Below are 57,671 nucleotides of genomic sequence, written 5' to 3'. Positions count from 1 at the left end.
CGGTGTCCTTGCGGACCCACGTCCGTAGCGTCTCGCCACTGACGCCCACATCCGCGGCCACATCCGCGTACGTGCGTTTACCGTCGGCCGCGCGGTACAACGCGACCGCGTCTTTCCGGAATTCCTCCGTGTACAGAGACTGGCGTCCCACCTCGACATCCCTCCTGGCTCTCCTAGAACCATTGTCAGGGGTGTCCACTCCAAGGGGGCAACCTCACCGCGCAGACCCGACAGCGGTTGGCCGGGCAGACCCCGGACGGAGCGACCCGGCGGGTCAGCCTGCACGACCCCGACGCCCGGCCCATCGCCAAGGGACGGCTCGGTAAGCCCGTCGAGTTCGGCCACAAGGCCCAGCTCGTCGAAGGCGACGACGGCGTGATCGTGGACCACAACGTCGAACGCGGCAACCCGGCCGACGCACCCCAATTGGCACCAGCTGTGGATCGGGTCCGCACACGTGCCGGGCGCCCGCCACGCACGGTCACCGCCGACCGCGGCTACGGCGAGAAAGCCGTCGAGGACGACCTCCGTGACCTCGGCGTGCGCCACGTGGTCATCCCCCGCAAGGGCAAACCCTCAGCTGACCGGCGAGCCGAGGAACACCGCCCGGCGTTCCGACGAACAATCAAGTGGCGCACCGGAGTCGAAGGCAGAATCAGCGCCCTCAAACGTGGATATGGCTGGGACCGCACCCGCATCGACAGCACCGAAGGCGCCAAGATCTGGGTCGGCCACGGGGTCCTGGCGCACAACCTGGTCAAGATCAGCACCCTGGCAGCGTGAAAGGCGCCGATCGGGGGGACTTGCGGCCAACCCAATCCCGACCGGCCGAGAACGGCCGAATCATGCTCACCGGGGCGCCTCGTTTTTCAGGTCGAAGTAGCTAGGGATTTCATAAGTCCGACGACGCCGTGCTTGGCGGCGACGTAGTGGGAGATGTTCGGGACACCGCGGTGATGGGCAGTGGAGCTGATCAGGATTACGGAGCCGCCGTTGCCCGCCTGGAGCATCGCCGGTACCGCCGCTTTGGTGGTTCTCCACACGCCACCGAGATTGATGTCGATCAGATCGGCCCATTGAGTCTCGGTGATCTGCCAGGAGGGGGCCATGGACAGCACTCCCGCGTTGGCGCAGATGATGTCCAATCGACCGAACCTGTCGATGCCCGCGGTGACAGCGGCGTCCATTGTGTCTTGGTCGCGGACGTCGGCGATGTGGGTTACTACACCAGCTCCGGTCGCTGCGATAAGCCGTTCGGTCTCGTCGAGGTCAGCTTTCGAGGCCAGGGGGTACGGAATGGAGGTGATCGGCTGGCATGCATCGGTCGCGATCACGTTAGCTCCTTCCTGGGCCATGCGGATGGCGTGAGATCGCCCCTGACCGCGTGCTGCCCCAGTGACCAGAGCGGTCATTCCGGCGAGTCTTCGTCCCCCACAGGTCTGTGCACCATTGCTTTTCACTGGCTAGCCAGTGTCTTTCCGAGCAACGCGGAGACGTCGGTCGGTTCTGGCTTCAACAGTTCGTAGTGGTCGCCGGTCCATTGATAGCTGTAGGCCGAGGTGTTGAAGGTTCGAGGCAACCCCGGCAGGCTGCTGTCCGCGAAGGACGGGATGACCGGTGCCAGACCCACATCGATGTTCGTCATCTCATTGAGCGCAGCCAACACCGATTTTCCTGAGTAGTCGGTCAGCCCCTCCATGGCCTGCGCCACGATCTTTACGCCGCTGTAAGCACTTTCTGCGGCAACGTCTTGAACCGCATCCGGGTTGACCTCTGCCATCTGCCGAGAAAACGTGTCTGCCGCCGGGTCGACTCCAGGAAGCTTGAATGTGGTCGTGGAGTACACGCCTACCGCTGGCTCGCCGAGATCCCGCATTGCCGACTCGGGAAGCGCCGGGGTTGCGCCTGAGACTTCGACGTTCGCTCCTACGTTGTCGATGGCTTTGATTACCGCGGTATTGAGAGTTGGTGGCAGCGCTAAGAACACGCAGTCGGTGCCCCCTTCGAGTACCGTCGCGACGCGGGCGGTCACATCTGTTGCATCTACCTGCAGCGGTACCAGTCGCGCGGGAGCAGCTATGGGCACGTTCTCGGCGTAGAACTTCTTCATTATCCGGGCGGCTTCGACTCCCGCCGGGACATCAGTGTGGAGTACACCCGGCTTGGCGCACTTGTCGTAGTGCGGCATTCCGACCACGACAGAGAACAGATGCACCGGCGTGCTCAGCATGGGAAAGGACACCGGACTTGTGCGATCCAGGGCGCCGAGGTCGTTGCTTCCGACTGACGGGATGCCCGCTCCTTCGAGCGCCCGCACTACCGAGTTGTTCTGCAGGCTGTGGAGGCCGACCACGGCAGACACATTTTCCTGCACCGCTTTTCGAGCGCACGCTGCCGCGGCATTGGGGTCGTTCTGCGCATCGCATGACAGAAGTTCGATCGAGTCGCCGTTGATACCACCACTGAGGTTGGTCTCGTTCACTGCGGCCTGCGCCCCGTCCACAATCTGTGGAAATGAGAACCCAGGCGCGGTGAAGTCACCGATCACCATCATCTTCACGGTGCTGGATTCCGAGGCCGAGTCGGTACTGCACGCCGCGACGGCCACGCTGACCGCCGTCACGGTAAGGAGAAGCGTTCGAGTCTTCGATGACATCAGACCCCTATTTCATTTGATGAAATACACTTGTTTTTGGTGAATTGAGTGTGCGGCGTCACAGCGAGGCTGTCAAGTAGCTCGCAGAGCGATTGCTAGAAACGCAGGCTGATCACATCTGCTGTTGGACAGTAGCTTCCGCGCCTGAGGCAGTGCTCAACCGGCGGCGGTGTACCCGCCGTCGACGTAGAGGGTCTGGCCGGTGATAAAAGTCGACTCCGCAGAAAGGAAAAAGGCGATGGCGGCGCTCACGTCCGCGGGCTGTCCAAGCCGACCCATTGGGATCTTTCGGCTCAGAGTCTCGATGTCGACCCCGCCCAGTTGATTGAGGTTCTGCAGAGCGGGTGTCTCAGTCCACGCCGTGCGACGGCGTTGACCCGGATTCCTCGACCAGCCCATTCCACCGCGAGGACCTTGGTCAGCGCGGTGATGGCCGCTTTCGTCGCGGTGTATGCGGCGCGGCCAAATGTGCCGCGGGCGCTGAGGATTGAACCTAGGTTGACGATGCTGGACTGCTCCTGAAGGTGCGGATAGACCGCTTGGGACATGAAGAAGGTGCCGTTGAGATTGACCTCGATGACGGAGTTCCAGGCGTGCGCTGGCATGGTGGCGCCGGGTGCAGGTCTATTGATACCGGCGTTGTTGACCAATCCGTACAATGAGCCATGAGATCGAGCTACGGCGTCGACTACCGCCGGTATTTGTTCGATGTCTGTTATGTCGAGATGGTGATATTCGCAGGATAACTCGTGGGCGAATGATTTCAGCGTCTCGAGATCGCGGTCGAGTAGGACTGGGGTGTAGCCATCACGCAGGCAGCGACGCGTCACCGCGGCGCCCAGGCCTTTGGCAGCGCCGGTGATCAGAACAGTTCGACCTGCCTGGTCGCCACCGGCGCCACTTAGGGTCATCGCTTCGCCGGCATCGGGAACTGCTCGAGATAGGAGGCCCATTCGGGCTCGACATCGACGTCGAGGGTGGCCAGGATGCGTGCCACGTTGTTGAAGAACGAGACGATGAGTAGCAGTTCGATGGCCTGTTCTCGTCCGAGCTTGTCTTCTACGTCGGCCCAAGTCTGCGCCTGTGCCTTGCCGTCGACGGTGACCTCGGTGGCGAAACGCAGGACCAGCTGCTCGGTGGCACCCAACCCGTGCGGTCGTCCTTCGATGGCGGCGATCAGGTCGGTGATGTCAGCCTTGGTGGCTCCGAACTCTTGAGCGAGCTGGAGGTGATGACTGAACTCGTAGTCGCTTTGCAGGAGGTAGCCAATATGCAGGATCGCAAGTTCACGAAGGCGGGAGTCCAACTCGGTCTGATATCTGACCCAGTGCGGCATGACCGAGAAGGCCCGCAGGGCTTTCGGATTGTTCGCGATGGCGCGAGAGAGGTTGATCGGTCGGGCAAGCAGGTCGCGATCGTCCTCGTTGAGTTGATCTGGGTCGACATACGGCACGAGTGCCATCGTGGCTCCTCCGGGGTTAGTGGTGATTGTCAGCTCTGTGGGCTCTTGATACTGCCGCCACCGTCGACAGGGATCATCACACCGGTGATGTAGCGCGCTTGCGGCGACACCAGATACAGCGCGGCGTGGGCCACGTCCCAGCCCGTTCCCTCGATGGCCAGCGGTGTGGAGGTGCGTCGGCGTTCACGCAGCGCCGGGTTCATTCCAGCACCGGCCACCATCGGGGTGTAGATCGGTCCCGGTGCGATGCAGTTCACTCGGATACCTTGCGGGGCATGGTCGATGGCCATCGCCCGGGTCAATGAGATTACCGCGCCTTTGGCCATCGAGTAGGGGGTGAGACCGCGGGGCCGTGTGGCGGAGACGGAGGCGAGGTTGACGATGGCGCCCGATCCTTCGGCGGCCATGAAGGGAATGACGGCCTTGCTGGCGTTGACGATGGTGCCGATGTTGAGATCGATGACCCGCTGCCAGACGTCATCGGCGGCCTCTACCACGGACCCTGCGCCGTTGGCGCCGATGTTGTTGTCCAAGATGTCGATTCGGCCCCACAGTTCGTGTGCACGCGCGGCCATGGCCGCCGCTGACGCCGAATCGGTGAGATCGGCCTCGTATGCCGCCGCTACACCGCCTTCGGAGACGATCTCTTTTACGGTGATGTCGGCGGCGTGCAGATCACGATCGACGACAAGTACTTTGGCGCCGCTACGCGCGAACACGAGGGCGGCCGCTCGGCCTGTGGCGACGCCCTCACCCGGCTGTGATCCGCCGCCGGTCACGATGGCGACGAGGCCGTGGAGGCGGGAATCCGTCGATCCGGCGGTGCCGGTGTTGGTGGACATGTGGGTCTGCTCTCTGTAATAGGCGGTTCAGGCCTGGGTGGCGGGACGCGTTGCGGCCTTGACTTTTTCGGGAGGCACCGGGTGGGTGATCTCCCGATACACGGTGCGCACCACCTTCTGGATGTGCGGAGTCAGCTCGGTCTGCCACTGACTCGGCGGGGACACGTCGCTGTATGCCGGGCTCGTCAACACCTCTCCGTTCTCGACCTCGTACATGGTGAGGTATTTGGGCTCGCCCGACTCGGCGACGAAGCGGCGCGCCGACAGGAACCCGGGCAGCGCGGCCCGTTCGGGGAGATGTTCGTAGTCGTACCACTGGTTGAACTCGTCCTCGAAACCCTGCTCCACGTCGGCGGCGATGAGCACGATGCGGCGGGCTTCCTTGTCGGCGGGCATGGTGGTTCCTCTCTGGCGGTGCGGTAGTGGCCAGGTCAGGGGTTAGTCGGCCAGCCAGTCGGCGATGGTCTGTGTGATGGTTTCCGGGCTGGGCAACAGCCCGCTGACCAGACTGGGCGCCGACGGCAAACGGGTGTCGGGGGCACCGAGGCGCAGCGGTGGGCGCTTCAGCGCCACACCGGCTCCCGTGACGCGCGCCACCACTTCGGCGCCGAATCCTCCGGTGACGTTGGCCTCGTGTAAGACCGCCAGCGATCCGGTCTTCTGGACGCTTGCGATCACGTCGGCATCGGGGAACGGGTTGAGCCATGGTGTCTCGATTACTTCGGCGTCGATGCCCTGTTGATGTAGACGTTCGGCGGCGTCGAGGGCCTTGGCTGTGATGGCGCCCCATGTCACGACAGTGACGTCGGTGCCCGCCCGTCGCAGTCGGGCTCCACCCAGAGGCTCGACGGGTCCACCGAGTGTGACCTCTGATTTCTCCCCGCCGTACAGGGTGCGGTTCTCGATGACCAGCACAGGGTCGTCGCTGCGGGATGCGGCCACCAGCAGGTCGTAGGCGTCCTGCGCAGTGGTGGGCATGCAGACGCGGATACCTGGAACGTGCAGAAAGAAGGCCTCGAGGTTCTGGCTGTGCTGCGCGCACGCCCCGGGCGCCGACCCCTGCTGGGTGCGGATCACGACCGGCGCTGAGGCCTCGCCGCGGCTGACGTACCGGACGTTGGCGAGCTGGTTGACGATCTGGTCGAGTGCCACGAGAGAAAAATCGATCCACATGATCTCGACGATGGGACGTCGGCCCAGCATGGCAGCGCCCACCGCCGACCCCAGGATGGCCGACTCGCTGATCGGCGTGTCGAACACCCGTTCGCCGAACTCTTTGTGCAGGCGGCGAGTGATGCCAAAAACGCCTCCTGGTTTGGCGACGTCCTCCCCGTAGAGCAGGACCTCGGGTTGCTCGTCGAGGCAGCGCCTCAGCGCGGCGTTGATTGCTTCACCGTAGGTGAGGTTCTTGACGGCAGTGGCCGTCACGGTCTCAGACATAGAGGTGTTCCTTTGCCGTTGTCGGATCAGCCAGCGGTGCGCTCAGCGCGGCCTGTGCCGCCCCGTCGATTTCTGCACGTGCGGTGGACTCGGGGCCCGCGATGTCCTCGTCGGCGGCGCCGGCAGCGCGCAGTCGCGCACCGAGCACGGCGATGGGTTCCTCTTCCCGTGCTTGGTCGAGTTCGCCTGGGCGGCGGTACTGTTCGACGTCGCCGACGTAGTGGCCGACCAGCCGTGCTGTCATGGCCTCGATGAGGGTGGGTCCACCGCCGGAGCGCGCGATCTCGAAGGCTTGCCCTACGCGGGCACGGACCTCTGCCGGGTCATTGCCGTTGATGCGTTCCCCCGCAATGCCGTAACCGGCAGCGCGCCGGAACAATTCGGGCTCACCGACCACGTCCTTGATCGCTGTCAGCTCCGACCAGTAGTTGTTCTCGCAGATGAAGATTACCGGTAGGCGACGAGCTGCGGCGAAGTTCATCGCTTCGTGAACGGCACCCTGGTTCATGGCACCGTCACCGAACACCGTCACGGCGACGCGATTGGTGCCGTCGAACGATCCCGCCAACGCCGCGCCCACGGCGATCGGGGCGCCGGCTCCGACGATGCTGTTCTCACCGTAGAACCGGTAGGAGGGCGCAGTGAAGTAGGCCGATCCTCCTCGGCCGCCGTTGATTCCTGTTGCGCGGCCCAGGATTTCGGCGATGATCCGCTCCGGCGGAACGCCGCACCCCAACGCCCAGGCGTGACCGCGGTAGGTCGCGAAGACGGCGTCGTCCTCGCCGAGCAATGAGGCCACGCCGGTCGGGATGGCTTCCTGTCCGATATCGAGATGGATGGACCCCACGGCGGGGCCCTCCATGCGCAACTCCCGGATCTTCTCTTCGAGTGCGCGCATGCGCCACATCTGGTGGAGGTCGGCGAGACCTCGTGCGACATCGATCGACGCCGCAGTGTCGGTTGCCGTCATAATTGCTCCTGATTCATATAGTGAAATCAATTATTGCTTTATGAAGAGGCTAGGTGAGGTGGCGATCACAGTCAACAGGGGAGGCGGGTCGGGCGTGCGGAACCGATCACTCAGAAGTGGAGCGTGGAACGCCGCCGTCGACCATCGCCACAGCCTGTTGCAGCACCTCCAGGAAGTGGCCGGAGTCGGAGCGGAAGCGCTCCACAGGAGCGGAGATGGTGTAGCAGCCTAGCAAGAGACTGCCTTTCAGGATAGGCACTGCAAGGCAGGCCACTCCCTCGGAGAACTCCTCGATCTCCTCGGCGTAGCCGCGAGCAAGCACCGAGGTGATCTCCCGGTCGAAATCACCGCGCTCGACGATCGAGTGCGGCGTGGCCGCTTCCAGACGATGGGTGGCCAGATAGCGTTCGCGATCCTCGCCGGGGGCGAAGGCCAGCAGGACCTTGCCGGACGCACGGGCATTGGCCGCCCCCCGGAAGCCTCGGTCCAGATTGATGACCTGCACCGCGTGCGCACCGCGCATTCGCTCCAGCACGGTGATCGCGCCGTCACGCCAAGCACTCAGGTAGGCACTTTCGCCGGTGCTGTCGACGATGTGCCGCAAGGGCGCCACCAGCTCGGGTGGAATGACCGTTTGTCGCGCGTGTGCGGCGACAAGGAGTTCCATTGCCAATCCGAACTGGTACTGACGACGGTCGTCCTTCATCAGCATCGTCGAGTCCACCAGCGTGTTGAGCATGTGATAGGCGGTCGGCACCGAGCTACCAAGCTCCTTGGCGATCCGGTTGACGGTACGTTCACCCTCGGGAAGGGTGGCGATGAGCTTAAGTAGTTCGACAGCGCGACTGACCGACTGGATCCGTGTCCCGCGTGTGGCGTCCTTGGCCATCCGGCCCCCGTTTCTCCTCGGCGCCGGCCGCTGCGCCGACAGTCAATCCGTGTTCATGATACTCGCATCTTGTTCACATCGTGAACCACTCCCGCCGTCTTGCCACCTCTATTGCGCTCCTGGAATACGATGCAGCGCCGCACCCCCGTCCACATCCACGATCTGTCCGGTCATGTACGAGGCGTGATCGGACACCAGGAACATCACCACATCGGCGACATCGGCGGGAGTGCAGGCCCGCTGCAGCGGGAAGGTCTGCGCGACGGACGCGAGCACCTCGTCATCGGAGCGCCCGGTGCGGGCTGTCTTCCAGTTCAGGATGTCTCGGCCCATCCCGGTTCCAGGTGTGCTGACCGGAGCCACCGCGTTGACTCGGACGCCGGGTGCCAACTCCGCCGCCGCCGACTGGACAACGCTGTGCAGACCGGCCTTGGACGCCGCATACGCGTGGACCAACGGAGAACCCGTGCGCCCCGCTTCCGAACCGATCGCGACGATGACACCGCGCGAGCTGGCCTGCAGCGTAGGCGCAGCCGCTTGGATACAGAAGAACGCCCCTCGCAGATTGACGGCCATCAGCCGGTCCCAGTCCGCTTCGGCGACCTCGGCTATTGGCTTGATGTGGATGATGCCGGCACTGAGCACCAGGGTGTCCAGGCCGCCGAGCGCTTCCACTGCCTGTCCGACCGCCGCGTGCACGCCGGCGACATCGGTGACATCGCATTCGACGCCGATCAGGCCGTCGTCGTCAGCCGACGCCAATTGGGGACCCGGCAGATCCCCGATCGCGACCTGCGCTCCCTCGGCGCGGAGTTTCCGCGCGATCTCCCGACCCATCCCCGACGCTCCGCCGGTGACGAACACACGTCTACCGTCCAAACCCAGCATTCAAAATCTCCTTTCGTCTCGTCCTACAGATATTCTTCTCGTCTACAGATAGATGGCCTGTACCTCATGAATGCGATCCAGGAGCTCAACGCTGCTATCGGCGATCTCGATCGAGCCGCGACGCATGACGTAGGCCCGCTGCGACCAGTCCAACGCCACCTTGACGTGCTGTTCCACCACGAGAACCGCCACCCCCTGCTGCGCCGCGGCTGTCAGCGCCTCCCAGAGCCGGCGCACTACCAGGGGGGCCAGCCCCAGCGACAGCTCATCGGCCAGGATCAACTGCGGGCGCCCGGCGATAATCCGGGCCAACGACAGCATCTGCTGCTCGCCGCCGGAGAGGAGCCCCGCCCGTACCCCAATCCGGGTTTCGAGCTCCGGGAACAGCGCCAGCGCCTCGTCCGGGTCGCCGCGGCCGAGCAAGAGGTTGTCACGTACGGTGAGTTCCCGGAACACCGCGTGCTCGTCAGGCATCAGGGCCACTCCGGCGCGGATCCGGTTGTGCACCGAGCGTTGTGGCGCACCCCCAAACAACTCGACGCCACCACCGGACGGACTAATCACGCCGGAAATGGCGTGCAACAGGGTTGTCTTGCCCGCGCCGTTGGCCCCGAGCAACGCCACCACTTCACCGGCGCGCACGTCGAGAGTGATGTCGTGGATGGCGTCCACTCCGCCATAGCCTGCGCTGAGCCCACGAACACTGAGCACTGGTGGCCCCGACTGGGAACCGGCCTCGGAGTGCTCGGCACCGCGCCGGGGCTGTTCCTCGGTTGCGCCCAGGTACGCGGAGATCACCTCGGGATGCGCCCGGACCTCGGCCGCGACCCCCTGCGTGATCACCTTGCCCTGCGACAGCGCGAGCACCCGGTCAGAGACATCCATGACAAGCTCCACGTCATGCTCGATGATGATCACGGCCATGCGCCATTCCTGCGCGAGCCGGCGTACGAGCCGGCGCATCTCCGCGCGGTCGACCTCACCCAGGCCCGCGGCCGGCTCATCGAGGAACAACACCCGCGGCCCACTGGCCAATGCGCGCGCGATCGCCAGCAGTTTACGCTTACCGTACGGGATCTCGCTGGGCGCTTTGTCGAGCAGATCATGGAGCCCGAACTCCTGCACCGCCGCGACGACGGCGGGCGGCACGGGCTTGCGCCCCGGCCAGACAAGGCAACTGAGCCATTGCCACCACCCGCCCTGCCGCGCCGCGGTCAACAGGTTGTCAGCCACGCTCAGGTCATCGAACAGTTCCAGCGACTGGAATGACCGCGAAACTCCGATCGTGCTGCGCCGGTGCGCAGGCAGCACCGACAGGGACCTGTCGTTGAGAGTCACCACCCCGCGCGAGGGCACGTAACCGGTGATGGCGTCCACCAGCGTCGTCTTGCCCGAACCGTTGGAACCAATGATGCCAAGCACCTCACCCCCGCGCACTTCGAAATCGACGCCATCGAGCGCGCGGGTAGCTCCGAAAGTCACTGCGAGTTCATGCACACTGAGCACCGTGTCTCCGCTGGAGCGAGGGGCGCCAGCGCCCCCTTCGCCGAAGCGACGGTGGAGTTGGGCCTGCCGCCGTTCGGCCCGCTTGCTCCGGCGCGTCTGCCCGATCCGCCCCAGCGGCCCGATCCGCTTGAGCGCCGAACCGACCGCGGCCAGGGTGGTGGGAACGACACCGTCGGGGTTGAGCAAGATATTGACCAGCAACAGCACGCCGGCGATCAGACCCAGCCACTGCCCGAGTCCGATCTCGTCGACGACAGTCCCGCCGATGCTGCCCGGAGGTACCGCAACGCCGCCGAACACCGCGCCGGAGATGTAACCGACACCCCCGAGCGTCGACTGGATCACCGCGGTCACCGAACGGAACGGGTCGTAATTCCCACTCATCACCACGGTGGGAAGCCGCCAGGCGCTCAGTATGCCCGCCACCGCGGCGATGGCACCGGAGACGACGAACGCGTACAGCTTGACCTTGGTGACGCTGATTCCCAGTGCGGCGGAGGCCCTTTCGTTGCTGCGAACTGCGATCAGTAGCCGGCCCACAGCGGAGCGCCGCAGGTTCGACACTGCCATCGCCACCAGGGCCAACAACGCCACCGCAAAGACGGCGTAACCCCGCGGATCGAGTGTCTCGTCGAGAGTCCATCCGGCCAGATTCGCGGTGCCGACTTCGATGCCCGCGCCGCTGTTGTTGACGTCGCTGCGGTTGAACAGCATGACATTGAGGGTGGTGGCCAACCCGAGAGTGACCACCGCCAATGTAACGCCTCGGGTCCGCAGCGAGGGTAGGCCCACCAGCAGTGCCACCGGCAGGGTGGCCAGCACGCCGGCCAGCGCCGCCAACGGCATGGGCCAGCCCAAGTGCCCGACCAGCAGAGACGCGGCCAGCACACCGACACCACCGATCGAGACCTGCGCCAAGGACAGCTGGCCGGCGTAGCCGGTCAACACCACCAGTGACAACAGCAGCATTGCTGCGATCGCACCCGTGGTCAGCGCAGCCACCCACACCACGTCGGCGGTCACGATAAGCAACAGCGCCACCGCCACCCAACCCGCGAGCCACCATCGGGACATCACGCCGGAACCGACCCTCGGCAATATCGCCGCGGCGAAGTCGCGTCCGGGAAGGCTGTCACCGCGCACGATCAGCACCACCATGATGACCAGGAACGGCAGTGCGTCGGACAGCCCAGGTAACGGTGCCAGCAGAGCGGAATCGGCGAACCGGGTCAACTGCCCCTGAGCTAGACCGATGAACACGCCGCCCGCCAACAGCAGGGGGAACGACCGAAACTGTCCGCACAGCGCAACGGCAAGGGTCGGGATCAGCAGCGCTGTCGACAACGACGGAGTGATCGAGTAGACGGGACCGACGAGCACACCGGCAGCGGCGGCCAGCAGCCCGCCCACCGACCAGTTGATCGCCGCGTTCACGTTGACGGAGTGCCCCAACAGCGTTGCCGCAAGGGAATTCTCAGCCACCGCCGAAGTGATCCGGCCGAAGTCGGTGCGCTTGTAGGCCAGCGACAGACCGGCAACCAACGCGAAGCACGCGATCACGATGGTCAGGTTGGCGATGCTGGTGGTGAACGGTCCGAGCTCCACTCGGCCCTGCGGCAGGAACGGTGGCGGGATCTGCGGGTTGGAACCGTATCTGATGTCGAGCACCGATTGCAGGATCACCAAAACCGCAAGGGTCGCAATGGCTCTGGTCAGGGTGCTGGCGCGGCGCAGGGGGTGGATCGCGACGAGGTAGATCAGCAGTCCCAGAACCGTGCCGATCACCAAGGTCATCGGCACGGCCACGGCCGCACCCAACCCGTGGGAGCGCATGTCCAGATAGGCGAAGGCACTGACCAACGCCACGCCGCAGTGAGCGAAATTCACGACTCCGGAGGACCGGAACACAACGACCTGCCCGAGCGCCAGCACGGCGTAGATCGATCCCAGGACAAGCCCCAGAACAATAAACTGCATGATTACGGAACTCCCGGGGTCGGGGGGCCGAGTACGTCACCCGGCCAGGCTGTGGGGGATGAGGGCCTAGCGGTTGTCCAGCGATTCTGCGAGTTGCGGCTTGACATCGATGGGTTCGGGTCGAGTCATCACATACTGCTGGCCGTCCCACTGATAGCTGTAGGCAAAGGTGTTGAACGTCCTCGGAATCCCGGCCAGCCCACTGTCGGCGGGGAACCCCGGAATGGGTGCCACCACACCCACATCAATATTCTTCATCGAATTGAGCGCGTTCAGCACGGCTTTGGGTGATTGGTCCTCTAGACCGGTCATCGCCTGCGCGACGATCTTCACTCCGGCGTAGGCGCCCTCGGAGTTGGTGTCCTGGATGGCCTCGGGGTTGACCTCGTTCATTCCCTCGGAGTAAACGTCGGCCGCGGCTGCTGTACCCGGCAACTTGAAACCAGATGTCGAATAAACCCCGATGGCGGCCTCGCCGAGGTCTGCCATCGATTGCGGCGGCAGAGCCGGTGTGGCCCCGGAGACCTTGACCTTAGCGCCTGAGTTGTAAATCGCTTTGACTGCAGCCAAATTCAGTGCGGGCGGGTTGAGCATGAACACACAGTCCGTGCCACCTTCGAGGAGAGTGGCGACCTGTGCGGTGACATCGGTGGCCGTCACGGTCGAAGACACGGTCCGCACGGGGCTCGCCGTCGGCACGTTCTCAGCGAAGAAGTCGGTGATGATCTCGGCGTACTCGGCGGTGATCGGAACATCCGAGCTGAACACCCCGGGCTTGGTGCACTGCTCATAGCCGGGCATGGCAGCCGCCACGGCGAACAACACGCTCGGCGTGCTGGTCAGGGGGAAGGAGATCGGGCTCTTTCGGTCGAGAGCGCCGATGTCGTTTCCGCCCACCGCGGGGATATTGGCCGCTTCCAGACCCCGCACGATGGCGTCACTCTGCAGGCTCTGCATCCCCACAACGGCAGACACTTCCTCCGCGACAGCTTTGCGTGCGCACGCGGCAGCAGCATTGGGGTCGTTCTGCGAGTCGCAGGTCAGCAGCGCGATGGTTCGTCCGTCGATCCCGCCGGCTCGGTTGACCTCATTGACCGCCGCCTGCGCACCATCGACGATCTGCGGGAAGGAGAATCCTGGTGCGGTCAGATCTGCGATCACCATCAAGGCGATATCGCCGTCGTTTCTCGCACCGCCACTGCTACACGCCGTTGCCGAGGCGACCAGTGCGGCACCGAGCGCTACCGTGGCGAACTTGGTGGCCAACCGCCGCCTGCGTGAGGCGGACCGATCGGCCCGGGATCGAGGCGACACCATGAGTAGTCCCTTTCGATTTCATTTTGTGACGTCATTCAGTTCTGATGAATGTGTTTGTGTACGTCCACCGACGCTGTACCGGCTGTCAGAAGCGCAGTATGCCCTTGACGATCTCGCCGTTCAGCAGATCGTCGAATGCCCGGTTGACATCCTCGAGTGGGTAGTAGCGAGTGATCATCTCGTCGAGTTTCACTTTGCCGCGCTGATAGAGATCGAGGTTGCGCGGCAAGACCAAAGCCGGGTTTCCTCCGCCGTAGACGCAGCCAACGATCTCTTTCTCGTACATCGCCAATTGCAGCGGAGGGATCTTCACGTGGTCGAAATCCTGATGACTTGCCCCGACCACCACTACTCGGCCGCCCTTGCGGGTCGCCTCGAACGCGGCACCCACGAGTTCCGGGGTCACGTAGTCCACGCAGAGGATGACAACGTCGGCACCCACCCACTGCGTGTACTCCATGACCTTCTCGGCGACCTCATCGCGGTTGGGGTTGGGCGACCGGTCGCGCACCGCGTTGATGGCGGTGGTGGCGCCGAGTTCGACGGCCTTGTCGAGTTTGAGATCCTTGGTGTCGATGGCGAAGATCTGCGCGGCACCGGCCACTGCGGCGCCCTGCACCGCCGACAGCCCCACACCGCCGCAGCCCCACACCGCGACCACGTCTCCGGTGTGGACTTGAGCCTTTTCCGTCGCGGCCCCGAATCCGGTGGTGAAGGCACAGCCCACCATCGACGCTTTGTCATAGCCGATGGATGGGTCCATCGGTATGGCCGCTCGAGAGTTCACCACGACGTACTCCGCAAAGGTACCCAGCAGCGCCCACTGCCCGGCCTCGGCGCCGCTGCTGGTGCGGTAGCGGGTGCCGCCATCGGGGTGTCGGCCGTCCAGGACAATCGTGGAGTAGTCACAGATACTGGATCGTCCGGATACGCAATACCGGCAGGTCCCGCAGGCCGGGACAATCGAAAGTACCACGGAGTCGCCGGGTTTGACATTTGTCACGTTGGATCCGACGTCTTCGACGACACCTGCTCCCTCATGACCGCCTATCATGGGTAGCATGGCCGGTGTGAGGTGTCCGGTAACCATGTGCAGGTCGGTGTGGCAGATCCCGCTGAACGGGAGGTGGACCAGGACGTCATCGGGCTGCAGCGCGGTGATCTCGAGTTCTTCCACCACCCACAGCCGGTCCTCGACGTTCCACTCCCGGTCGGTGCTGTAGGCCAGTGCGGCTTTGGTTTTCACGATTCAGTTCTCCTGTGACGGTTGCGCGTCGCCGGGACGGACATAGATGCTTTTGAGGACCTGGACAGCCGCCAGCCCTTCCGGTCCGAGTTCCCTGCCGAGCCCGCTGTCGCGGACCCCACCGAAAGGCGCATTGGGGTCGTTGGCGTAGAAGTTGACACCGATGGTGCCGGTACTGATCCGCTTGGCGAGTGCCTCCCCCCGCTCGGGGTCGGCGGTCCACACCGTTCCGCCAAGACCATAGGCACTGTCGTTGGCGATGGCGACGGCCTCGTCATCGTCGCGGTACGGGATCACCGTCAGCACCGGGCCGAAGATCTCCTCGCGTGCGATTACCGCGTCGACCTCGACGTCGGTGAACACCGTCGGGGATAGGAACCAGCCGGTGTCACGGCCAGCCGGGCGGCCACCACCGACGGTGATCGTCGCACCGGCGGCCCGTCCGAGCTCGATGTAGTCCTCGACGCGTTGGCGCTGCCGCGCGGACACTAGTGGTCCCACACGAGTTTTCGGGTCCAGCGACTCTCCGATGACAGCAGAGGACGCCAAGTCACTGACCGCGTCGACCATCTCTCGGTGCCGTGAGCGCGGTACCAGGACGCGAGTCCCCAGATGGCAGATCTGACCGCTCATGGCCATCGTCGCGTCGAAGAATCCGTCCAGATGGGCACCGAGGTCAGCATCGTCGAGCACGATGGCCGCAGACTTGCCGCCGAGTTCCAGCGTAACCGGACGGATCAGGCGGCCGCATTCGGCCGCGATCAGGCGGCCAGCCGCGGTGGAACCGGTGAACGACACCTTATCAACCCCGGGGTGACTTACAAGGTAGGCGCCGAGTTCACCATCTCCGGGGATGATGCTCAAAACTCCTGGGGGAAGCCCAGATTCATGCGCGGCTTGGGCAAGCAGGAACGAGTCCAGCATGGCTTCGGGCGCGGGCTTGAGCACGACGGAGCATCCGGCGGCCAGCGCGGGTGCGATCTTGATCATACTCTGTACTTGCGGACCGTTCCACGGCACGATCGCGGCGATCACCCCGACCGGGTCCCGGGCCACCACCGTGACCGAGCCGTCGGGGCCCAGCCTGCGTTCGTCGGCGGCTGTCGCTTCGGCCAGATCGGCATAGTACCGCAGCACTTGCACGGGAAAGCGTTCGATGCCGCGCGACATCGAGATCGGCATGCCGTTCTGTGCACTGACACGCCAGCTCACATCGGCGGCCACCGTCTCCAACCGATCAGCAAAGCGGTGCAGGGCGCTCGCGCGTTCCTGGACCGACCAGCTGGCCCAACCTCCCGCGGCAAGCTGGCTGCGCGCAGCGGCGACCGCCGCGTCCACATCGGCGGCGGTCCCCGCCGGAGCCGAGCCAACACGTTCCTCGTCGTTGGGCGAGATAACCGTGACACGGTCTGTCCCCGAGGACTTCCGCCATTCGCCGGCGATGTACAGGGTGTCGTAGTCGAGCACGTCCATTGGTGTTTGCACCTTCGGTGTCAGAGGTGGGCGGCGGATCAGGCGCGGAATGCAGTCGGGTCGAGGATCCGCCGGCGCACCGTGCTGACCAGCGGTCCGTCCTTCTCACTTTCGGCGCGGACGGTCTGCCACGCGGGGTCACCGTGGAATGCGTGCCACTTGTGTTCCATGTCGCCGTAGGAATCGAACCGCAGGGCGAAGACCAGTTCGTTGTTGCTCACGTCGCCGAATTCCGTCTTGCTGATGAACATCAGGTCCATGCCGTGCTTCTTGAAGAGTGCTATCGCGTGGTCGTTGAAGCGCTTGACGACGTCCCCCATGCGGCCCGGGACGGTGGTGTACTCGCGAAGTTCATAGATCATGTTCACATTCCTTAGTTAAATTTCAATTGGTGAAAAGGCTATGGCGAGAGGCATGTCACTGTCAAGCACTTTGCCGGCGCCGATTCACACCACTGCGCCCTCGGCGCGTTCCGAACCAGCTATCCGCGGCGCGGGTAATTGCGTTGTCTCGCACGACAAATGACAGATCCACGAACGCGGCGGCCGAGGGGTCTGCCAAGCCGGCCACTGTCGGCGCGCCCCGTCTTGCGCGTCTACCTGTCGAGTTCTGCGGTGGACCAGAAGGTCTCGAAGGCCTGCGCGGCCCGCGATGGGTCTTCTAGCATCCACCAGTGCCCCAGGTCCGGAAAGGTCACAACCTCGGCGCCGCACCGCTGGGCAACCTGCCTGCGCATGAGGTCGGTACCGGTGTTCGGATCACGCAGTGGGTTGATCACCAGACCGGCCGCCGGCAGCGGGGCGAGCTTCGCTCCGGCGTCGCTGAGCACCGGCTGACGCGCAGAGCGATACAGGGACAACACCGCTGCGGGAAGAGCGGGGTCCTGCCGCTCGGCCATCAGTGCGGCCCAGTGCGCGGGCATCCCCTTGGCCGCCAAGAAGTCTGACAGCCTGTCCGGGTCGCCGCCGAAGATCGACGACGTGTGCTGCTCACCGACACCGGGTTGCTGCCACTGCGCGGCACTCTTGTGCCAGCGATAGCCCGGCGCGAACATCCCGGCGGTGTCGCTGGCCCAGCTCAGCACGAGGTCCGGTCGAGCCGATACGGCGTTGATCACGTGCAGCCCACCCCAGTCGTGCCCCACCAGATGCACCTGAGCTCCGATGCGCTCGAGCTGGGCGATGAGCCAATCGCGGTACCCGTCCATGGTGCACGCGAAGCCCGCGGGGAGCGGACAGCCGAAGCCGGGCGGTGACAGGCAGCTCACGTCCCGGTCGGGCAGTGATCCGATTAGAGCAGCCCACACATCCGCGGTCTCTGGATTGCCGTGCACCAGCACGACCTGGCAGCTCGACCGACATTTCATAGCAACAGATTCGGCTCTTCCGGATTCTCGGCGATGGAGCCGATCTTGTACAGCACGACCAGGCTGGCCACGACCCAGGCCAGGATGTAGAGCACCAGAAAGCGCGCCGAACCGTCGGCGGCGAGTACCAGCGCCGTCGCGACGAACGGCGTGGGGCCGGCGATGAGGGCGCCGCTGGTTTCCTTAGTGAACGCCACACCGCTGTAACGCACCTCCGTGGGGAACAGGTTGGCGAACACCCCCGAGTAGGCGCCGGCGGTACCCGCGTAGGTGATGAGGAACGCCAGCGACATGCACAGGCTGCACACCAATAGATTTCCGGTCTGCAGTCCGGCGAAGAACGGAACGATACCCAGTATCGTTGCGACCAGTGCGATGCTCCATACACGGCGGTACCCGAAGCGGTCACAGAGATGACCGGCAATGGGATTGGCGATGATACCGACGGCTGTGCCGATCGATGTTGCCGTCAGCGCCGCCATCGCCGACATGCCCACCGTATTCTTCAAATAGCTTGTCACGTAAGTGATCAGCGTGTAGGTAAGCACGTTGTTGGCACCCATCAGCACAAAAGCGAGTGCGATCTCCCGCCGCCGGGATTTGAGCACCCTGGAGATCGGGGCTTTGGTGGCCCGCGCCTCCGACGCCTCGTCGATCGCTTGGTCGAACTCGGGGGATTCTTCGAGCTTGGCCCGGACATACAGAGCCACCACGAAGAGCAGGCCGGCCGTCAGAAACGGCACTCGCCATCCCCACGACAGCAGCTGGTCTTCGGGCATGCCCGAGACGAACAGGAAGGCCACACTGGCGAGCAGAACGCCTACCAGTGAAGAGGTTTGGGACAGCGAGGTGTAGAAGCCGCGGCGCGCGACCGGGGTGTGTTCGGCGACCACGGTAAGCGCTCCGGCCAGCTCGGCCCCCGCGCCGAAGCCCTGAGCGAGGCGCAGAAGGACCAGGAACACCGTCGCCCAGATGCCGATGGTCTCGTACGTCGGCAGGAAGGCGATGGCGAAGGTGGCCGTGCCCATCAGCACCAAACTGGACATCAGCGCGGGTTTGCGGCCGTACTTGTCTCCGATGTGACCGATGACGATCCCGCCGAATGGGCGGGCTAAGTAGGCGACACCGAATGTCGCGAAGGCAGCGAGCAGACCCACCCCGGGTGACGCCCCGGGGAAGAACAGCTGGCCCGCTACGAGAGCAGCAACGGTGCCGTACAGGGAATAGTCATACCACTCGATGGCCGTCCCGACGGTTGCGGCAAGAACTGCACGACGCGCCCTGGGCGGAAGCTTGGGGCGTCTTCCTGCCGTGGATGAATCAGTAGGCCCCACGGAGTGTCTCAGCGGGTGTCCCAGCATCTCGGCCATCCAGATCTCATTTCATAGTATGAACTGCAATGTAGTTACGTGAATTTTTCCATATGACCTGGATCACGTCAAGGCCCGGAGTGTGGTGCGCGCCGGAGAAATTGCAACCCGAACCGGCTTAGTAAGGCGCATCCCGATCGATGTCCCCCTTCTCGCAGTTATCGCGGAGCCGCTCGGTATCCATGACGATCTGCTGGTGGATCTCACTGCCGATCGCAACTCAATGGTGTTCGCGGAGATCTAACACCACGAAACGTCGCTGTTGGGGAAGGAATACCGGTCAGGGTGTTGGTCGCCGTCATCCGAGCTCAGCGGCGGGGCCACACAGATTCAGCAGACGGTACATCGAGCGGCTCGCGACATCCACGGCAGACTTGCAGAGAAGGATGAAACTGGATCCGACACCGGCGAACACACGTACTTGGTTCGTCCTCGTGCGTTCCTGATTGTGGGCAACCTGGCACAGCTACGTGGGCAAAACGGTGTGAACCAATCAAAGTTCGAGTCGTTTGAGCTGTACCGTCGAAATTTGTACGAGCCGGAGATCATCACGTTCGACGAGTTGTTGTCACGGGCCGAATGGCACTGCACCTTGGTAGACGGAGAGGTATAGAGCACCATACTGCCGTACTCGTACTCGTACTCGTGGTCGTGGTCGTGGTCGAACAGATGTATCGAACGCAATTCTGCTCAGTTTCGGAGTCACAACCCAATGTCCGTGACGGCGTTGCCGGCGAGGGGTGCGTGCTCGCGTCTGTACACCTCGACGGAATCGAGACTGACGTGTCCGGTTTGGCGGGCGATGGCTGAGCCGTCGGTGCCGTTGCGGGTGCCCTGCGTAACGACGCCTGCGCGGAGGGAATGCCCGCCTAGCTTGGCGAGCGCTGTGGGGTCGTAGCCGGCGTGTTCGGCGCGGCGGCGGATGGTCTGGTGGACCGCTGCCCCCGAGAGCGATGTGGCACTGAGGTTGCCGTTCTTCGCAATCGCTCGGAGCAACGGTGCCCGCGCGGCGGTCCGGGGTACTCCCCCACGGCACGTAGGCGCGGTTGATCTTCGGGTCGTACAGGTCAGGCCGGTCGACCCCGGTTTTGAGGTTGTCGCACACGATCCGGGCCGGCGTGCCGCCGAAGAACTCGAACGCCGCCACGTGCGAGGCGCACCACGAACTCTGGTCCATCCGCAGCACCGGCTGCACGAACAGCATCCGTGAGCAGGACAGGATCATCGCGAACGCCCACACCGCCACCCGCCGGTCGGTGGCCGGGTTGCGCCACATGCCGAGCTTGCCGTAGTCGACCTGAGCCTCGTCGCCAGGCGGGACCGCGCCACGGGCCACCGTCACCTTCGACTCCGCCACCTGATCGGCGAATTGCGCTGCCACATACCGTCGTACCGTCGACTCGGACACCGTAACACCGTGGTCGTCACGCAGGCGTTGCGCAATCGTCGCTACCGTCACCGACGCGGTCAGCTGCCCGTCGATCCAGTCGTGATGCGCGGCGATCGCCGGCCACGTCACCGCCCGCGCCACCGGGTCGCCGACCTCCGGGAACCACCCCGTGATCAGCTCCCACCAGAGCGGCTCGTCGAACTTCCCACCCTCGCCCGGCGTCAACCCGGCCGCCACGGCGGGAGCCAGGTATTTCCGGATGGTTTTTCGGTCGATATCCAGGGCCTCCGCGATCTGCACCTGCGACCGGCCGGCATGCCAATGCCGGAACAACTCCATCAGATCGATCATCATCCACGTTCTCCTCGCCACCGTCAGGCCCCTTCCCGGGCCCCGTAGTCGGTGACCCAGTCAGGAGCGAACCTGCAGCAGCACCCGAACCCCCGGCCGACACGCCCCAGGGGTGGGGTGCCTCTCTGTTTGTCAAGCGGCCCTCGCGGATTGATTTTCTTCTGGTCGAAGACGCCGCTTTTCGTCGGCGAGCATGATGCGCCAGACATGATCGGACAGGTGACGTTTGAGGGCGCGCCTCGCCGCAGCGGGCTTCCTGCCCTCGGCGATCTTCTTGTCGTAATAGGCGCGCCCGGCACTGGCGGGCATCCGGATCTGAACCACAGCGACGGTATAGAGCGCGCTGTTGAGTTGTCGGTCGCCGTAGCGGGAGAGGCGGTGGCGATCGGTGTCCGCGCTGGCGATCTGCACCGGCGCCGAGCCGTTGTAGTTCGCAAAGGCCGCCGCGGTCGGGAACCGATCGGGACGGCCGGTGCGGCCGATCAGCCGGGCCGTGGTCACCGCACCGATGCCGTCGACCTCGCGCAGGCGGGTGCCGTGCTCGTCGAGCGCATGGGTCATCTGCTTCTCGTTCGCCGCGAGCTGGTCGTCGAGGCGCCGGACGTCGGCAATCAGATCCCGACACAGCCCGACCCGCACCCGGTCCACCTCGCTGCGCGCGCGGAAGCCCCGCAACAGGGCGGTCGCTGCAGCAGCGGTCAGCGAGGTCGGCGCACCCCCGGCGAGCAGCTGACGCAGCAGCGCGTGGAGTTGATTCACGATGCGAGTTCTGCTGCCCAACAAGTTTGTTCGTCGCTCGTCGAGTAGGGACAGGATGTCGGTGGGACCCCCCGGATCAACCGGGCGGGCGTCGCCCTGTGCGGCGGCGACGCACGCCGCTGCCGCGGCATCAATGCGGTCGTTCTTGCGGCGGCCGCCGCGGGAGAGTTCCCGGACCCGGGCGGTGGCCGTGGTCGGAACGTCGAGGGTGACCTCCCCGAGGACGAGCAGCCACTGCGCAAGGTGATGTTCGAGACCGTAGGCATTCTCGACCGCCCACTGGCGTTGCGGCCAGGACTTGGCCCAGGCGATCAGCGTCTTGTAGCCGGTGAGGGTGGCGCCGATGCGGATCGAGCCGAGGTCGGTGTTGGTGGCCGGGTCGACCGCGGTTGCGGTGTGGGTGGACTTGTGGGGATCGATGCCGATGACGATCATGGAAGGCGGTTCCCTTCTCTGCTCGGATTGGGGAATCCGCGGAGGACAATCCGACTTCAAGTACCTCTCACAGCAGCTTGGGGTCACGCCTCTCTTCAGTCACTCCGCGAACGCAGACCGGAAGGGGTGGACACACCCCTACCAGGGTCAACCCAACGGGCGGGTGACAGGAATTACGCGAGTCAGCCCTTCCGGTCTGCTACGGAACGCTACGGGTAGCTGACCCGACCACGGACCGCTGACACTCATACAAGTCGGAATTACGTGACCGCTGACAGTGCTGAGACATCTAACGCACCGCACAATGAGGTGATGAACGCACCGATACCGTGGATTCGCGTCGACCCGTCGGGTTAGGGTCATTCCCGGAGGACAGGGATCTGTCGTCTCCAGGATCGTTACGACTAACCCGCGCTCGACCCAGCCCTCCGAGTCTCGTCCGTGTATTGACGCGATGCAGGACTTTTCCACATCGCGTGTGTGAATGGAGTTGGGTTCGGTCACCCAAAAGACACCGAAGGTGGCCTGCTCGGTCAACCTGGAATGCCGGGATCCTGCCAGGACATCAGGATCCTCATGCGACGTCTCCGCGGAATAACGCAGTCGATCGCCTCGACCTGCCAACGCAGCAACATGGAAAGAGTCCTCGACCGATTGCTAGTGCTTCGTGGGGCAAGTAGTTTGACGGTCAAATTGTCGCGAGACACTAGAAGCTCCGGTCACACCCAATGACGTGTGGGCCGCCGACTCGACGGGCCGCGGGTACATTCTCGCTAGAATGCGTATCTCGTCTTGGAGACCGTTCGATTCAGGGATGACCTGCCACAATCGCTCGATAAACCGGCGCATTGTCATTCCGAAATGCACAAGGACTTCCTCCTCCGGGGCGCCCCCGAATGGTGCCCACCTGCTGGCAAACTCAATGAGGCGCTCCGCCTCGGAGTCAGGATGGTTGCGTTTGCGGTTGGCTTCGATCCAAGCGGCGCGACGCCGTTGGCGCCACTGGCGATACTCACGAGAGTTCATGGGAATTCACACATCCAATAGTAGGGATAGCCGAAGCCTGGAAACTTTGGGGACCTCGATGCAGCAAGGGAAATACGCAGAGCGCCAGTCGCTCTCGAATGTCAAAGTACTTATGTCACGCCGCACAGGGTCAGCCCGGCGTTCCAATGGCGACGGGTACGCCGGTAGCGTCGTTCCAGGTGGCGAATCGGCCGGTCATTTCGGAGCGATAATAGCTCGCGGTGAGCTTGCGTCGTCCTGGCCGCAAGTGCGGCGAAATCGCACTGAACGCCGCCAGAAACCGTTGTGCCGCACCCGGTGAACGGAAGAATTGCATGGCGCGTTCGCGCTGCCCGGTCGGTTGGTGCGAGTTTTCGGCCCGGTTGTTGAGGTAACTCGAGCGCCGATGTTCGACCGATGGCATCAGGTATTTGTGCGCTACAACGCAACTGGCAATCGTGTCGGTCACCAGCACCCTCGGCACGCGGCCCTGTTTGCGCATCAGCTTGCCGAAGAAGCGCTTCGCTGGCCTTCGCGTTGCGGCGGGACTGGACCAGGATGTCAAGGACCTTGCCGTCCTGATCGACCGCCCGCCACAGGTAATTTTGGATGCAACCGATTTTCTTGACTAACAGCTCGTCCAGAAGCCATGTTTCGCCGAGTTCGGGAGCACGGCGGCGCAGGCCACGGGCGTATTCGGGCCCGAACTCCGCGACGTCGCGCAAGCTCAAAAGGTGAACCTGTAGTAGCCACACGCCGTGCGCGACGATCTCCGCGGAATAGCGGTGCCGTTTATACAGCGACCGCGTCACATCCGCCCGCGTTCCGTCTCCACGACTCATCCGACCATCACCCCTGCTTCACGGCCCAGTTAAGTTGACAGAGTGGCCATTGGCTAGTGGAGTGCACAAACGCTAGTCGCCCAAGCTCTCCCCGACCCGTTCACCGGTGTGTAGAACTGCCAACAACGCCAACAGACAGAGGCCGATGATGACTGCAGATATCAGCTCGATGCCAACGTCCAAGGTGATTAAGGCACTGGCAATCAATGGGGTGAATCCAGCGATCACCGCACCACCCTGGTACGCCACCGAAATGCCGGTGTTACGCACCTTCGTTGGGAACAACTCGGGTAGCAGTGCACCCAGGCCTGCAGTCATCGACGTCGAGATTCCCACGAAGAGGACCGCAAAGGTGAGGAAAAGCAGAACGCCGTTGCCCGAATTGAGCGCCAGGAAGGCTGGATAGGCGAGGATGATGAACGCAGTCAGCGAGACAAAGAAGATGGGACGTCTGCCGACGCGGTCGCCGATGATTCCGTAAATCACCATCGCCGGAATACCGGAAGCCCAGGCAACCATCAGTGCGGCGAGCACCGTCGTCCGGCTGTGACCGGCGTCGACCGCGTAGGTGATTGCCCAGCTGCCGTACAAAGTGGTGACAACGATCGTCGGAGCTACGATGAAGATGCCTCGTGCGATCGCGAATCCGTGGTCGCGGAAGCTGCCGGAGATCGGGTTCTTCACCTTCCTCTCCTCCGCTTCGAGTGCCTCAAAAATCGGGCTCTCGTTCACCTTCAGCCGGACATATATCCCGATCGCGAAGATGACGAAACTGACAAGAAATGGGATACGCCATGCCCAATCCAGCATGACGTCGCGAGGCAGTGAGGAGACGATCATCATCGCTCCGGTCGCCCCGAGTCCACCGGCCGCCAACCCGACCTGCGAGAGCGACGTGATAAGGCCGCGCCGTGACGGCGGAGCATGTTCAGCCGCCATCAAGGTGGCACCACCCCATTCGCCGCCGATGGCAAAACCTTGCAGCATGCGCAGCAGGACCAACAGAATGGGCGCGAGCAGCCCAACCTGGTCGTAGGTGGGCAGCAGACCTATCGCCCCGCTGGCCAAGCCCATTATGAACATCGTGATCAGCAGGACCTTCTTGCGCCCCACACGGTCGCCGAGTCGACCGAAAAAGAAGCCGCCCAATGGGCGAACCACGAATCCGGTGGCGAAGGCGGCAAAGGATGCGATCAAAGCGATCGAGTCCGACAGTCCGCTAAAGAACAGTGGACCGAAGACCAACGCCGCTGCCGAGCCATACAACAGGAAGTCGTAGGACTCGATGGTGTTGCCGAGGAAGCTCGAGAGCGCGACACGTCGCACCTCGCGAGGCACTTTGTCTACTTCGGCACGACCAGTGCCCGATGGACGGGACTTCGGGATCGCGATATCGCTCATGATTGGCTTCTCTCTTACTGATACACCGAAAGGTGCGGGTGATTACTATGGACGGGACTAGCTGGTCAAACCTGCTGGGCGGTAGGGCCCTTGGATGAAGTGTTCAAGAATTCCGATACCCTGCCGGTCACCATCGGTGACCCGGACGAGGTGCTGGACGTGGTAGTTTTCGCGACGCGTGGGGTCTAGGTCGTCGGGTCTGTATCGTTCAAAGTCGATGACAGAATCTCCCTGCCATACGCCATGCGGCCATCGTGGGTGTGTGTAGCCGACGCCTCGCTGATGAAATCGCCGCAGCGGTGTGTGCTCGATAGTCACGAGAGTTCCACTCTCATCGGCCGCGGTAATTCTGGCTGCCTGAATCCACCGTGTGCCTTCCTGATGGTTGATCTCGTGGCTGACGATCTGAAGTTGACGTACCGCGCCGTCCTCGATTCCGGGGATGTCGGCCGGTGATTGATAGATCGGAACTTCGGCGCCGTCACGTACTAGTGCCTTACCTTCGGAATCATCGAAGAGAAGTGCGTGGGTGACACGGTCATCGTCCCAAAAGAGCTGCGACCACAAAAACATTGGGCGGTTGGGCTCAATCGGTCCGGGGAGTTCGGGCTCACCGAGTCGGCGGACACCCCAGGAGCGGTCTTTGACTCCGTAGCAGGTGTTCGCGTCGACCTCGATGAGTTCCTCGCCTGTCTGCACCCACCCCGACCAGCGGCCGTACTGATTGTATCGAGTCGTATCTGTTGTCCGACGGACACCTGACCACACCACCTGGCGCGGCTCTTTGACTGCAGCCGAGTGTGCGGTGAATGTCAGCTCCCCCGAGATGCCAGAGTCGTTTTCTGCGACGGTCACAACGATGCGACGCATCGGTTCGGCAACCGTCATGATGACCGGGCCGACCGACAGCGAACGACGGTCGCCGGGGGCCCGACCTGAGGCGAGGAGGCAATGCTGAACACCGTGAGAATCGAGGATGCTGAACCCGCAATCGATTACACCGCGATTCGGGTAGACTCCGATGGTGAAGCCGAAGTAGTACTGGCCGCCGACGTCAAATCCGCCAAACCAGTTGCGGTCATATACATTACGATCGCTAGAGACGGGCAGGAGGACTGGCTCCGGAGTTTGGTGAATGGCATACTCATCAAATGGACTAAGAGACAACACGGGCACCTTTCGTTATAGCGGGGCCAGGATCCCACAAACATGGAAGTCAGGAAGATGGGGCTAGCAAGCGGTAGTTGGCCGACTCCGCGACCCGGCCGGTTGATGTTTAGGGCGCGGATCGGTAGCGACGACGTTGCGCGTAGCTACCGAGGTACTCCCATACCTGATCAAGTAGCTGCCGGTGTGAATTATGTTGCCCGTCAGTGCTAGTGAGTGCCACATGCAGTTCAGCGATGACCGCATTGTCGAGGTCGCCGCGTTCTGTCAGGTCAGCGACGCGCAGGCTGCGTTGCTGATCCGAGAGCCGCTGCTGTAGCAGCATCTGCAGCGCATGCCCTCCCGGCAGAAGATTTGTTGCAGCCGAGAGAATGTCAACGACCTGGGCACGGTCGGCGATGAGGACGTCGACTGCACGGTCGTAGTCTTCCCCGACAAGTCGGGTGAGCATCGCCGCGACGTAGATGTCCTTGCGCAGCGCAGGAGCATCGGGATGGGTGCCGAGTTGATCTTCGAGGTAGTCGGCGATGTAGCCGATACTCGTGCTTCCGTGGGTGATCATCAGTGCTCTCCGTGCCAGTAGTAGTGGTGCTCACTATGCGGTGACAACAGGTCCACCAGGATCCGCTGCTGCCGTTCGACGAGCACCCAGCCCATCCGGCCATCGATCAGTCGCTTCTGCGGCTGGGTGGCAAAGTTATGGCCAGACATCGTCCAGATGGTGAGCGCTTTGAACGCCACGAATACCTGCCACCATCGTAGTGAGTCGGTATCAACCTCCAAACCACTGGATGCCTGCCACAGTTCGACAGCCTGCGCCGGGTCGGCAACACCCCACGCAAGGACGGGGTGGTCGGCATCTTGGCGCACGTCAATCGTCCACGCCAGGTCTTCGAGTGGGTCTCCTAGGTGAGCCATCTCCCAGTCCAGGACTGCCCGGAGGTGACCATCGTTGTCATACAGCAGGTTTCCGAGTCGGTAGTCACCGTGAACCAGAGCCAATTTGCTCGCCGCAGCCGGCGGGTTGGCTCGCAGCCACTGCAAAGCGACTCGACCGATCGGGTTGGGGTGAATCTCGTTTGCCTCGTAGAGATCTGCCCATGCATCGAGTTGTTCACGCGCACAGCTCTCCGGTGAACTCTGCTCAATCCCCGACGGCAACTCAACAGCAGCAAGATCGACGGCGGCCAGTCGGCCCAACACTTCCATGCCTTCGGCAAACAGCGTGTGTCCCACCCCCGGCGAGAGGTCGCGTGCATGGTTGGAGCTCAAGCAGTTAGGCACTTCTGCAATCAATACGAACGAAGCACCAAGCCACCGTTCTTCCTCGATGTGCCACAACGGTTCTGGGACTGGTAGTCCGGCATCGAATGCGACTGTCAACGCATCGAATTCACGGCGAAACTCGGCAAGTTCTAACGCCGGTCCGGCAGCGACCCGCAGTACCATCCTATGTCTTCGCGTAGGCGTCGTCGCATGGAAACGCCAGGTGGTCCGAGCGTTTCCACCGGTCATGCGACCAAAGCCGTTGATCGTCACTTCCTGCCCCCACACCTCGGACAGGAATCCGGCGATACCGTTCGCGTAGTCGTCGTCGGGCTGTGTGAGTGTCTGCGTACTGTCCACGGTCATCGTCACGATCAGTGACTTCCGACTTCGACGTCGACAATCGCAACGTCATCGAGAGACGGCGCGATCTGTGCGACAACAGTGCGGTGCTCGGGCGAGCCCATGAACGTGTCAAGATCCTGCTTCGTGGCGAAGTCAGCAGTGAATGCACCCGACCACTCCTTGCCGGTCGGGCTGACGCCCTCATGCTCACCCGCCGTCGCACTCACCCCAGTGGCGGCGACCAGATCGGTAAGTTGTTGCAACACTGCACTACTGAACTCCGTGTCGGAGGTCTTCCACAGAAAGTAATGGCGAATCACAGTAGTTCCTCTTTGGCTGGTGACGTTAACGCGAAGGGATCTGCGTCACGTATTCGATTAATTGTTACAGGCGTCACAGGAACGACCTAATGAAACTTTGGCATGGCTTTAATTCGAAATACTGATGATGTACGCGGCACATCTACCTGCGGAGACGGTGCGTCAGTGAAAGCGAACGACCTCGTCAAGAGGTGCCCGCTCGGTGCGCACACGCGCACTGGGGTGACTTGGATCCGGATAACCGAATGCAATTGCACATAACACTGCCCGGGAGGACGGAATCGAGAGTTGTTCATGCAGCGTCGGTGAGCGGCTCGCTACCGATGCTTGAGCGATAGTTCCGAGGCCCGCAGCCTCAGCGGCAGTCAAAAATGCCTGGATAAACAGCCCACAGTCAAGGATTCCGTATTCACCCAGCGCCCGCTCGGTGCTGACAATCGCCGCGTGCGGCGCACCGAAGAACTCGAAGTTGCGCGATGCCTCGGCGGCAGAGGCCGCTCTGTCGCCGCGCGTGATGCCCAGGGCGTCGTAGAGTTGCCAGCCACTGGTGCGGCGCCGATCACGGTAGATGCCGGTGTACCCGCGGGGAAAGGCGACATCGGGTCCACGTTCGATGGACTCATCCGCGAAATTCGCGGTAAGCCGGTCCCGCACTTCCCCCGACACCACATCGACCTGCCATGGCTGCACATTCGACCACGACGGTGCCCACTGCGCAGCCCGCACAATGCTCTCGATGAGTGCTTTGGGTACTTCGTCGGGAAGGTAACCCCGGCAGCTTCGACGTGTCTGCAGCACTCCCGTCACCGCCGTGAACGTCGCTGCGGTAGCGTTGGGCGCCGAGCTAGTCACAGCTCAATCCGTCGAAGCACCTGGACGATACACACCGAGCCCGCACCTGATAGCTGGCAGACACCGACGCTGTCGTCGTGAGTGGTGAACCGTCGTAATGTCTCTGCTATTTGCGCGATTCCGGTAGCGCCGCTGGCATGGCCGCGACCGATGAGGCCACCGTCGGTCGACACTTCGTGGAGGCCGAACTCCTTCCTCGAGCCGGGTCCGAACGCCCCCTTATGTATGAGAGCATCGGCCTGGCCAGGAGCAACGAAGCCGAGCAGTTCGATGTACTCGAGTTCCTCGTTCGCAAAAGCGTCATGGACCTGGAGGAGATCCACATCCGACGGCTCGATACCCGCTGCAGCGAACGCCTTCTTCGCGGCCCGTTCTGTCATCTCACGCGGCCCAACCACGGCACCCTCGAAGGTATGCATCGAACCGTACACCTCGCTCTGCAAAACCGAGGCAGCTAGCTGTGCCACAACAGTTCCCGGCGCTAGACGACTCAGGGCCTCGCGCGTGCACAGTACGAGTGCGCCTGCTCCATCACCCCACGGCGTACACATTTTGGAGGTGAGCATGCCAGCAATCGTTCTGCTTGCAAGAATCGACTCCGGGGTTACTTCGGACTCAGCTTGACGCAGCGCACGGGGATTCGTGCGAGCGAAGTTCCAGTTCTTCGCCGCCACCGCAGCGAGGTCTTGCGCCGACGTTCCGAACTGCCGGGCGCGCTCTGCAGCCCAGAGTCCAAAGAGCGCTACCGGGGGTAGGAAGCCTTGGCGTGCGATCGCGTCCTCTGCGGAGGTCTGGTAGTCGGGTATGTCATAGCCCAGGACTAACACGAGATCGTGCTCGCCGGATTGGATCGCGAGCTTCGCTTCGTGGACTGCCGCTAACCCACTCGCCGAAGCATTGGTTACATGCTGTACCGGGACTCCGGTAAGGCCAAGCTCTTTGGCTACAAAGACAACTCGAGGGCTCGCGCCAAGGGCGACTCCACCCCACACACCGTCTACGTCGGAGTAGGTCAACCCAGCCTCGCGGAGCACGTCGGCAGCAATCCTTGAGGCAACCTGACGGCCCGTCCCCGGCTCATACTTCTGGAACGGAGTTATGCCCGCACCGGCTACAAATACCTCACGCACGGTCAAACCTCCTCGGCTGCGCGTCGATACTGAGTTGGTACCGTCCGCCCACATCGTGCGGCCCTGCGCCCAGTTCGGTAATGACGCGGACACCACCGGAAAGATCGACGTAGCCGAAGCTGCGCGGACCCATCTCGATAACCTCGGTCAGCACTCCGACCGCGGGGATATGCGCCGGCTCAAGTTCCACCAGACCGCCGTCAACGCTCCACAGGCGGGGCACTGCATAGAGATCGCCCGATCGGGGATCGCGCGATCCCGGCATATGCGGCTTCTCTGTTGTTGTCATGACTTCTCCCTTGCTCGTAGCTCGCGATTAGATCGGCACCGACAGGGCGTCGTACTCAAACAGCCAGTCATAACGGCCAGAGACGCGCGTGCTCGCCCACTGTTCGGAGACGTATTCCTCGGCACGCGCGGGGTCAGCGAGTAGTGGGTTGTGGAACCGGTCTGCGTTGTCGGCCGAACCCGTCACCACCGCCGTGGTGCGTTCGATTCGGGCTTCCTCGTACGCCGCATGGGCGTCCTCGAGCCGATCATGTGCATCGATCGCGCGCGCCAACACGACGCCGTCTTCGATGGCCATACATGCGCCCTGCGCCAAAAACGGCAACGTCGGATGACATGCATCGCCGAGCAGCGTCACTCGGCCCTGGCTCCAGCTCGGCATTGTTGACCGCAGATTCAGCGCCCACTTCATCGGCGTATCGATGGCCCGAATCAGGCTCCGTACGTCCGGATGCCAGCCGTCGAAGTCGTTCGTCAACTCCTCGGTTGTTCCGCCGATGTTCCAGGACTCCACCGACCAGTCATCGCGCTCGACGATGCCAACGAAGTTGATCAGCTCACCACCACGCAGCGGATACTGGATGACGTGTCCGTGCGGGCCAATCCAGTTGGTGCCGTATGGAACTCGAAGCTCATCACGAAGCCCCGCCGCTGGTACCACTCCGCGCCAAGCAACACAGCCAGAGAACTTCGGATCACTGGGGCCGAACAAACCACTGCGCACTACCGAGTGCACCCCATCGGCGCCCACCATCGCGTCGTGGACTGCGGTCGAACCGTCAGCGAAGTTCATGGTCACCGTATCGTTGTCTTGCCGGAACGACTCCAGCCGATGCCCCAGCCGTAGACGCCCCGGTGCGCGGCGCTCGAATTCACTCCGCAACGTATCGTGTAGATCCGCGCGATGAATCATCAGATAGGGGAACCCGAATCGCTCTTGCGATTCGCCACCCAGGTCGAAGAGCGGCCACGTCTTTCCGCTATCCCACAGTCGAACTCGCTTTCCCGCGGGCCGAGAGGCAACACGGTCGAGAGCATCGAAGAGTCCAAGACTATCCAGTACGCGGATCGCGTTTGCGCTGAGTTGAAGTCCGGCGCCCACCTCCGAGAGTTGTCGCGTTTGTTCGTAGAGAGTTACGTCGACGCCGCGCTGCTGCAGTGCCAGTGCGGCGGTGAGTCCGCCGAGGCCGGCACCGCACACGGCGACGCTTAGATTGTCAGTCATGGAGGTCCTTAATGTCAGTAGCCGCGCAGCACGCGGCGTGATCGTTAGCGGCCGGAGAAGGTGGGGTACCGCTTGTCGAAGAATGCCTTTGCACCCTCGCGCATGTCCTCTGTGGCGAACATCTGCTGATGTGCCATCTTTTCCATTTCCAGTGCTGTGGATAGCGACACCTCGGTGCCGTTACGCACCACGCGCTTGATCGCTTGCACGGTCAGAGGCGCGAGACGAGCGATCTTCTTCGCGATCTCAAGCGCACGCTCTTCGGCGCGACCCTCAACTACCTCACTGACGAGTCCGAGTGTCGCTGCACGCTCGGCAGTAATAGGTTCTCCGGTCAGTAGCATCAGCATCGCCGGGTACAGGCCGATTGCACGCGGAAGGTACTGTGTTCCACCAAGTCCGGGGACGAGTCCAACCTTGACTTCCGGCTGTCCCAGGATCGCGTCCTGCCCGGCGATAATGATGTCACCGTTCATGGCGTACTCGCAGCCGCCGCCGAGGGCGTACCCGTTGACTGCGGTGATCACCGGCTTGCGGCACCGGGCGATCCCGTCTGTGTACTCGGCGGTGATGCGGTCGACCATGCTCGATGCACCAAATTCGCGGAGGTCACCACCCGCAGCAAAGTGATCGCCGACGCTGGTCAGCACAACCGCCCGGACACCTGGGTCGGTATCGAAGGAGCGGAACGCATCGTTGATCTGAGTCCGCACTGCGGCGTTGAGCGCGTTCCGCACCTCGGGTCGATTGATGCGCACCAGCATGACGCCGTTGGATGGGTTCTCTAGCAGAACTTCGTTCATCGTGAATCAACCTCTCAATTCATTAAAATGTTGCTATTCAGCGGGTTAGGAGACCAGCGCGCGGAGCTTGTTCTTTGCTACCTTGCCCGCATCCGAACGCGGAAAGTCGTCGAGCACGAAGATCTGACGCGGAACCTTAACCGACGACAGCTTCGCTTTGAGTTCATCGATGATGCGGCCCTCGGCACCCTCTTCAGGCGCCGCTAGCGAGACGGCCGCCACCATACGCTCGCCGAACACCGGATCTGGCAACCCGAAAGCGGCACCGTCGACGACGTTATCGATCTGCAGCAGCACATTTTCCACCTCTGCTGGGTAGAGGTTCACACCTCCCGAGATGACCATGTCCTTCTTACGATCCTTGATGAACAGGTAGCCGTCGTCGTCGAGTACTCCGATGTCTCCGGTGAGTAGAACCCCTGCCTTGGAGTTCAGTTCATCGCGTTCAGACCCACGGTTGTGATAAGTGAAGTCGGCGTAAGTGCCGTTCGCTGCGGCTATTTCACCTACTTCACCGCGCGGAAGCACCGCACCGTCAGCGTCGACAATCTCGACGCGGCAACCGTCGAGTACTCTGCCGACAGTCCCTGGCTTAGCCAGGTAGTCAGCGCTACTGGCGTAGGTCACCGGCCCGACCTCGGTGGAGCCGTAGAACTCGTTGATGACCGGTCCAAACCAGGAAATCATGTCCTGTTTAATCCCGACCGGACACGGGGCGCCAGAGTGAATGATGTTCTGGACACTCGACACGTCGTAGCGCTGACGCACTTCGAGGGGAAGATCGAGTAGCCGAACAAACATCGTCGGAACCATCCACATGTGGGTGATACCCGCTGAGCTGATGATCCGTAGTGCTTCCTCGGCATCGAATCGTGGGAGGAAGTGAATCTCGCCCACGGGGCCGCCAGTTCCTATCGTTGCTCGAATGTAGGCGGACGGCGCCGAATGATAGAGCGGAGCCATCAGCAGGGTGCGCATGCCGGGGCTGACTCCCCATACCTTCGCCACGTTACGGGCCTGTGCCTGTTGAGCTTCCGATGATGCGTGCGCTTCTCGGACGACTCCCTTTGGCCGTCCGGTGGTGCCTGAGGTGTAGATGATGGCCGGACGAGGTGGTCGCGTGTCACCTTTCCACGGCTCCTGTCCGTCCATCCAGTCCGACCATGCAACATAGGTACGATTCGGTGCTGTCGGCGAGGTATCCAGATGCATGGGGGCAGCGGTCTCTGGCGGCAGATCGACGATGACGAGCGGCATATGCGTCGGAATTGCCTGCGCTGCAGCTACAGCGAGAACGTCATGGGCAATGACAGCCTTCACCTGGGCATCGCTGGTGATGTAGGCCAACTCATCAACACTGCTATGCCAACTGATCGGCACCGGGTACGCACCAAGCATTGCCAGTGCCTGGTTGCAGACGAGAATCTCGATTTCGTTCACCATGAGGAGCGCGACAGCGTCGGATTCTTCGATTCCCAACGTATGCAGCCCGGTTGCTGCGCGACAGGCCATGTCATCAATGTCAGACTGGTTGAACTGTCGTGCTTGTGAGATGTATCGCACCTTTACTCCTTGTCGGCTGGTTGCGCCCTTTGCTTCAAGTGCCGGCGCATGCATTACAGGTCAATGACGAGTCGTTCACCACGAGAGCCCGAACAACAGATCATCATTCGGTCATTGCTGGCTTTCTCCTCATCGGAGAGATAGAAGTCTTGGTGCTCTACCTCGCCATCGAGAACCACCACTTCACACGAGCCGCACGTTCCAGACATGCACGAGTACTCGGGCTCCACCCCCGCTTCGAGGACTGCATCAAGGACGGTCATTCCATCCTCGACACGAAGGGTGTGCCCGGACCGGGCCAGGACCAACTCGTATCCGCCCGACGCAACCTCAGCCACGGAGAAGTCCTCGCGGTGGGCGCGAGTTCCGAATTCGGCGGTGAGCGTGGCGAATTCGTGTGTGATGCGGTCCGGTCCGCAGCAGTAGATGCCTTCGTCAGGCTTCACCGAAGCAACGATGTCGGCGAGGTCGAGCCGCTGCCCGCGGTCGGCGAAGTAGAAGTGCACTCGCCCTGGTACCTCAGCTTCAAAGGCAGCGAGTTCAGCCTCGAAAGCACAGCATGCTGAGCTTCGCGCTGCGTAGTGCAGCCGCCACGGCTGGCCAGTCGCTTCGCAGGCAGTGATCATGTTCCACAGCGGAGTAATCCCGATTCCAGCCGCGACGAAGACCGATGCCACGTCCTGTGAATCAAGAGTAAAGTCGTTCTGCGGCTGGCTCACCCGGAGTGTGGTGCCGGTGGCCAGGGTGCACAGTTCATGTGATCCACCTCGGCCGTCGACCTCGTCCTTGACCGCGATGGTCATTGCTGCGCAGGATTCCGGCTGACTGATGATCGAGTAGCTGCGCTCGCGCCCCGACGGCAGTTGCACGCGTACGTGAGCGCCTGGCTGGGCTTCCTCCAGCGATCCCTGAACCGTGGTGAGTGTGATGCCGTAAATATCCTGCGCGATGGGGGTTACCGCGGTGATCGTCGCCGCGACGGTGCTAGCGGTCATGCGCGGGTCCGGTTGATGACAGTGCGCTGGCTGAACTCGACGAATCCCTCCTGCGCGAACTCAGAACCGACACCCGACATTTTGGCGCCGCCAAAGGGGATGTGTGGAGCGATATCCGCGTGCTTGTTGATCCAGACGGTGCCTGCATCGACTCGGCGCGCAACCTCCTGGGCGCGGTCGGCGTCCGACGACCACACCGATCCACCGAGACCGAATGCAGTGTTATTAGAACGCTGCAGTACCTCGTCGGCAGTGTCGAACTTGATCACCGGAAGGATTGGACCAAACTGCTCATCGTCGACAAGCTCGGAGCCTTCGACGATGTCTCGCACGATGGTCGGACGCAGGAAGTATCCGCGGCCCTCCACAATTTTGCCACCGGCGATGACTGTCCCGTCGCGATGAGCGACAGCAAGCAAATCAACAAGTTTGGTGAACTGCTTCGCGTTCTGCACCGGGCCGTGAGTTGACTGCTCGTCTGCTCCATCGCCCACCACTGCCGCATCGGCCAGGGCAGCAAGCTCTGCGCACACCTCGTCGTAAATGCCTACCTGCACATAGAGACGTTTCACTGCGAGACAAACTTGACCGTTGTTCTGAAATGCCGAAGCATAGACACCTGCTGCGACGGTCTTTGGGTCAGCGTCGTCGAGGACGATGGCCGCATCGTTGCCGCCAAGTTCAAGCGTGAGCCTTTTAAGAGTGTCGACGGCGTTACGCATCACCGACTGTCCCGCAACCGTCGAGCCGGTGAAGCTGACCTTGCGGATACCCGGATGCGCTGTGAGTGCAGGGCCGAGGTCATTGTCGTCGGTGATGACGTTGAGAACTCCGGGCGGAAGAAGCGTGGAAACTAGCTCGGCGAATCGCAGTGTCGCCAGCGGAGTGGTGGGGGCTGGCTTGATCACGACTGTGTTGCCTGCCAAAAGAATCCACGGCAACTTGAAGGCGATGGTCATCAACGGAAAGTTCCATGGGATTATCGCAGCTACCGGACCCAGCGGCCGGTATGTTATCTCGATGTCGCGGTCGGTCGGATCCTCGATGGAGTGGCCGGGGGTCGCCATTCCCGAGACGTATCGGAAGAACGCCGCGGTGCCACCCACCTCGCGGCGTGCTTCGCGAACTGGCTTGCCCGCCTCGGCGATGATGAGTTCAACTAGTTCGTCAGCGTGCTCGGACACGATATCGGCTATGCCACGCAGGACCTGGCGACGGTCGTCGAGTGCGGTCTGCGACCATTCCGGAAAAGCGTCGTTAGCTGCTTTGACAGCTTCGTTCAGTTGCTCGGTGGAGGCACGCGGTGCGTCGGCGAAGACTTCCCCTGTCGCCGGATTAATCACGGGCATGGTTGATTCGCCGGCTACGGTGGCGCCGTTAATGAGCAAGCTGAAGTCGGTCATCGAATTCTCCAAGGGGTGTCGAGGCAGGCTCTGGCACGATCTGCGGCGCCAACGACCATGCGAATGTGAAAGTGACTGGTAGAAACCCGTTTAAGACGTGAGCAAGGTCTTCATCTGGTAGCGGATGGGCAGGGACTTGAGGCCACCGACGAAGTTTGCCTCCAGCCACTGCGGATCGCCGGCGCTCTCGATCCAGTCGAGACGTTCAACGATCTGACCGAACAGTGATCGCATCTCCATCTTGGCCATATGCTGACCAAGACATTGGTGGATGCCAAATCCAAAGGCAATGTGGCGGTTAGGTTTGCGATCGACGCGGAAGCTATGCGGATCGTCGAAGGCGGCGTCGTCGAAATTCGCCGAGGGGTAGCACACCATGACCGAGTCGCCAGCTTTGATCGTGCTTCCACCGATGTCGTAGTCCTCGACTGCGGTCCGGAAGAAGTGCTTGACCGGTGAGGTCCAGCGGATACCTTCGTCGACCGCCGAGTCCAAAAGCGTGGGGTCGGCCTTCAGTTTTGCCAGTTCCTCAGGATGATCCATGAGCGCCTGCAAAAGGCCCGAGATCGACGAACTGGTCGTGTCGTGACCGGCCAGGGCGAGTACGAAATAGTAGGAGTTGCGGTCAAAGTCGCTGATCGTCTGCCCGTCGACCTGTGCGTCGGCCAACAGCGACACGATGTCGTCGCGAGGGTCCAGTCTGCGTTTGGCAGTCAGCTCGGAGAAGTAGGCAAACACCTCCTTCGCGGCACTACCGGCGTCAACCTTCTTGCCACCATTCACCGACGGGTCGCTACCCGCGAAATGCTGCTGGGTGAGCCGGAGCATCAGCGGCTCGTCTTCCTCCGGTACTCCGAGAATCAGCATGATTGCTCGTAGCGGAAACCACACCGCGACATCACGGGCAAAGTCGCAGCTACCACCGTATGTCTCCAGTCGATCCACGAACGTGCCGGCAAGCTGATCCATCTGATCGTGCAGCTTCTCCAATTGCTGTGGCATAAACCATGATTGAGTGAGTTGACGGAACTTGCGATGCTCCGGGTCGTCCATCTGGATCAGCGTGTGGGATGCTTGCGTTGATCCCGTCACTTTCCGGATGTCCTCTTCCTGCTCAATGGTGCGCAGCGCTGTTCGCGGAGCATTGATGAACAGCTTGGGCTGCTTCTCAATCTCGACAACGTCCTGATATCGGCTTACTGTCCAGAACGGCCGATAACCCTCCGGCTCGGTCCAGCGAACTGGCTCATCTGCCCGGAGTTTGGCGAAAACATCGTGGTAGGTGGCCGGGTCCGCATAAGTTCGCGGATCGGCAATGAGTTCACTGGTGACATCAACCATGGGGCACACTCCTGGGCTATTAAGCGACGGCTTCTTTTCGACCGGCAACGCGCGTGCCGCGTCCTCAATCACTTTCCGAAAATAATGTAACCACCCTCACATGATTAGTATAATGAATCTTCGTCATACCAAATATGAGAAAGGTTAATACTGTGGTGCAGCCCCGCGACCTGGACATACGTACCCTTTACACGCTCGAAGCCATCCACCGGTTGGGCTCGATATCGGCTGCAGCCGACGAGCTCGGACTGAGTCAACCTGCCGTGAGCCACGCGCTACGTAAGCTTCGACACGTCTTCAGCGACCCACTATTCATCCGGGCCGGAACCGGGATTACTCCAACTCCGCGTGCCACGCAGCTCGCCGCGAGTGCTCGTCGCATCGAATCGCTCGTCAATGCCGAGGTGAACAGCGCAACCGAGTTTGACCCTCAGCAACTACGTCGCAAGTTTCGCTTGTTGATGACCGATCCGGGCGAGTTGGTGTTGCTGCCGCGCCTCCTGCGCAAGATTCGCAGCAGTGCACCACAGGTGACGGTCGAGTCCAGTTCCAGGCCCGCCGGGGAAATGGCCGAAGCTCTGGACTCGGGGGTCGCAGATCTCGCTATCGGCCCATTCCCCGAACTCGCACTCTCGCACCTACGGCAAGAGCGCCTATACCGTCGCAGCTTCCTGTGTCTCTACGCTAGCGACCACCCGACGCTGTCCCGCAAAGGCCTCACCCTCGAAACGTATCTCGGCGAGTCCCATCTGTCGGTTCGCTCCACGAGTCGCACCGAGGAGATCTTTGAGCAGTTTCTTGCCGAAAATGGCTACACCAGGAATGTGGTTGTGACTGTGCCCCACATGCTCTCAGTCCCTGCGGTGGTGCGTGAGTCTGACCTCATTGCCACGGTCCCGCAAGCCGTCGGAGCGTTCTTCGGCAACTACCCCGGCATCATGGCCCACCGCGCACCCTTCCTCGACGAGGTGTCGTTTCCGTCCACCACGGTCTCGCAATTCTGGAGCGCTCGGTTCGAGCAGGACCCTGCACACGTTTGGCTCCGGAGCCTGGTGACAGGCCTTTTCAGAGAGCCCATCGCCCCGCCCGCAACCAACTCGTGTCCTGAGTTATTGATCCATTGAATATGTCGGGTGGCATCGGGTAATGGCACTTTCTGGTCGCCCGAAGGCGGAGTTGGTCCTGTCCGATGTCGACCGTGACACGCTGCTGGGTTGGGCTCGACGCGCGAAGACGGCGCAGGCGTTGGCACTGCGGGCGAAGATAGTGCTGGCGTGTGCGGAGGGCGTGACGAACACGGATGTCGCTGCGAGACTGGGGATCTGGCCGCAGACAGTGTCCAAGTAGCGGGCCCGGTTCCTCAAGGATCGACTGGCGGGCCTGTCCGACGAGCCGCGGCCCGGTGCGGCTCGCACGATCACCGACGAGCAGGTCGAGACGGTGATCGTCAAGACCCTGGAGGAGACGCCGGCGAACGGGGACACGCACTGGTCGACCCGGTCGCCGGCCCGTGCCACCGGCATGTCCCAGACCGCGATTTCCCGCATCTATTGTCAATCGGCCGCGTCTCTGCTCGCATGGTTTGCCGCACCGAGAACTCGAGTCGGGCTACCTCGCCCCGTCCGCCGCGTGACACTGTGTTGGAGGCTTACTGGCAGTTGCTGTTTCGGCTACTGGTGCCGGCCTGAAGAGGGTTCGCGGTAGATTGCGCCGACCAGTTGTTGGCTTCGGCGCCCAGGAGCATCGATAATGGTGTACCGCATGCCAGGGGAGGTTCGGGACACCACCCCGGTGAACGCGCCCATACAGGTCGGCGTGATGTCGCTGGATCCATCCAGTGGAACAATCCGGCGCGACTATGCCCGACCCACATCATCCAGGGGAAAGCAAGCGCGATGGCGGGAAGGCGGCGCAACGTCAGAGACGGGGTGTTCGATGGAGATCCTGCAGCGGGCGCGGACGGATCCCTTCTGCGGCGGACAATCGGCGAGCCTTACGACGAGTAGTCACGATCCCGATGAGTGCAATGAGCCAGAACGGATACTGTACCAGCCACGCCACTCGGAAGGCGTCGAACGTGAAGCCGCCGAGTCGATCCAGCAGGACGCCCATCGCCAGCAGTATAGCGAGGGTAGCCAGGTATCCGCCGACGTTGACCATGCTCTGCGCGACGCCGGCGCTGACTCCCGGGTTGGTGGTTCGGGCAATGTCGAAACCGACGACCGAGGCGGGGCCGCCTCCCGCCAGGACCACGACAAGTAGAACCAGGAGCCACCACGGAGCCGGGTGCGCGAGAACGAGGACCGCGCTCCACGCGGTCATTGTGAGCAGGCATATGCCGATCAGCAGCCACAACCTTCGTCGTGGGTGCCGCACGGTGAACACGCCCATCAATGGACCTATCAGGACCATACAGAGAACGAACAGTGTCAGTATCCCGCTCGCTGCCTCTGGCGTCAGACCTTGGGCCGACACCAGGTAGGGCAGGCCCCACAACAACGTGAAGACCATCATCGAGAACTGGTTAGCCATGTGTCCGAAGAAGCCCAGCCGGGTTCCCGGCGTGTTCCACACCACACGGAGTTGGTCGCCGATCTCTTTCATCAAGGTCGGAGGTTGCCGGGACCAGGCGCCATCTGGCGAATTTCGCAGTGCCGCCAGCACGAGAACGGCCGCGAGCAGGCTCAGAGATGCAGCCGACCCATACGCTGTGGTCCAACCCGTAGCATGCAGGAGGAGGAGAAACGGTACAGCTGAGATTATTTGGCCCAGCTGGCTGAAAATTGTCGTCAGCTGTGTAACGACCGGAACCGAACTGGACGGAAACCAGTGTGGCAGCAGGGCAAGCACGGCCACGAACATCAACGCATCGCCGCACCCAACCACCACACGAGCCGCGACCGCGGAAGAGACCTGGTCGGTCGTCGCCAACAGCAGTTGGCCGGCGGCAGCCAGGACGCAGCTCACGAACGCCACCAGTCGAGGCCCGTATCGATCTACCAGTACGCCAGCTGGGATCTGCATGACCATGTACACCGCTACCTGTACGAATACGAACAGGGACAACGCCGCCGGGGTAATCGAGAAGCGTTCCGCTGCTTCGAGGCCGGACACGCCGAGCGTGGTGCGTTGCATGATCGACACGATGAACGCAACGACACCAACCACCCACACGATGTAGGAACGCCGGACTGGGAGCTTCGGGTTTCCCGTGTCAAGTTCGGGGGTGGTCATCGTTGTCGATCCGCGGGAACCGTGAGCGCATCGACCGCACTGCCCGCAGTAGGGTCGGACACCGTGGACCATGCAACATGGGGCATCATCGTGATCCTTCACAGCTTGATGTAGCCATTCTTGACGATGGCCCGGCGGGTCGGCGAAGGTCAACCCGCTCCGGTCCATCGATCACACGTGTGCGACTAAGGGTGGGTCACGATCGGTGTGCTAGGAGCGGTGTGCTCGACCGACTTTTGCCGTCGCTGTTGGTCGAACTTGAACATCACGCCTCCGCAGGCCGATACCAGCAGCGCCACAGCGAAGATGCCCACGCCGAGCGCATAGCTGCCGGTCCGTTCCAGGGTGATCCCCACCAGTTGTGGTCCGAAGAATCCACCCACCGATCCCAAGCCGTTGATCAGTCCGATCGCCGCGGCGAGCGAAGCGCCGCTGAGAATGTTCATCGGAATCGTCCAGAAGATTCCGGTGATGATGTACAGGCCTAACCCCGCAAAGCAGAATCCCAGAATAGCAACGGGCGCATTGTGAATGAACGCCGCGGACAAGGCGAACCCAACGGACGCGATCAAGGCTGCCACCGTGAAATGCATGACGCGTTCGCCCGTCCGATCGGAGTGCCGTGCCCACCAGATCATCGGCCCGATCGAGATCAGGGGCGGCAGCGCCGCGAACCAACCCACCTGGACCGTACTGAAGTTGAACGTCGCCAACATCTGCGGAAGCCAGTACTGATAGCCGAAGAGCCCGAACATGAAGAAGAGAAATACTAAGAACAACGCGATAACGCGAACATTCTTCAGTCCGTCGACGAAAGAACTCTTCTCGGTGGAGGCCAATTCCTCCGATTCGGCCGCCAGCGTCTCGGTCAACCAGTCCCGCTCCTCCTGATCGAGGAAGGTCGCCTGCGCCGGCCGGTCCCGAATCTTGAAGATGCACACGATGCCGGTGATAACTGCCGGAATACCGGTGACGATGAAAATCCATCGCCAGCCCGCGATGCCGCTGAGACCGTCTGTCCATACCATGATGTACGCCAACAGTGGAACGAAAAGACCGGACAGACAGGAGGATGAGAGCATGATCGACAACGCGATTCCACGCTTGCGGCGTGGCAACCAGCACGACACGAAATAGATCATCGCCGGCGAGAATCCGGCCTCGGCCACACCGAGCAGCATCCTCGAGATCGTGAGGCTGGTGCCGCCTTGCACAGCCGACATCGCGATGACAACAATTCCCCAAGTTATCATGATTCGGGGAATCCAGACCCGGAATCCAACTCTTGACAGCACGTAGTTGCTGGGAATCTCCGACATGGCGTAGGTCCAGAAGAAGATACCTGCCGCCAGACCGAATATTGTCGGCGTAATTCCGATATCCGTATTCATTTTCAGTGCGGCAACGGATATGTTTATTCGGTCGAGAAAGAATATGATATAGCAGATGATGAGAAGAGGCATCCAGTGTCGGATGACCTTTTTGGAAATCTTCTCCTCCATCGCAAGATAGCTGGAGCTATCCTGGCTGCGAGTATTTACCATTTCGCTGATTCCAACCGTGAGAAGTTTATTGACCTGCGGTTTACTGATGCGAATGCTACAAATCTCGTGCAATGTCGTTGGCTGCCGAAGTCGCCTATTGGGTTCACAGAACTCCTATCGGTACTTTCATGATGATCTCCATCTTCGAGATGGGCCCGGTCCTTTTCGGGCCGGCGGATCAGTTCCGGCTCAGGACGGACTCGGGTATCAGGACGGACTCCGGTGTGAGGACAACCAGTCCGCGTTCGGACAACCACGAAATCGACTCGTCGACGACCTTCTCGATTGCCATCGAAGATTCCAACGGAACCAACCTCACGCCATCGGCGACCGCGGTCGCATGGATATCGGCGATCAGTTGTGCAAGCCCGTTCGGTGTGCCGACGTACGTCAGCGAATTACCGGACAACCAGGTGGTGGTCAGCGCCGAGTATCGTCGGCGCGCCGCCCGCGCATCGAGATCAATGAGTATCTCGAGCTCCACCAGCACGGTGACATCCTCGCAGCTACCCGTACGCGTGCGCACAGATTCACGAACGTCCGATCGCGTGCGTTGCGCCTGGCGCAGATCTTCGGCGCGAGTACACACGACGGTGCTCTCCTCGCAGACCTCGGTGGGTGCGCGGCTCCCTTCCGCATCGGTGGCTGCAACGATCCACCGGATCGGACCGGATGTATCCGGCGGCTTCACCGCCACCCGGATGAACCGTCGGCCGGATACACGAGGCGTATTGTTGGACAGCATTTCTTCCTCCATGTACCGATTTCCAGACCGAGTTACACAGCAGTGTCGACGCGACTCTCCGCCGATCGGCGGAGCAAGAACTTCTGGATCTTTCCCGTCGAGGTTTTCGGTAGGTCCCCGAACCGCACCGTTTTCGGTGCCTTGAATGACGCCAGACGACTCTTGACGTGCTCGATGATGTCCCGCTCGCTCACGTGCCGACCGCCATGCAGGGTGACGAAACCTGCCGGAACCTCACCCCACCGTTCGTCAGGAATTGCGATCACCGCCACGTCGCGCACCGCCGGATGATCCGCGATCGCCTGTTCGATCTCGATCGACGAAATATTCTCTCCTCCGGAGATGATGATGTCCTTGCGGCGGTCGCGAATCTCCACGTACCCGTCGGGGTGAATCACCCCGAGGTCGCCCGTGCGAAACCATCCGTCCGGGGCGGCCGCGGCGGTAGCTTCCGGATCATTAAGGTAGCCGAGCATGACGTTGTTGCCTCGCAGCGCGATCTCGCCGACCTCGATTCCGTCGGCAACAATGTCTGCGCCGTCGGCGCCGATCACCCGAACTCGGTGCGAGATCATGTTGCCGACCCCTTGGCGGGCTTTGACTTTCGATTGTTCATCGTGGTCGAGGGAATCCCACTCAGGCCGCCAATCGCAGATCATGGCCGGCCCGTAGGTCTCGGTCAAGCCGTACAGGTGGGTGACGTCGAAGCCCAGTTGGTCCATTCGCCTCAACAGGGCAGGCGATGGCGGTGCGCCTCCGGTGGCCACCCGAACCCGCGGTCCGTCACCGATTCCAGCCCCGGCATCTTTCGCATGAGCCAGCATCGACAACACCGTTGGCGCTCCGTTGAGGTGTGTGACGCCCTCATGTCGGATCAGTCGCCAGACCTCGGCCGCGTCCATTCGTGGCAGGCAGACGTGGGTGCCCGCCGCCGCCGTTACCGCCCACGGGAAACACCAACCGTGGCAGTGGAACATCGGCAATGTCCACAGATGAACCGTCCTCGGCGACAGGCCCATGTGTCCGACCATCGCCAAGGCCTGCAGGTAGGCGCCACGATGGTGGTACATCACGCCTTTCGGTCGGCCGGTGGTGCCCGAGGTATAGTTGATCGACAACAGCGGGGACTCGTTGCCCGGGGTGGTTCGGAGTGGACTACCACTCGCAATCAATTCCTCGTAGCGATCGTCCGCCCGTATCGTCAACAGCGGGTGAGTCAGCTTCGCCACTGCCGAATCGATCAGTTCGGCGTAGGACGGGTCGTAGACAAGCACACTTGCGCCGCAATGGTCGAGGATATACACGACTTCATCGGCCGAAAGCCTGGTGTTGATCGTGACCAAGCTGCGCCCGGACCACGGGACCGCGAAATGCGCCTCCAGTATTACATGGGTATTGGGAGCAAGGACCGCCACCGGAGCGGTGCCACCGAGGGTGGCCAACGCCCCCGCCAGCCTCGTGCATCGACCGTGAAGTTCGGCATATGTCCATCGATCGTTGCCGTCGACGACCGCGAGCCGATCACCGTGCGATGCGGCCGCGCGGTCCAGATACGATGTGGGCGTCAATGGTTCGAACAACACCATATCCGGGGGTTCACCGTCCATCAGGCACCTCCTGCAGATGAGTAGCCTGCGACCAGTTCCGTGTCGATACCCACCGTCCCGAACTCCATCGATCCGCCCGGCGTTCCGATCGCACTGTCGCGATTCGGCAGGGGTTCGAGAAAGAACCGCGCATTGTCGATCACGAATGTTGCGGAGTTCTCTGCGACAGCGGCGGTTTCCGAGATCGCTTGAACGGGGCAGGCCGGCTTGCATGCACCGCAGTCGATACATTCTGCAGGGTTGATATACAGCTTTCGCGATCCCTCGTAGATGCAGTCGACCGGGCACACTTCGGTACACGCTTTGTCCATGATGTCGATGCATGGTTCCGCAATAAAGTACGGCATGTCTCATCCCTTCTGTCCTGAGGGCGACCGAGTCTGACTCAGCCGTGCCTAGTCGCTCTCACCATGGTCCGGGCCGAAATCGACCGGAAGATGCTCGAGAGCGCGTAACCCGAGGCTGCCACCGAAACGCGCCTGGCTGACGTCGACTCGCATGTCCGGGAATCGCGTGGCCAGCTTCCGGAACACGATGCTCGCCTCCAGCTGCGCCAGCTGCTGTCCGAGGCAGAAGTGCGGGCCGTAGCCGAACGCAATCTGTTCGCGCGCGTTGGCTCTCCCCAGGTCGAGCTGCTCCGGGTTCTCGAAGACCTTCGGGTCGTGGTTGGCGCTGCCGATGATCGGCAGCACGGATTGGCCCTCCTCGATCACCGTCTCGCCCAGGTGAATGGTTTCGAGCGCCACGCGACCGACGTACTGCACCGGGCTGACGAACCGGAGCAGCTCATCGATCCCCGCACGTGCCGAGGACGGATCCGCGCACAACCCCCGCCATTGTTCTGGTTGACGGTGCAGCTCCAGCAGACCGATGCCCATCAGGTTCGTGGTGGTCTCGTGGCCGGCCAGCAGGAGCATCACGTAGAACGCCACCAGTTCCTCGGCGTCCAGTCGACCGCCGTCGCCCGCTCCCATCAACGCCGCGATCAAGTCCGTTTCCGGCTCGACCGTCCGCTTCGATTCGAGGATCGTGCGCACGTAGTCGCGGAACTCCGTCATCGCGGTATGGGTGTCGCGCAGGATCTCCGGTGTGTTGTTTCCTCGCCAACGTCCCAGCCTGCACGACCAGTCCCTGATCAAGGCCCTGTCCTGCTGCGGCACGCCGAGCAGATCCACGATGACCATCAGGGGAAGAACATGGGTGACCGCAGACACCGCCTCGACGACGCCGGCACCGGCGACGGAATCGAGGAGATCGTCGGCGTACGTGGTGACCGACTCACGCAGCAGCGCGATCCGCCGTGGGGTAAAGGTGCGACGGGCGATGTCCCGGAGTCTCGTGTGGTCCGCGCCGTCACTTCTCCCCAATTGCTTGGACTCGAAGTCTGCTACTTCCCAATAGAGTTCGAGTTCGTCGGCAGTGAGGGTGGACCGGACGTACTCGGCGTCGGTGCCCACATAGAATCCGTTGTTCCCCAGTCGACTGTCGTTGAGTATCGACTTGACCTCGTCATACCCGAAGATCAGATGCCGGGTTCCCGTCCAGTGGGTGGGGCCGAGCAGCCGCGCCCGGTCCCACATCGTGAAGACGGACCCGAGCGAATCTGGATCGCCTGCCAGTAGGCGGGCCAGGTCGTGCTCGAACGAACCGTCGGTCGTCGTCGATAGCTCTGCGGTAGACATCGTGTCATCCCTTCAGCTTGGGCCGGAACAATCGGTGACGGAGGCACCGTGAAACGGGTCGAGTGGGCGGTGGGCGAGGCGGTCAGTGGTGGGCACCGTCGAGCACAGCGCGATTGGTCAGGATCACCCGGCCACGGCGCTCGCCTCGCCGAATTTCGTCGAGAACGTCATTGACCTCCATCAGAGGACGTTCATGGGAGATCAACTCATCGAGCTTGAGGCGGCCGGCCAGGTACAACTGGACCAGCACCGAATAGTCCACCACCGGCTGGGTCCATCGCAGACCGCCGCGAGCGAAGCCCTTGCTCGGTACGGTCGGCAGGGTCACCGTGCTGCCCGGCGGCGCCAATCCCACGACGGTCACCAGGCCGCCGTCCCGGGTGGCCTCGTAGGCCTGCCGAACGGTTCCGGGAGTCGATACCACCTCGAACCCGCGATCGACCCCGCCCCCGGTCAGGTCCGCGACCTTGCTCGGCCAGTCCGGATCGGCGGCATCGAGCGTGTGCGTTGCACCGAACTCGGCGGCTTGGTCGAGTCGACCCTGACCGAGGTCCACGGCGATGATCGTCGTGGCGCCTGCCACCACGGCGGCCTGCACTACATTGAGTCCGACTCCGCCCACACCCAGTACCAGCACCGAATGACCCGGCTGCACAGCGGCGTTGCGAAAGACCGCGCCGTATGCGGTGGCCACACCACAGCCGATCAGGCACGCACGATCGAGTGGCATCCGGTTCGGAATCTTGATGCACCCCCGCGCGGGAACAACGGTACGTTCCGAGAACGACGAACAGTTCGACATCTGGTGGATCGGTCGACCTCGGCTGCTGAGACGACTGCCGCCGCTCGGGAGTTCTCCCGGACGCGTCTGCGAACAATGCGATGCGCGGCCGCAGATGCAGTCGTCGCAGTACCCGCACCCTGGATAGATATTGACGATCACGTGGTCGCCGGGTTGTACTCGTCGAACCGCGGAGCCGACCCGCTCGACTATGCCTGCGGCCTCATGGCCGGGCACGACGGGCAGCGGGTACGCAGGAAGTCCCGGAATGTCCAAGGTACCGTCCGCCAGATGGACATCGGATGCGCAAATTCCACTGGCCGCCACTGCAATCTGAACCTCGTCCGCACCTGGGTCCGCCACGTCGAGCTGCTCGAGTACCAGCGGCTCCCGCTCGGCGTAGAGGACCGCCGCCATCGATGTCGTGCTCATGCATTCAACCACTTCTCGGAAAAGTCGGAAACTGCCTTTTAGCAGCTATTTGGTCGGCACCCGGGCAACGGGCCTGCGCCCGTTGCCCGGCAACTTCAGCTCCCTACACCCGCCCTGCGCAGTGCCATCGACTGAACAGCTTCGCCGGACAACCCGAGTCGGGACTCGGCCACTTCAGACGCCACCGACTTCTTGTCGAATGACACCGGTGCACCGCCGAACGAGTACTCCGGATCGTATGCGGGGGCATCGTCGACTCGCCGGCTCATCGCGCGCTCGAGCGCGGGCTCGAGGGCAATCGCCTTCTCCCGCTGCAACTTCTCGTCCCGCTCATGGAATTCGGGGATGATCTCCTTGCCGAAGAACTCCAGCGACTCCATGACGAACTCATGTTTGACCGGCGGCAACAGGAACATCAACTGGTCGAGTCCCGCATCCTCGTACGCCCTGATACGGTCCCTGACCATGTCGGGGGTGCCCACGCCGGGCCAGGCCGAGAGATTCTTCTGCAGCGCCTCGGAGGCCAGCCTCTTCCAGTCGGCCCGAGTGCCTTGCGAATTCTCGTCCAACCGCAACTCGTGCGGGGCCGCCTCACCCTTGGCAACCGCCTCGTACTTCCGATACAACTCGTCGCGACCGGGGTGATGATCACCTGTGACGTAGTAGTACCCGATCGCCCAGGGGAAGAATCCGCCGCTGTGCCCGATCCTGTCGACGGCTTGCTCGTAGCTCGAGGCGACCATCATGTTTCCGCCGGTATAGAGCACGTTGGGATTGAGTGTCCCGGTCAAGGGGACGGCCGAGGACTCGAAGGTGGAGTAGTAACGCTCGACGTCCGCACGAACCGAGTCCACATCGGCCTTGGTGACGAATGCCAAGGCACCAAGACCGTTCTCAGCCGCCATCGTCATGGTCGCCGGCCGTGTACATGCTACCCACACCGGCGGGTGAGGCCGCTGCATGGGCTTGGGCACGACGTTGCGAGGAGGCATGCTCACGAATTCTCCGGTGAAGCCGGTGAACGGCTCCTCGCTCATGCACCTGGTCGCGACTTTGACTCCCTCGCGCCACATTTCCCGCTTCTTACCGGGGTCGATCTCGAATCCACCCAGCTCGGCGACCGAGGACGACTCTCCTGTTCCGAACTCGACGCGCCCGTTCGAGATCAGATCCAACGTCGAGATCCGCTCAGCCACTCGCGCCGGATGGTTGACACCTGGTGGCATCGAGACGATCCCGTGCCCCAGTCGGATATTGGTGGTCGTCCGTGCGGCGGCAGCAAGCAGGATCTCCGGCGCGCTGGCGTGCGCATACTCCTCCATGAAATGATGCTCGGTCACCCACACCGAATGGAACCCTTGCTTGTCCGCGAACTCGATCTGCTCGAGCACCTCGGTGAACGCCCGGTGCTCGGTGCTGGGCGCCCAGGGACGAGGAACGGTAACTTCGACGAAAATTGAAATCTTCATTCAACACCTCCAACTAGTTTCGATCTTTCGATCTTTCGAGTCGAGTCGATCCTCCACACTCATCTGCATAAGGGGAGTTTCGATGTCTCGAGCCGTGGTAATTGCGAGCCGGACCGCTCGATCAGGCGAGCGGTTCATTGTTGAAGCAACCGGCGGTCAATCCGCCGTCCACCGGCAGGACGGTTCCGGTCACATACGTCGACGCGTCGCTGAGGAAGAACATGATGGCCGCCGCCTGGTCCGCCGCACTCGACAGGCGGCCGAGGGGTGTGCGGACCAGGATATTGTCGGCGATCATCTGTTCCGAGTGAATCTGCCGGAGCAATGGGGTATCGACGGCGCCCGGGGCCACCGCATTGACGCGGACACCGCGGCGTCCCCACTCGATTGCCAGGGTCTTGACGATGCCCGCCACGCCGAACTTCGACGCGGAGTAGTGCACTCGGTCTGCCTGGCCCCCGATTCCATCCACCGAGCTGACGACCACTACCGAACCGCCCCGTTCGAGCAGTCGCGCACCGGCGATCTTGGTGGTGAGGAAGACGCCGGTGAGATTGATGTCGATGACCTGCTCCCACAGTTGCAGTGGCATTTCCACCGCCGGTGCGGGACGTGAAATTCCGGCGCAGGCCACCACACCATCGAGCGGTCCGAGCAGTTCTTCGGCACGGGTCACCGCAGACGTGGTCTGCTGTTCGTCGCGCACATCTGCTGTGAGTGCTGCGGCCACGCCGCCACGCTGTTTGATTTCCGCGGCGACGGCATCGGCCGCGTCCTGACTGACATCGAGAACTGCCACGCGCGCGCCGTTTTCGGCCGCCTGCAAGCACACCTCGCGCCCGATGCCCGAACCGCCGCCGGTAACGAGAACTACCTTGTCCCCCAGTGCGAAGTCCACCATGTCGCGTTCTCCTTCTATCGTGCCGAGTTGATTGGATCTGACGCCGCCCGTCACTGTCGTGGACCGGCCGACAGGAACAGATCTATGCAGGAACAAATTTCAGTAGCCGGTTTCCGTCCAGCGCGTTGATGTACACGGCCCCTGTCGAATCGACGCACACGTCGTGAGCGCCTCTACCTGCCGGTCCGCGGTCCCATACGCTGAGCACATCGCCGCGCAGCGAACGAATCTGGAGCAGACCTGAAGCGCGGTGTACCCCTGCGCCTTCGGCGACGTACACCAGACCCTGCGCGATGTGGATATCGCACGGCTCGTGGAATCCGTCCCACTCCTCCAAGTACTGTCCGTCCGGGGAGAAGATCTGCAGGCGGTCGTTCTGACGATCGGCGACGAACACCCTGCCGTCCTCGTCCACCGCAATCCCGTGCGGGGTGAAGAATGCTCCCGGCCCGCTCGTACCGGGCCGACCCCAGGATCCGAGGAGTGTGCCGTGCGAATCGAAGCGGTGTATCCGAGCATTCCCATATCCGTCACTGACGTAGACGGAACCGTCCGGCCCGGTCGCGACACCGGTGGGAAGGCAGAAGGGACCGTGCGAGCGGGGGACGGGCTCACGCATCCACTGACGATGGTCGCCGTTCCAATCCGGGTTGGACGCCTGGTCCCACTGCCCCAGTGTCTGGACGACTGTGCCGTCGGTGGTGCACTTGAGAACCACGTGCGAATGCAGCACCGGAAGATAGAGGAAGTCCTCGCGATCGATGTGAGCGTGGTGTGCGCTGGCCAAGAGTCCTTCGCCCCAGGAATCCGCGAACGTTCCATCCGCTTCGAGCACGATCAACGGATGTTCCGAGCGATTGAAGAGGTAGACGCGGTCGCGGCTGTCGACCGCGATCGCGGTATGGCCGAGGTCCCAGCCTTCGGGCAGCCGCGCCCAGTTGGGTACCAATTCGTAGCGTAATCCCCCGGGGCCGTCCGGGCGCACCTGCCGCCCAGCAGCGTTGCGCACCTGCGGATCACACATGCGCGGTTGCCGAGCCTTCCCGACTCGAAATAGCTCGGTAATGGGCGAATTCCGGTGCACCGGAGAGCAATCCAGAGACATAGGACCGATATTCGGTCATCAACTCGCTCTCGCGAAACTCGAGATGGTCCTCGACGCTCGTCCACACCACATTGAGGACGAAGACCAGTGGGTCCTCGATGCCCCGATTCGCTTCGACCGAGACACACGCGGTCGAACGTGCCAGCACCTCGATCGCCTGAGCCAACTTGGTTTCCAGGTCATCCGCGGTCTCGGCGGTGCCTCGTAGAATCGCCAGTTCTCTCACGTGCACTGATGTACCCCAATCAATTGATGTCGTCGGACTGCGACCTGCGCCGCGCGGACCGACAGATGTCCGTCGTTCGGCGGCCATGTCCCGACCGGGCGCCCGGTCGGGCGGTGTGATCCAGGACACTACATACCCACAGTTCGACCGTCAAGCGCATCGACGGAATCCGGACCGTCGTCACCCGTGACCGTGCGTTTCGCGCCAAAACAAAACCGACCGGGCGGCCGGTTGACAGGAGTGCGGTGTGCGCAGTAAGACAGGAACATCCAATCCGCGCCCAGGCCGGGGTGTTCGAAGCGGCCCGACGCATCGAACGCTTAGCGCAACCGCGGGCCGATAGTGCCTCCCCGCCGAAGATCCCAGCCCCGCACCACCGCGGGAGTCAGGTTGATCGATGACACTCACCCAACCACGGTCGATACCGCAGGACCCGGCGCCCCCGGCACCGATCCTCGACACCCAGGTCCACCTGTGGCATGGTTTTGATTGGCCCGCAAGCATGCGGGAATCCGTGCTGCGCCGCGTTCACGGAGCGCACTGCACGCCGACAGAGATGACCTCCTCGATCCGCTCGGCCGGAATCGATTCCGCCATCGCGGTCGTGCCGTCGTGGTGCGGCTGGAACAACGACCTCGCCCTCGCCGCCGCGCGGACTCATCCCGGGCGCTTCGCGGTAGTCGGAAGGATCGATCCGCGCAGCGCATGCGTGCGTTCCGAGATCGCGCGCTGGGCGGCCGAGCCCGCCGCTGTCGGACTTCGCCTCACCTCCAAGGACCCCGCGGACTGGGGTGGTTACGCTTTCGCCGAATACCTCGACGCGGCGGCCGAATTCGACGTTCCGGTGTGTGTGTATCCGGGGGTCGACAACCTGCGCAACATCGGGCATCTCGCCCACGTCCACGGCTGCAGGCTGATCGTCGATCACGCCGGCCTGCCGGCACCGCCGGTGGTCGGGCAGCCGACCCAGACACAGATCCGGGAGGGTATCGGTGAACTGATCGCGCTCGCCGCGCACCCGAACGTGAGCGTCAAGATAACCGGACTCCCCGCACTGTCCCACCAAGCATTTCCATTCCGCGATATCTGGCCGATCCTGCGTCGAATTCTTGATGCGTTCGGAGCAGACCGCGTGATGTGGGGAACCGACATCACCCGGACCCGCGCCTTCGGAACCCACCTCGAGCAGGTCCGGTACATCGACGAGATCGACGAACTATCACAGCAGGAGCGAGAGAAGATTCTCGGAACGACCGCAACAAGAACCTTCGGCTGGGAACCAGTCCCAGCATCCACCGAGACGGAGTAGAACAATGACATTGGCCGCTCATCAGAAAATCATCGCCTCGACCGGGGCCGCCGCCGGAAAGATCACCGGATTCAACCATCTCGTCATGCTGTGCACCGATTTGAACCGCAGCACCCGGTTCTACCGGGACCTCTTGGGATTGAGGGTCGTCCGCACTCAACCTGATTGGCGCGAAGAGTACGAGCGTCAGTACTTTTTCGAGTTGGGAAATGGCGAGTTGTTCGCCCTGTACCAAAGCAAGCACATGGTTCCCCCGGAGCGTCCGCTCGTCAACAGCCTCTGGCCGGAGACAAGCGAGCCGACTCATCGGCCGCAGAAACTCGATCACCTCGCCTTCAACGTCGACACCATGGACGATCTCCACTGGTTTCAAGATCGACTCGCCAAGAACGGAGTCGACGTGTCGAAGGTGTGGGTGTCGGAGGCAGGATTTCTCGCCGGCCGAATCTACTTCTCCGACCCCGACGGAAATCCCCTCGAAATCGCAACCTACGAAAAGAACGATCCCAAATGGGCCACCTTCGACAATCGAGCCTGGCTCCGCGAGGAAAATCCGGTGCCCGCCCTGTTCGAGGAATCGGATATAGACCGATGACCACCCCCGTCCCCACAGAGCGTACCGTCGCCCCTGTCGGGCCAGACACGCTCATCGATCTCACCCATCCACTCCGGCCGGGGATTCCGCTCGGCGGTCCACTGCCCGAGGTCGAGGTGCGGGACCTGTGGCGGCTGGGTGACGATATCGCCAACATCAGCTTCACAAGCTTCGCCACTCACTCCGGGACACACCTCGACGCCCCCGACCACTTCATCCCGAACGGCCGCACGCTCGCCGAGATTCCCCTCGACTGGCTCTGCGGCCCTGCGAGCTTTGTGCATGTGCCACGTACCGAACACCAGGCAGTCGCGGGCGCTGACCTCGACGCCGCCGGCGCTCACGTGCGAGACGGCGACCGGGTCCTGATCAGAACCGGATACTCCGATCTGTACAACGAATCCGAGTACTTTCGGCACCCCTACCTCGACGCGAGCGCGGTCGACTGGCTCCTGGACCGAGGCGTACGGCTGGTCGCCGTCGACTTGCTCACCCCGGAACAGCCGAGAACGCTGCGCGGCGACGCAGCATTCGATTTTTCCGTCCACCATCGGCTACTCGGTGCCGACGTACTGATCGTCGAAAATGCGCTACTACCAGAATCCCTGCCGAACCGCCTAGACCTGTTAATACTGCCGTTGGCCATTTCGGCCGGCGACGGCGCGCCGGTGCGGATGGTCGGCCGACTCTCTCCGGAGGACGAATGACTTTGCGCCGCAATACAAACGGCGTCACCGTGGTGACCGGCGCAGCACGCGGTATCGGACTTGCTGTGGCTCGCCGACTCGGCAGGACCAGTAGCCATCTCCTGATCACCGACATCGACGGCGCTGCACTCGAGGACGCCGCACACGATCTGCGTTCGGAGGGCTTACAGGTGCGGGCACTACCAGCCGACCTCACGAGCCCCGCAGCCGCGGCGGACCTGGGCAGTGCCGCCGACGAACTCGGACAGTGGTCGAACCTGGTGCACTGCGCCGGATTGGCTCCCTTCATGACCGAGGACAGCGACCACATGCTGCGAGTGAACCTGCTGAGCACCGCGCAGTTGCTCGATACCTTCGAGAAACGATTGACCGGTGGTGAGGTTGCCGTCTGCATAGCCTCGATATCCGCATACCGCACCTTGCCGGCCACGATCGACGCTGATCTGATCGACCCCACCGCCGGCGACTTCCTCGAGCGTCTGTGCAACACCGTCGCTTACCATGCCAATCCCCGACTGACATATGCGATATCCAAGCGCGGCGTTCAGGTCATGTGCCAGGAACGTGCCAAACGCTGGGGCCGCGCCGGCTCCCGGATCGTGTCGGTGTCCCCGGGCGGCGCGGACACCCGAATGGCTGCCCGCAGTCCGCTCCGCGGCGACGACACCGCCTTCGGTCGCCGCGCCGACCCCGACGAAATCGCGACCGTCGTCGAATTCCTCACCACTCCCGCGGCCTCCTACATCACCGGATCGGACATTCTGGTGGACGGAGGCGCCCGAGCGAACTATCTCCACCATGCCGAGCCCGCCAAACGCGCCAAGTGGCTCGACGCAACCAGCAGCTGACAGAACCTCTCTCCCGCGGCTACTCACACGCGAACCGACTCCTCCACCCGCCCCGAGAAAGGGACCCGCATTGCCCACTATCGCTGTCGTCGGAGCCGGGCCGTCAGGCGCGTTCGCCACCGCCGAGCTGCTACGCGATCCCGACACCCGCATCGATGTATTCGACAGACTTCCCACACCGTTCGGTCTCATACGGTACGGGGTTGCTCCGGATCATTTCCGAATCAAATCGGTGGGGAAGGTCCTCACCCGTACCCTGGGTAACCCGCGCGTGCGCTTCGCGGGCAATGTCGATCTGGGACGCCACATCACGGTCGACGACCTCCGGGCGAACTACCACGCCGTCGTTCTCGCGACCGGCGCACAGCATTCACGCCGCCTGGGAATACCGGGTGAGAATCTGACCGGGAACCATGCGGCAGCTGACATCGTCTCCTGGTACAACGGCCACCCGCTGTGCGGGTCACCACTGGCGGAGGGATCGTCGAAGGTCGCGGTCATCGGGGCCGGGAATGTGAGCCTCGATGTGGCCCGCGTGCTCCTCAAGGCTCCCGATTCCTGGTCGGAGACCGATGTACCCGCTACCGTACTGGATGCCCTCGGTCGAACTCGGGTGAGCGACGTTCACATCATCATCCGGCGCGGCGTCACCGACACCCGCTTCACCCCCGCCGAGCTGACCGAACTGGAGAACATCGAGGGACTGCACGTCGCCGTCGATCCTTCGGATACTTCCCTGACCGCCGAGGAACAGGCCACCTACGACGCGGACAGCATGGTCCGAGAGCGCGTCGACATCTTCCGCCGATGGGCGTCTGTGCCGACACGCGACCCCGCGGCAACCGTCGGCAAGACCCTGCGATTCTGGTTCCGACAACACCCGTCCGAAATCGTCGGCACGGACCGCGTCGAAGCCATACGCTTACACCGAGCTTCGACCGAAGCAACGCCTTCACCGGATCTCACGCGCGAGGCACGCATCCTCGAAGTCCAGGCAGTGATCCGCTCCATCGGATATTTGGGCGAACCAATCGCCGGGGTCCCGTTCGACGAGCAACGCGGGCTGATTCCGAACCAACGCGGCCGCGTGGCGCAGGGACTCTATGTGGCAGGCTGGATCAAGCGCGGCCCCAGCGGAATCATCGGCTCCAATAAGCAATGCGCAACGGAAACGATCAACACACTGAGAGCCGATCTGGCCGGCGCCGCGCATCAACCAGTCGACGAGGCGGTAATGCTACGACGCCTGCGCGATCAGCAAGTACGCGTCGTGTCATGGAACGGATGGACCGACATCGACGCCGCCGAGACTGCCCTCGGCACCGACCGTGGATGCAGCCGCACCAAGATCGAAGATCTGGACCGGCTACTCGACATCGGCGCGCCGCCCCGTCGACCGTCGGCACGAACTTTCACGTCACGATCCGGTTCCCCAACTGACCACCACACTCCCTGCAGTTCTCCGGACAAGATACGGAATGAACAATGAACCCAACCGGCAAAGACCAACTCGAAGTCCCACAGGAAGACCGTCTCCCCGACGGAGTCGGCACGAGCCGACAGCAGAATCCGTGGCGGGCAGCGTGGTCTGCGCTGCTCGGCAGCACCCTCGAGTACTACGACTTCTTCGTGTATGGAACCGCCTCCGCGTTAGTCCTCAACAAGGTGTTCTTTCCCACCGGAAACCCCACGGTTGCCGCCATTTCCTCGTTGGCCACCTTCGGAATCGGATATCTCGCCCGTCCGCTCGGCGCGGTAGTGTTCGGCAATCTCGGCGACCGGATCGGGCGAAAGCGGGTACTGATGCTGACGCTCGCAGTGATGGGTGCCGCGAGCATGACCATCGCATTGCTGCCCACCTACAGCCAGATCGGCGCCCTCGCCCCCACATTTTTGGTCATTTGCCGCCTGGTTCAGGGTTTTTCCGCCGGCGGAGAGGCTGCGGGAGCAACCGCGCTGACCCTGGAGAATTCCCCGGAGGGAAAACGCGCCTTCTTCACCAGCTTCACCCTGGTCGGGTACTCCGCCGCCATGGTACTGGCGAGCCTGACCTTCGTACCCCTCACACTTCTGCCCGATGATGCGTTTTTGTCGTGGGGCTGGCGGATCCCGTTCATTCTCGGATCGCTCATTCTGGTGGTCGCCTACTACCTCAGACGTGGGCTCGACGAAACACCGACCTTCGAGGAAGCCAAGAAGAACA

At 62.6% G+C, this 57,671-nt stretch carries 52 protein-coding genes and 6 pseudogenes (2 of these 58 running past the window's edge); 10 read left to right on the top strand and 48 right to left on the bottom strand.

Annotation, left to right across the window (positions count from 1 at the left end):
• Positions 1 to 151, bottom strand: a protein-coding gene (locus I1A62_RS03685) for an IS3 family transposase (protein WP_219454209.1); it reaches 1,069 nt to the left of the window's first position. Within the gene, positions 1 to 151 belong to an annotated coding region that runs on past the window's edge; the region does not span the whole gene.
• Between the two features lie 62 nt (positions 152 to 213).
• Between I1A62_RS03685 and I1A62_RS03680 the strand changes: the two are divergent.
• Positions 214 to 783: pseudogene (locus tag I1A62_RS03680) on the top strand (transposase); the annotation flags it as partial.
• Positions 784 to 869: 86 nt separating this feature from the next.
• Here I1A62_RS03680 and I1A62_RS03675 read toward each other — a convergent pair.
• The 17 genes and pseudogenes from I1A62_RS03675 to I1A62_RS03590 all read right to left on the bottom strand — a co-directional run bounded on the left by I1A62_RS03675 (position 870) and on the right by I1A62_RS03590 (position 19,402).
• Complete coding sequence (locus tag I1A62_RS03675) at positions 870 to 1,412, bottom strand: SDR family NAD(P)-dependent oxidoreductase (RefSeq protein ID WP_219454207.1); 543 nt, start codon at positions 1,410 to 1,412, stop codon at positions 870 to 872.
• A 44-nt stretch (positions 1,413 to 1,456) separates the two neighbouring features.
• Positions 1,457 to 2,623, bottom strand: coding sequence for an ABC transporter substrate-binding protein (locus I1A62_RS03670; RefSeq protein ID WP_219454205.1), 1,167 nt, complete (start codon positions 2,621 to 2,623; stop codon positions 1,457 to 1,459).
• A gap of 189 nt (positions 2,624 to 2,812) precedes the next feature.
• Positions 2,813 to 3,567: pseudogene (locus I1A62_RS03660) on the bottom strand (SDR family NAD(P)-dependent oxidoreductase).
• Positions 3,564 to 4,118, bottom strand: a complete 555-nt coding sequence (locus tag I1A62_RS03655; protein ID WP_219454199.1) for a carboxymuconolactone decarboxylase family protein — start codon at positions 4,116 to 4,118, stop codon at positions 3,564 to 3,566. Before I1A62_RS03655 ends, I1A62_RS03660 begins: the two are co-directional and overlap by 4 nt.
• A gap of 29 nt (positions 4,119 to 4,147) precedes the next feature.
• Entirely contained in the window at positions 4,148 to 4,960 is an 813-nt protein-coding gene (locus I1A62_RS03650; RefSeq protein ID WP_219454198.1) for an SDR family NAD(P)-dependent oxidoreductase, read from the bottom strand.
• Positions 4,961 to 4,987: 27 nt separating this feature from the next.
• Positions 4,988 to 5,356 carry a DUF4286 family protein gene (locus tag I1A62_RS03645; RefSeq protein WP_219454196.1) on the bottom strand — a complete coding sequence of 123 codons (369 nt, stop codon included), beginning with the start codon at positions 5,354 to 5,356 and terminating at the stop codon, positions 4,988 to 4,990.
• 42 nt (positions 5,357 to 5,398) lie between these two features.
• Complete coding sequence (locus I1A62_RS03640; protein ID WP_219454194.1) at positions 5,399 to 6,400, bottom strand: alpha-ketoacid dehydrogenase subunit beta; 1,002 nt, start codon at positions 6,398 to 6,400, stop codon at positions 5,399 to 5,401.
• The gene (locus I1A62_RS03635) at positions 6,393 to 7,370 is read right to left on the bottom strand and encodes a thiamine pyrophosphate-dependent dehydrogenase E1 component subunit alpha (protein ID WP_219454192.1); all 978 of its coding nucleotides are present in this window, start codon (positions 7,368 to 7,370) and stop codon (positions 6,393 to 6,395) included. The genes I1A62_RS03640 and I1A62_RS03635 overlap by 8 nt, the downstream gene beginning before the upstream one ends.
• Before the next feature lie 106 nt (positions 7,371 to 7,476).
• Positions 7,477 to 8,259, bottom strand: a complete 783-nt coding sequence (locus I1A62_RS03630; RefSeq protein WP_219454191.1) for an IclR family transcriptional regulator — start codon at positions 8,257 to 8,259, stop codon at positions 7,477 to 7,479.
• A 108-nt stretch (positions 8,260 to 8,367) separates the two neighbouring features.
• Complete coding sequence (locus I1A62_RS03625) at positions 8,368 to 9,147, bottom strand: SDR family NAD(P)-dependent oxidoreductase (RefSeq protein ID WP_219454189.1); 780 nt, start codon at positions 9,145 to 9,147, stop codon at positions 8,368 to 8,370.
• A 42-nt stretch (positions 9,148 to 9,189) separates the two neighbouring features.
• On the bottom strand, positions 9,190 to 12,630 hold the full coding sequence (locus tag I1A62_RS03620; protein WP_219454187.1) for an ATP-binding cassette domain-containing protein: 3,441 nt from the start codon (positions 12,628 to 12,630) through the stop codon (positions 9,190 to 9,192).
• A 66-nt stretch (positions 12,631 to 12,696) separates the two neighbouring features.
• The gene (locus I1A62_RS03615; protein ID WP_219454185.1) at positions 12,697 to 13,896 is read right to left on the bottom strand and encodes an ABC transporter substrate-binding protein; all 1,200 of its coding nucleotides are present in this window, start codon (positions 13,894 to 13,896) and stop codon (positions 12,697 to 12,699) included.
• 136 nt (positions 13,897 to 14,032) lie between these two features.
• Positions 14,033 to 15,127: an alcohol dehydrogenase catalytic domain-containing protein gene (locus I1A62_RS03610; RefSeq protein WP_219454183.1), complete on the bottom strand. Its 1,095-nt coding sequence runs from the start codon at positions 15,125 to 15,127 to the stop codon at positions 14,033 to 14,035.
• Between the two features lie 69 nt (positions 15,128 to 15,196).
• Complete coding sequence (locus I1A62_RS03605; RefSeq protein WP_219454181.1) at positions 15,197 to 16,666, bottom strand: aldehyde dehydrogenase; 1,470 nt, start codon at positions 16,664 to 16,666, stop codon at positions 15,197 to 15,199.
• A gap of 38 nt (positions 16,667 to 16,704) precedes the next feature.
• Entirely contained in the window at positions 16,705 to 17,028 is a 324-nt protein-coding gene (locus tag I1A62_RS03600) for an NIPSNAP family protein (RefSeq protein WP_219454179.1), read from the bottom strand.
• A 233-nt stretch (positions 17,029 to 17,261) separates the two neighbouring features.
• Entirely contained in the window at positions 17,262 to 18,032 is a 771-nt protein-coding gene (locus tag I1A62_RS03595) for an alpha/beta fold hydrolase (RefSeq protein ID WP_219454177.1), read from the bottom strand.
• Positions 18,029 to 19,402, bottom strand: a complete 1,374-nt coding sequence (locus I1A62_RS03590; RefSeq protein WP_219454175.1) for an MFS transporter — start codon at positions 19,400 to 19,402, stop codon at positions 18,029 to 18,031. The genes I1A62_RS03595 and I1A62_RS03590 overlap by 4 nt, the downstream gene beginning before the upstream one ends.
• Positions 19,403 to 19,661: 259 nt before the next feature.
• On the opposite strand from I1A62_RS03590, the gene I1A62_RS03585 reads away from it, so the two are divergent.
• Positions 19,662 to 20,015 (top strand): Shedu immune nuclease family protein, encoded by a 354-nt coding sequence (locus I1A62_RS03585; protein WP_257890519.1) that lies wholly within the window; start codon positions 19,662 to 19,664, stop codon positions 20,013 to 20,015.
• A gap of 89 nt (positions 20,016 to 20,104) precedes the next feature.
• Here the strand turns inward: I1A62_RS03585 and I1A62_RS45815 are convergent.
• From I1A62_RS45815 to I1A62_RS03500, 19 genes and pseudogenes are all read right to left on the bottom strand, one after another.
• Positions 20,105 to 20,446 (bottom strand): annotated as a pseudogene (locus I1A62_RS45815) (integrase); the annotation flags it as partial.
• Positions 20,424 to 21,143, bottom strand: a pseudogene (locus I1A62_RS03580) (IS21 family transposase); the annotation flags it as partial. The pseudogenes I1A62_RS03580 and I1A62_RS45815, both read right to left, overlap by 23 nt.
• Positions 21,144 to 21,275: 132 nt before the next feature.
• Positions 21,276 to 22,337, bottom strand: coding sequence for an IS110 family transposase (locus I1A62_RS03575; protein ID WP_219454173.1), 1,062 nt, complete (start codon positions 22,335 to 22,337; stop codon positions 21,276 to 21,278).
• A gap of 657 nt (positions 22,338 to 22,994) precedes the next feature.
• Positions 22,995 to 23,363 carry a hypothetical protein gene (locus I1A62_RS47025; protein WP_257890403.1) on the bottom strand — a complete coding sequence of 123 codons (369 nt, stop codon included), beginning with the start codon at positions 23,361 to 23,363 and terminating at the stop codon, positions 22,995 to 22,997.
• A gap of 130 nt (positions 23,364 to 23,493) precedes the next feature.
• Positions 23,494 to 24,184 (bottom strand): annotated as a pseudogene (locus I1A62_RS03570) (transposase).
• A 72-nt stretch (positions 24,185 to 24,256) separates the two neighbouring features.
• Positions 24,257 to 25,585, bottom strand: a complete 1,329-nt coding sequence (locus I1A62_RS03565) for an MFS transporter (protein ID WP_219454171.1) — start codon at positions 25,583 to 25,585, stop codon at positions 24,257 to 24,259.
• Between the two features lie 57 nt (positions 25,586 to 25,642).
• Positions 25,643 to 26,755: a hypothetical protein gene (locus tag I1A62_RS03560; protein ID WP_219454169.1), complete on the bottom strand. Its 1,113-nt coding sequence runs from the start codon at positions 26,753 to 26,755 to the stop codon at positions 25,643 to 25,645.
• A 106-nt stretch (positions 26,756 to 26,861) separates the two neighbouring features.
• On the bottom strand, positions 26,862 to 27,314 hold the full coding sequence (locus tag I1A62_RS03555; RefSeq protein ID WP_219454168.1) for a hypothetical protein: 453 nt from the start codon (positions 27,312 to 27,314) through the stop codon (positions 26,862 to 26,864).
• The gene (locus tag I1A62_RS03550; RefSeq protein WP_257890518.1) at positions 27,314 to 28,384 is read right to left on the bottom strand and encodes a phosphotransferase family protein; all 1,071 of its coding nucleotides are present in this window, start codon (positions 28,382 to 28,384) and stop codon (positions 27,314 to 27,316) included. Before I1A62_RS03550 ends, I1A62_RS03555 begins: the two co-directional genes overlap by 1 nt.
• A gap of 8 nt (positions 28,385 to 28,392) precedes the next feature.
• On the bottom strand, positions 28,393 to 28,683 hold the full coding sequence (locus I1A62_RS03545; RefSeq protein WP_219454164.1) for a Dabb family protein: 291 nt from the start codon (positions 28,681 to 28,683) through the stop codon (positions 28,393 to 28,395).
• Between the two features lie 162 nt (positions 28,684 to 28,845).
• Positions 28,846 to 29,481, bottom strand: coding sequence for a nitroreductase (locus tag I1A62_RS03540; protein ID WP_257890402.1), 636 nt, complete (start codon positions 29,479 to 29,481; stop codon positions 28,846 to 28,848).
• Positions 29,482 to 29,531: 50 nt separating this feature from the next.
• On the bottom strand, positions 29,532 to 30,665 hold the full coding sequence (locus I1A62_RS03535) for a thiolase family protein (protein ID WP_219454162.1): 1,134 nt from the start codon (positions 30,663 to 30,665) through the stop codon (positions 29,532 to 29,534).
• On the bottom strand, positions 30,658 to 30,954 hold the full coding sequence (locus I1A62_RS03530) for a hypothetical protein (protein ID WP_219454161.1): 297 nt from the start codon (positions 30,952 to 30,954) through the stop codon (positions 30,658 to 30,660). The genes I1A62_RS03535 and I1A62_RS03530 overlap by 8 nt, the downstream gene beginning before the upstream one ends.
• A 27-nt stretch (positions 30,955 to 30,981) precedes the next feature.
• Positions 30,982 to 32,178, bottom strand: coding sequence for an FAD-dependent monooxygenase (locus tag I1A62_RS03525; protein ID WP_219454159.1), 1,197 nt, complete (start codon positions 32,176 to 32,178; stop codon positions 30,982 to 30,984).
• A 44-nt stretch (positions 32,179 to 32,222) separates the two neighbouring features.
• Entirely contained in the window at positions 32,223 to 32,981 is a 759-nt protein-coding gene (locus I1A62_RS03520) for an enoyl-CoA hydratase-related protein (RefSeq protein ID WP_219454157.1), read from the bottom strand.
• 45 nt (positions 32,982 to 33,026) lie between these two features.
• Complete coding sequence (locus tag I1A62_RS03515) at positions 33,027 to 34,544, bottom strand: AMP-binding protein (RefSeq protein ID WP_219454155.1); 1,518 nt, start codon at positions 34,542 to 34,544, stop codon at positions 33,027 to 33,029.
• 53 nt (positions 34,545 to 34,597) lie between these two features.
• Positions 34,598 to 35,539, bottom strand: a complete 942-nt coding sequence (locus I1A62_RS03510; protein ID WP_219454153.1) for a PDR/VanB family oxidoreductase — start codon at positions 35,537 to 35,539, stop codon at positions 34,598 to 34,600.
• A complete protein-coding gene (locus I1A62_RS03505; RefSeq protein ID WP_219454151.1) occupies positions 35,536 to 36,942 on the bottom strand; it encodes an aldehyde dehydrogenase family protein in 1,407 nt (468 codons plus the stop codon). The genes I1A62_RS03510 and I1A62_RS03505 overlap by 4 nt, the downstream gene beginning before the upstream one ends.
• A 90-nt stretch (positions 36,943 to 37,032) precedes the next feature.
• Positions 37,033 to 38,283, bottom strand: a complete 1,251-nt coding sequence (locus I1A62_RS03500; protein WP_219454149.1) for a cytochrome P450 — start codon at positions 38,281 to 38,283, stop codon at positions 37,033 to 37,035.
• A 152-nt stretch (positions 38,284 to 38,435) separates the two neighbouring features.
• Here I1A62_RS03500 and I1A62_RS03495 point away from each other — a divergent pair, with 152 nt between their 5' ends.
• Both I1A62_RS03495 and I1A62_RS45805 read left to right on the top strand, forming a co-directional pair.
• On the top strand, positions 38,436 to 39,407 hold the full coding sequence (locus I1A62_RS03495; RefSeq protein WP_219454147.1) for a LysR family transcriptional regulator: 972 nt from the start codon (positions 38,436 to 38,438) through the stop codon (positions 39,405 to 39,407).
• 22 nt (positions 39,408 to 39,429) lie between these two features.
• A pseudogene (locus I1A62_RS45805) lies at positions 39,430 to 39,834 on the top strand (helix-turn-helix domain-containing protein); the annotation flags it as partial.
• A 366-nt stretch (positions 39,835 to 40,200) separates the two neighbouring features.
• Here I1A62_RS45805 and I1A62_RS03485 read toward each other — a convergent pair.
• From I1A62_RS03485 to I1A62_RS03435, 11 genes are all read right to left on the bottom strand, one after another.
• Positions 40,201 to 41,517: a nitrate/nitrite transporter gene (locus I1A62_RS03485; RefSeq protein ID WP_219454143.1), complete on the bottom strand. Its 1,317-nt coding sequence runs from the start codon at positions 41,515 to 41,517 to the stop codon at positions 40,201 to 40,203.
• A gap of 185 nt (positions 41,518 to 41,702) precedes the next feature.
• Positions 41,703 to 43,019 (bottom strand): MFS transporter, encoded by a 1,317-nt coding sequence (locus tag I1A62_RS03480; RefSeq protein WP_219454141.1) that lies wholly within the window; start codon positions 43,017 to 43,019, stop codon positions 41,703 to 41,705.
• A gap of 220 nt (positions 43,020 to 43,239) precedes the next feature.
• Positions 43,240 to 43,818 (bottom strand): hypothetical protein, encoded by a 579-nt coding sequence (locus I1A62_RS03475; RefSeq protein WP_219454139.1) that lies wholly within the window; start codon positions 43,816 to 43,818, stop codon positions 43,240 to 43,242.
• Positions 43,819 to 43,838: 20 nt separating this feature from the next.
• Entirely contained in the window at positions 43,839 to 45,413 is a 1,575-nt protein-coding gene (locus tag I1A62_RS03470) for an AMP-binding protein (protein WP_219454137.1), read from the bottom strand.
• Positions 45,413 to 45,760, bottom strand: a complete 348-nt coding sequence (fdxA, locus tag I1A62_RS03465; protein ID WP_219454135.1) for a ferredoxin — start codon at positions 45,758 to 45,760, stop codon at positions 45,413 to 45,415. The genes I1A62_RS03470 and fdxA overlap by 1 nt, the downstream gene beginning before the upstream one ends.
• A 48-nt stretch (positions 45,761 to 45,808) precedes the next feature.
• Positions 45,809 to 47,095, bottom strand: coding sequence for a cytochrome P450 (locus I1A62_RS03460; protein ID WP_219454133.1), 1,287 nt, complete (start codon positions 47,093 to 47,095; stop codon positions 45,809 to 45,811).
• A gap of 82 nt (positions 47,096 to 47,177) precedes the next feature.
• Entirely contained in the window at positions 47,178 to 48,308 is a 1,131-nt protein-coding gene (locus tag I1A62_RS03455) for an alcohol dehydrogenase catalytic domain-containing protein (RefSeq protein WP_219454131.1), read from the bottom strand.
• Positions 48,309 to 48,403: 95 nt separating this feature from the next.
• Positions 48,404 to 49,777, bottom strand: coding sequence for an LLM class flavin-dependent oxidoreductase (locus I1A62_RS03450; protein WP_219454129.1), 1,374 nt, complete (start codon positions 49,775 to 49,777; stop codon positions 48,404 to 48,406).
• A gap of 121 nt (positions 49,778 to 49,898) precedes the next feature.
• On the bottom strand, positions 49,899 to 50,678 hold the full coding sequence (locus tag I1A62_RS03445) for an SDR family NAD(P)-dependent oxidoreductase (RefSeq protein WP_219454127.1): 780 nt from the start codon (positions 50,676 to 50,678) through the stop codon (positions 49,899 to 49,901).
• A gap of 82 nt (positions 50,679 to 50,760) precedes the next feature.
• A complete protein-coding gene (locus I1A62_RS03440; protein WP_219454126.1) occupies positions 50,761 to 51,687 on the bottom strand; it encodes a hypothetical protein in 927 nt (308 codons plus the stop codon).
• A gap of 7 nt (positions 51,688 to 51,694) precedes the next feature.
• The gene (locus tag I1A62_RS03435; protein WP_219454124.1) at positions 51,695 to 52,009 is read right to left on the bottom strand and encodes a putative quinol monooxygenase; all 315 of its coding nucleotides are present in this window, start codon (positions 52,007 to 52,009) and stop codon (positions 51,695 to 51,697) included.
• Positions 52,010 to 52,406: 397 nt separating this feature from the next.
• Between I1A62_RS03435 and I1A62_RS03430 the strand changes: the two genes are divergently transcribed.
• The 6 genes in view from I1A62_RS03430 to I1A62_RS03405 are tightly spaced (at most 4 nt apart) and all read left to right on the top strand, a layout consistent with a single transcriptional unit that may run on beyond the window.
• Complete coding sequence (locus tag I1A62_RS03430) at positions 52,407 to 53,318, top strand: amidohydrolase (protein ID WP_219454122.1); 912 nt, start codon at positions 52,407 to 52,409, stop codon at positions 53,316 to 53,318.
• A 4-nt stretch (positions 53,319 to 53,322) separates the two neighbouring features.
• Positions 53,323 to 53,913: a VOC family protein gene (locus I1A62_RS03425; protein WP_219454120.1), complete on the top strand. Its 591-nt coding sequence runs from the start codon at positions 53,323 to 53,325 to the stop codon at positions 53,911 to 53,913.
• Complete coding sequence (locus I1A62_RS03420) at positions 53,910 to 54,620, top strand: cyclase family protein (protein ID WP_219454118.1); 711 nt, start codon at positions 53,910 to 53,912, stop codon at positions 54,618 to 54,620. Before I1A62_RS03425 ends, I1A62_RS03420 begins: the two co-directional genes overlap by 4 nt.
• On the top strand, positions 54,617 to 55,468 hold the full coding sequence (locus I1A62_RS03415; RefSeq protein ID WP_219454116.1) for an SDR family oxidoreductase: 852 nt from the start codon (positions 54,617 to 54,619) through the stop codon (positions 55,466 to 55,468). The genes I1A62_RS03420 and I1A62_RS03415 overlap by 4 nt, the downstream gene beginning before the upstream one ends.
• Positions 55,419 to 56,957 carry an FAD-dependent oxidoreductase gene (locus I1A62_RS03410; RefSeq protein WP_219454114.1) on the top strand — a complete coding sequence of 513 codons (1,539 nt, stop codon included), beginning with the start codon at positions 55,419 to 55,421 and terminating at the stop codon, positions 56,955 to 56,957. The genes I1A62_RS03415 and I1A62_RS03410 overlap by 50 nt, the downstream gene beginning before the upstream one ends.
• Positions 56,954 to 57,671: the 5' portion of an MFS transporter gene (locus tag I1A62_RS03405; protein WP_219454112.1), read on the top strand. Its footprint extends 647 nt past the window's final position; 718 of the gene's 1,365 nt are visible here — the first part of the coding sequence; its start codon is at positions 56,954 to 56,956; the stop codon falls past the right edge of the window. Before I1A62_RS03410 ends, I1A62_RS03405 begins: the two co-directional genes overlap by 4 nt.

Source organism: Rhodococcus sp. USK10 (genome assembly GCF_019378875.1).
In the GTDB taxonomy this organism is placed as follows: domain Bacteria; phylum Actinomycetota; class Actinomycetes; order Mycobacteriales; family Mycobacteriaceae; genus Rhodococcus_F; species Rhodococcus_F pseudokoreensis.
The sequence above is the reverse complement of the archived record's forward strand: the minus strand, read 5'-3'. Positions and strand labels throughout refer to the sequence as shown.

What these genes read in the sequence shown, in the direction of transcription:
- I1A62_RS03595 (WP_219454177.1), bottom strand. Translation starts at nt 18,032, where the DNA reads ATGAAATGTCGGTCGAGCTGCCAGGTCGTGCTGGTGCACGGCAATCCA.
- I1A62_RS03455 (WP_219454131.1), bottom strand. Translation starts at nt 48,308, where the DNA reads ATGAGCACGACATCGATGGCGGCGGTCCTCTACGCCGAGCGGGAGCCG.
- I1A62_RS03565 (WP_219454171.1), bottom strand. Translation starts at nt 25,585, where the DNA reads ATGAGCGATATCGCGATCCCGAAGTCCCGTCCATCGGGCACTGGTCGT.
- fdxA (WP_219454135.1), bottom strand. Translation starts at nt 45,760, where the DNA reads ATGCCGTACTTTATTGCGGAACCATGCATCGACATCATGGACAAAGCG.
- I1A62_RS03485 (WP_219454143.1), bottom strand. Translation starts at nt 41,517, where the DNA reads ATGACCACCCCCGAACTTGACACGGGAAACCCGAAGCTCCCAGTCCGG.
- I1A62_RS03520 (WP_219454157.1), bottom strand. Translation starts at nt 32,981, where the DNA reads ATGAACGAAGTTCTGCTAGAGAACCCATCCAACGGCGTCATGCTGGTG.
- I1A62_RS03445 (WP_219454127.1), bottom strand. Translation starts at nt 50,678, where the DNA reads ATGGTGGACTTCGCACTGGGGGACAAGGTAGTTCTCGTTACCGGCGGC.
- I1A62_RS03650 (WP_219454198.1), bottom strand. Translation starts at nt 4,960, where the DNA reads ATGTCCACCAACACCGGCACCGCCGGATCGACGGATTCCCGCCTCCAC.
- I1A62_RS03590 (WP_219454175.1), bottom strand. Translation starts at nt 19,402, where the DNA reads ATGGCCGAGATGCTGGGACACCCGCTGAGACACTCCGTGGGGCCTACT.
- I1A62_RS03420 (WP_219454118.1), top strand. Translation starts at nt 53,910, where the DNA reads ATGACCACCCCCGTCCCCACAGAGCGTACCGTCGCCCCTGTCGGGCCA.
- I1A62_RS03410 (WP_219454114.1), top strand. Translation starts at nt 55,419, where the DNA reads ATGCCGAGCCCGCCAAACGCGCCAAGTGGCTCGACGCAACCAGCAGCT.
- I1A62_RS03470 (WP_219454137.1), bottom strand. Translation starts at nt 45,413, where the DNA reads ATGGACGGTGAACCCCCGGATATGGTGTTGTTCGAACCATTGACGCCC.
- I1A62_RS03430 (WP_219454122.1), top strand. Translation starts at nt 52,407, where the DNA reads ATGACACTCACCCAACCACGGTCGATACCGCAGGACCCGGCGCCCCCG.
- I1A62_RS03605 (WP_219454181.1), bottom strand. Translation starts at nt 16,666, where the DNA reads ATGGACGTGCTCGACTACGACACCCTGTACATCGCCGGCGAATGGCGG.
- I1A62_RS03575 (WP_219454173.1), bottom strand. Translation starts at nt 22,337, where the DNA reads ATGATCGTCATCGGCATCGATCCCCACAAGTCCACCCACACCGCAACC.
- I1A62_RS03525 (WP_219454159.1), bottom strand. Translation starts at nt 32,178, where the DNA reads ATGACTGACAATCTAAGCGTCGCCGTGTGCGGTGCCGGCCTCGGCGGA.
- I1A62_RS03425 (WP_219454120.1), top strand. Translation starts at nt 53,323, where the DNA reads ATGACATTGGCCGCTCATCAGAAAATCATCGCCTCGACCGGGGCCGCC.
- I1A62_RS03620 (WP_219454187.1), bottom strand. Translation starts at nt 12,630, where the DNA reads ATGCAGTTTATTGTTCTGGGGCTTGTCCTGGGATCGATCTACGCCGTG.
- I1A62_RS03675 (WP_219454207.1), bottom strand. Translation starts at nt 1,412, where the DNA reads ATGACCGCTCTGGTCACTGGGGCAGCACGCGGTCAGGGGCGATCTCAC.
- I1A62_RS03450 (WP_219454129.1), bottom strand. Translation starts at nt 49,777, where the DNA reads ATGAAGATTTCAATTTTCGTCGAAGTTACCGTTCCTCGTCCCTGGGCG.
- I1A62_RS03500 (WP_219454149.1), bottom strand. Translation starts at nt 38,283, where the DNA reads ATGGTTGATGTCACCAGTGAACTCATTGCCGATCCGCGAACTTATGCG.
- I1A62_RS03630 (WP_219454191.1), bottom strand. Translation starts at nt 8,259, where the DNA reads ATGGCCAAGGACGCCACACGCGGGACACGGATCCAGTCGGTCAGTCGC.
- I1A62_RS03530 (WP_219454161.1), bottom strand. Translation starts at nt 30,954, where the DNA reads ATGACAACAACAGAGAAGCCGCATATGCCGGGATCGCGCGATCCCCGA.
- I1A62_RS03555 (WP_219454168.1), bottom strand. Translation starts at nt 27,314, where the DNA reads ATGATCACCCACGGAAGCACGAGTATCGGCTACATCGCCGACTACCTC.
- I1A62_RS03415 (WP_219454116.1), top strand. Translation starts at nt 54,617, where the DNA reads ATGACTTTGCGCCGCAATACAAACGGCGTCACCGTGGTGACCGGCGCA.
- I1A62_RS03480 (WP_219454141.1), bottom strand. Translation starts at nt 43,019, where the DNA reads ATGGAGGAGAAGATTTCCAAAAAGGTCATCCGACACTGGATGCCTCTT.
- I1A62_RS03640 (WP_219454194.1), bottom strand. Translation starts at nt 6,400, where the DNA reads ATGTCTGAGACCGTGACGGCCACTGCCGTCAAGAACCTCACCTACGGT.
- I1A62_RS03510 (WP_219454153.1), bottom strand. Translation starts at nt 35,539, where the DNA reads ATGACCGCTAGCACCGTCGCGGCGACGATCACCGCGGTAACCCCCATC.
- I1A62_RS03460 (WP_219454133.1), bottom strand. Translation starts at nt 47,095, where the DNA reads ATGTCTACCGCAGAGCTATCGACGACGACCGACGGTTCGTTCGAGCAC.
- I1A62_RS03625 (WP_219454189.1), bottom strand. Translation starts at nt 9,147, where the DNA reads ATGCTGGGTTTGGACGGTAGACGTGTGTTCGTCACCGGCGGAGCGTCG.
- I1A62_RS03550 (WP_257890518.1), bottom strand. Translation starts at nt 28,384, where the DNA reads ATGACCGTGGACAGTACGCAGACACTCACACAGCCCGACGACGACTAC.
- I1A62_RS03505 (WP_219454151.1), bottom strand. Translation starts at nt 36,942, where the DNA reads ATGACCGACTTCAGCTTGCTCATTAACGGCGCCACCGTAGCCGGCGAA.
- I1A62_RS03645 (WP_219454196.1), bottom strand. Translation starts at nt 5,356, where the DNA reads ATGCCCGCCGACAAGGAAGCCCGCCGCATCGTGCTCATCGCCGCCGAC.
- I1A62_RS03655 (WP_219454199.1), bottom strand. Translation starts at nt 4,118, where the DNA reads ATGGCACTCGTGCCGTATGTCGACCCAGATCAACTCAACGAGGACGAT.
- I1A62_RS03635 (WP_219454192.1), bottom strand. Translation starts at nt 7,370, where the DNA reads ATGACGGCAACCGACACTGCGGCGTCGATCGATGTCGCACGAGGTCTC.
- I1A62_RS03600 (WP_219454179.1), bottom strand. Translation starts at nt 17,028, where the DNA reads ATGATCTATGAACTTCGCGAGTACACCACCGTCCCGGGCCGCATGGGG.
- I1A62_RS03475 (WP_219454139.1), bottom strand. Translation starts at nt 43,818, where the DNA reads ATGGAGGAAGAAATGCTGTCCAACAATACGCCTCGTGTATCCGGCCGA.
- I1A62_RS47025 (WP_257890403.1), bottom strand. Translation starts at nt 23,363, where the DNA reads ATGAACTCTCGTGAGTATCGCCAGTGGCGCCAACGGCGTCGCGCCGCT.